Annotated in this window: 33 protein-coding genes, 2 tRNA genes and 1 pseudogene (1 of these 36 running past the window's edge); 23 read left to right on the forward strand and 13 right to left on the reverse strand. The window is 39.7% G+C overall.

All coding sequences use genetic code 11. From position 1 onward, the window contains the following. Positions 1–71: 71 nt before the first annotated feature. The 4 genes and pseudogenes from WKU26_RS09125 to WKU26_RS09140 all read right to left on the reverse strand — a co-directional run. Positions 72–1,078, reverse strand: a pseudogene (locus WKU26_RS09125) (glycoside hydrolase family 2 TIM barrel-domain containing protein); the annotation flags it as partial. Between the two features lie 158 nt (positions 1,079–1,236). Continuing rightward, entirely contained in the window at positions 1,237–2,802 is a 1,566-nt protein-coding gene (locus WKU26_RS09130; protein WP_340321743.1) for a hypothetical protein, read from the reverse strand. Positions 2,803–2,888: 86 nt separating this feature from the next. Then, on the reverse strand, positions 2,889–4,421 hold the full coding sequence (locus WKU26_RS09135) for an arylsulfatase (RefSeq protein ID WP_445323232.1): 1,533 nt from the start codon (positions 4,419–4,421) through the stop codon (positions 2,889–2,891). 84 nt (positions 4,422–4,505) lie between these two features. After that, positions 4,506–7,763 carry a S41 family peptidase gene (locus WKU26_RS09140; RefSeq protein ID WP_340321744.1) on the reverse strand — a complete coding sequence of 1,086 codons (3,258 nt, stop codon included), beginning with the start codon at positions 7,761–7,763 and terminating at the stop codon, positions 4,506–4,508. Between the two features lie 135 nt (positions 7,764–7,898). Here WKU26_RS09140 and WKU26_RS09145 point away from each other — a divergent pair. From WKU26_RS09145 to WKU26_RS09155, 3 genes are all read left to right on the forward strand, one after another. Continuing rightward, positions 7,899–7,969 (forward strand) — tRNA-Gln (locus tag WKU26_RS09145). A gap of 265 nt (positions 7,970–8,234) precedes the next feature. Then, positions 8,235–11,309 (forward strand): SusC/RagA family TonB-linked outer membrane protein, encoded by a 3,075-nt coding sequence (locus WKU26_RS09150; protein ID WP_445323233.1) that lies wholly within the window; start codon positions 8,235–8,237, stop codon positions 11,307–11,309. Positions 11,310–11,332: 23 nt separating this feature from the next. Beyond that, on the forward strand, positions 11,333–12,823 hold the full coding sequence (locus tag WKU26_RS09155; protein WP_340321745.1) for a RagB/SusD family nutrient uptake outer membrane protein: 1,491 nt from the start codon (positions 11,333–11,335) through the stop codon (positions 12,821–12,823). 349 nt (positions 12,824–13,172) lie between these two features. Here the strand turns inward: WKU26_RS09155 and WKU26_RS09160 are convergent, their stop codons facing one another. Then, complete coding sequence (locus tag WKU26_RS09160; protein WP_340321746.1) at positions 13,173–13,691, reverse strand: flavin reductase family protein; 519 nt, start codon at positions 13,689–13,691, stop codon at positions 13,173–13,175. A gap of 137 nt (positions 13,692–13,828) precedes the next feature. Here WKU26_RS09160 and mutS point away from each other — a divergent pair, with 137 nt between their 5' ends. Further along, on the forward strand, positions 13,829–16,423 hold the full coding sequence (mutS, locus tag WKU26_RS09165; protein ID WP_340321772.1) for a DNA mismatch repair protein MutS: 2,595 nt from the start codon (positions 13,829–13,831) through the stop codon (positions 16,421–16,423). A gap of 228 nt (positions 16,424–16,651) precedes the next feature. Here mutS and WKU26_RS09170 read toward each other — a convergent pair. The 3 genes from WKU26_RS09170 to rbr form a co-directional block, all read right to left on the reverse strand. Continuing rightward, positions 16,652–16,725: transfer RNA gene (locus tag WKU26_RS09170), tRNA-Asp, on the reverse strand. 333 nt (positions 16,726–17,058) lie between these two features. Continuing rightward, the gene (gene eno / locus WKU26_RS09175) at positions 17,059–18,336 is read right to left on the reverse strand and encodes a phosphopyruvate hydratase (protein WP_269878576.1); all 1,278 of its coding nucleotides are present in this window, start codon (positions 18,334–18,336) and stop codon (positions 17,059–17,061) included. 217 nt (positions 18,337–18,553) lie between these two features. After that, a complete protein-coding gene (gene rbr / locus WKU26_RS09180) occupies positions 18,554–19,132 on the reverse strand; it encodes a rubrerythrin (protein ID WP_178265530.1) in 579 nt (192 codons plus the stop codon). Positions 19,133–19,358: 226 nt separating this feature from the next. Here rbr and WKU26_RS09185 point away from each other — a divergent pair, with 226 nt between their 5' ends. Then, positions 19,359–21,050, forward strand: coding sequence for a SulP family inorganic anion transporter (locus tag WKU26_RS09185; RefSeq protein WP_340321747.1), 1,692 nt, complete (start codon positions 19,359–19,361; stop codon positions 21,048–21,050). Between the two features lie 338 nt (positions 21,051–21,388). Here the strand turns inward: WKU26_RS09185 and WKU26_RS09190 are convergent, their stop codons facing one another. Next, entirely contained in the window at positions 21,389–22,168 is a 780-nt protein-coding gene (locus WKU26_RS09190) for a radical SAM protein (protein ID WP_340321748.1), read from the reverse strand. A gap of 556 nt (positions 22,169–22,724) precedes the next feature. Then, positions 22,725–24,767, reverse strand: coding sequence for a helix-hairpin-helix domain-containing protein (locus tag WKU26_RS09195; RefSeq protein ID WP_340321749.1), 2,043 nt, complete (start codon positions 24,765–24,767; stop codon positions 22,725–22,727). A gap of 67 nt (positions 24,768–24,834) precedes the next feature. Between WKU26_RS09195 and WKU26_RS09200 the strand changes: the two genes are divergently transcribed. After that, complete coding sequence (locus WKU26_RS09200) at positions 24,835–25,437, forward strand: DUF4294 domain-containing protein (RefSeq protein ID WP_445323234.1); 603 nt, start codon at positions 24,835–24,837, stop codon at positions 25,435–25,437. 38 nt (positions 25,438–25,475) lie between these two features. Here WKU26_RS09200 and WKU26_RS09205 read toward each other — a convergent pair whose 3' ends face one another. Then, positions 25,476–26,033, reverse strand: coding sequence for an RNA methyltransferase (locus WKU26_RS09205; RefSeq protein WP_340321750.1), 558 nt, complete (start codon positions 26,031–26,033; stop codon positions 25,476–25,478). Between the two features lie 452 nt (positions 26,034–26,485). Between WKU26_RS09205 and nadA the strand changes: the two genes are divergently transcribed. The 11 genes from nadA to WKU26_RS09260 all read left to right on the forward strand — a co-directional run bounded on the left by nadA (position 26,486) and on the right by WKU26_RS09260 (position 45,241). Further along, positions 26,486–27,478, forward strand: a complete 993-nt coding sequence (nadA, locus tag WKU26_RS09210; RefSeq protein WP_340321751.1) for a quinolinate synthase NadA — start codon at positions 26,486–26,488, stop codon at positions 27,476–27,478. Between the two features lie 666 nt (positions 27,479–28,144). Further along, positions 28,145–31,111, forward strand: a complete 2,967-nt coding sequence (locus WKU26_RS09215) for a SusC/RagA family TonB-linked outer membrane protein (protein WP_340321776.1) — start codon at positions 28,145–28,147, stop codon at positions 31,109–31,111. A gap of 17 nt (positions 31,112–31,128) precedes the next feature. Continuing rightward, on the forward strand, positions 31,129–32,676 hold the full coding sequence (locus tag WKU26_RS09220; protein ID WP_340321752.1) for a SusD/RagB family nutrient-binding outer membrane lipoprotein: 1,548 nt from the start codon (positions 31,129–31,131) through the stop codon (positions 32,674–32,676). A gap of 19 nt (positions 32,677–32,695) precedes the next feature. After that, complete coding sequence (locus WKU26_RS09225; RefSeq protein WP_340321753.1) at positions 32,696–33,832, forward strand: glycoside hydrolase family 18; 1,137 nt, start codon at positions 32,696–32,698, stop codon at positions 33,830–33,832. Positions 33,833–33,836: 4 nt separating this feature from the next. Then, on the forward strand, positions 33,837–35,060 hold the full coding sequence (locus tag WKU26_RS09230; protein ID WP_340321777.1) for a DUF1735 and LamG domain-containing protein: 1,224 nt from the start codon (positions 33,837–33,839) through the stop codon (positions 35,058–35,060). Between the two features lie 65 nt (positions 35,061–35,125). Further along, on the forward strand, positions 35,126–36,073 hold the full coding sequence (locus WKU26_RS09235) for a DUF4999 domain-containing protein (RefSeq protein WP_340321754.1): 948 nt from the start codon (positions 35,126–35,128) through the stop codon (positions 36,071–36,073). Positions 36,074–36,271: 198 nt separating this feature from the next. Continuing rightward, positions 36,272–38,593 (forward strand): glycoside hydrolase family 20 protein, encoded by a 2,322-nt coding sequence (locus tag WKU26_RS09240; RefSeq protein ID WP_340321755.1) that lies wholly within the window; start codon positions 36,272–36,274, stop codon positions 38,591–38,593. Between the two features lie 168 nt (positions 38,594–38,761). Continuing rightward, positions 38,762–40,954, forward strand: a complete 2,193-nt coding sequence (locus WKU26_RS09245) for a DUF4838 domain-containing protein (protein WP_340321756.1) — start codon at positions 38,762–38,764, stop codon at positions 40,952–40,954. Positions 40,955–41,319: 365 nt separating this feature from the next. Beyond that, positions 41,320–43,512, forward strand: coding sequence for a DUF4838 domain-containing protein (locus WKU26_RS09250; RefSeq protein WP_340321757.1), 2,193 nt, complete (start codon positions 41,320–41,322; stop codon positions 43,510–43,512). A 149-nt stretch (positions 43,513–43,661) separates the two neighbouring features. After that, the gene (locus tag WKU26_RS09255) at positions 43,662–44,201 is read left to right on the forward strand and encodes an RNA polymerase sigma-70 factor (RefSeq protein ID WP_178266329.1); all 540 of its coding nucleotides are present in this window, start codon (positions 43,662–43,664) and stop codon (positions 44,199–44,201) included. 164 nt (positions 44,202–44,365) lie between these two features. Continuing rightward, positions 44,366–45,241 carry a sialate O-acetylesterase gene (locus WKU26_RS09260; protein ID WP_340321758.1) on the forward strand — a complete coding sequence of 292 codons (876 nt, stop codon included), beginning with the start codon at positions 44,366–44,368 and terminating at the stop codon, positions 45,239–45,241. 186 nt (positions 45,242–45,427) lie between these two features. On the opposite strand, the gene WKU26_RS09265 is transcribed toward WKU26_RS09260, so the two are convergent. After that, complete coding sequence (locus WKU26_RS09265; protein ID WP_340321759.1) at positions 45,428–46,879, reverse strand: sulfatase family protein; 1,452 nt, start codon at positions 46,877–46,879, stop codon at positions 45,428–45,430. 14 nt (positions 46,880–46,893) lie between these two features. Then, the gene (locus WKU26_RS09270) at positions 46,894–48,198 is read right to left on the reverse strand and encodes a sulfatase-like hydrolase/transferase (protein WP_340321760.1); all 1,305 of its coding nucleotides are present in this window, start codon (positions 48,196–48,198) and stop codon (positions 46,894–46,896) included. A gap of 146 nt (positions 48,199–48,344) precedes the next feature. Between WKU26_RS09270 and WKU26_RS09275 the strand changes: the two genes are divergently transcribed. From WKU26_RS09275 to WKU26_RS09300, 6 genes are all read left to right on the forward strand, one after another. Then, positions 48,345–49,322, forward strand: a complete 978-nt coding sequence (locus tag WKU26_RS09275; RefSeq protein WP_340321761.1) for a FecR family protein — start codon at positions 48,345–48,347, stop codon at positions 49,320–49,322. A 253-nt stretch (positions 49,323–49,575) separates the two neighbouring features. Next, on the forward strand, positions 49,576–52,872 hold the full coding sequence (locus WKU26_RS09280) for a TonB-dependent receptor (RefSeq protein ID WP_340321762.1): 3,297 nt from the start codon (positions 49,576–49,578) through the stop codon (positions 52,870–52,872). A 22-nt stretch (positions 52,873–52,894) separates the two neighbouring features. Then, a complete protein-coding gene (locus WKU26_RS09285; protein WP_340321763.1) occupies positions 52,895–54,493 on the forward strand; it encodes a RagB/SusD family nutrient uptake outer membrane protein in 1,599 nt (532 codons plus the stop codon). A gap of 14 nt (positions 54,494–54,507) precedes the next feature. Continuing rightward, entirely contained in the window at positions 54,508–55,497 is a 990-nt protein-coding gene (locus WKU26_RS09290; protein ID WP_340321764.1) for a glycoside hydrolase family 18, read from the forward strand. A 13-nt stretch (positions 55,498–55,510) separates the two neighbouring features. Next, entirely contained in the window at positions 55,511–56,656 is a 1,146-nt protein-coding gene (locus tag WKU26_RS09295) for a DUF1735 and LamG domain-containing protein (RefSeq protein ID WP_340321765.1), read from the forward strand. A gap of 292 nt (positions 56,657–56,948) precedes the next feature. Further along, positions 56,949–57,671, forward strand: the 5' portion of a protein-coding gene (locus WKU26_RS09300; RefSeq protein WP_340321766.1) for a glycoside hydrolase family protein. The gene runs 327 nt beyond the window's last position; 723 of the gene's 1,050 nt are visible here — the first part of the coding sequence; its start codon is at positions 56,949–56,951; the stop codon falls past the right edge of the window.

Genomic DNA, 57,671 nt, shown 5'->3' on the forward strand with positions numbered 1-57,671 from the left:
TTTATCGGACAGCAATAAAAGAGAATATAAAAGACTCTCTCTACACAATCTATCCCTTAGAACAACACAGCTTACTTAATTATAATCTGATGAGTAACCGGTGTCATAATGAAAGTAAATTCATAATCACCATAAGGCAATCTATACTCTTCTCTTGGCAATTCTCCCCAACTGTCTACACATCCCAGTCCCATCTGAGCTTTATCAATCAGTAGGTTTACCAAATCAGCCTCTTCCACCTCATTGGAATGTTTCTGTTCTTTTACCCAACCGGAATCCAATGAATCAATAGTATAATGTAGAGCCGATGCTGAGAAAGGAGCTTCGGACACGAAGCATAATCCGTTACCCGCAGCATTCGTCTGTTTCCACCAACGTATATCCGACTTCGTTCCATTTTCCTGTGGACGGATATAAGCATAGAACTGATCTTTTGCCAATTGATTATAGATACCTAAATCGGCACTACTCTTACGGTCTACATAATTCTCTACCGGACCACGTCCATAATAAGCTATTTTATCGAACGCTTTAGGTATCACCAATTGCATACCAAAACGGAATAAATTGGAAACATCAGCATTTTTGTCTGCTGTCATTTTCTGTACCACTTTTACAACAGTTTCATACCTGGATTTTTCCATGCTACATATTTCTGCTGAAGCATGGCTCCAAAATCATTATCAGTCGGAGCACGCCAAAAATTTGGTGTCAATGCCTCTCCATCTTTTATCATATTCACTCCATTCACCTCATACTTATCCATATATCCATTTTGTTTGTTAAACTGGATATTGAAATGAGTACCTTCTACCACCATCCGATTTTGATTCTCATTCTTTATACGAGGAACAACAACAGCTTGATTGCTTTCTTCAACATTCTTCAACTCCATAGAAGGTGCCTGATATTCGGTCAAAGCCAACTGAGCTTTTGCGACCACATGACCGGCAGGTATCAATCCTTCCCGATTCTTTTGAAGATATCTCACATTCAGCAACCATTCCCCTTTTGTATCAGCCTGTACTGAAACTCCTCCGCTACGCATTACCTGCCCGTCTTTCAACATTTGCCATTCCTACTCGTATAAGCCACAAGAAGTATGGAATAAATTACTAGTAGATTATTCCAATTTACCACACTTATCTCTATTGATATCCCAAAGTGTATCTACCTAAAGATAATCTCAAAAACACGAGAAAATACTTCAATACTTAGCTACCCCCGTAATGATGTTTATTCCAGTAAATCTTTCTTGTCAATAAACAGTAAACGATTCTGATTGTCAAGTAGAATAAGCTGTGTATCAGTCATCATACCCTGATTCCATCCTACCGACAGAGAGGAAATCGGCATACCCAGTTTATGAATCAGTCTAAAATCATCCTTATTGTAGATGCATACGTAGTCACCCATATCCGCACAAGGGAAATAAAGCGATTCGGCTCCGTATTCGTGGTATACACACAAGTTTTTGTCTACCACATATAGACGTCCCTGCTCTGTAAAGACAGGTAAGCGAGTTTCATTATACTCTACTGGCAAAAAACCACCCGACAATGAATCACATTCATATACCGTATAATTAATCATTCCTTCCAGCTTTCCACGTTTCTCGGTATCCCACCGTGCCACATTCAGCACAGAATCTCCTACATTCCGATAAGCCAGCCCCTCGGGCATCAGCATATATGTTTTATCTTCTGCATATGCACACTCTATAATCCGGTCTTCCTTTTCAGGGAGATAGTTCCAATACAGTTGCTCTCCGGTCGATACTCGAAATCCCGCCACAAACGCTTTCCCGACCTTAACCTTATTGATTCCACCTTTTACACCATATCCAGTATTAACCAAATGCAAGACATCGTCTTCCACTCTCAAATATGAAGAAGATGCCTTATCCGGCAATTCACATTCCCATTTTGGAGTCAACTGCAAATCCAGACACGCCACTTTATTCCGGTCGGCTAAGTAGAAACATGAATCAGTCTGTATTACATTCGAAGTCATTCCCGAGATAACTTTCGCACTGGGTACAGGAAAACAATAGGGAACCACTACCGAACCTCCAGGAGCTACCATAGCCCCAGCCATAGCTCCCATAGCCCCGGCTACAACTCCCAGCATCACCATGCCTGCAATCATTTTCTTGTCTATAATTCCGGTTTTTGCTTCATAAGTAGAGTGTTGGCCTGTCAGTAGATTCAGTCGCTCCACCCGATCACCTACAATCAAGACCTCTTCCGATGTAAGCGGATAAAACTGAGTCCACCCATATTTATGCCCAATCTTAGCCTCCCAAAGCAATTTCCCATCTTTCATCTGTATAGCCTTGAGCTTTTTCTGGTTATTACCATATCCCAATACAATACCCAGTGAATCATCGAGGTATGCAGGAGACAATGTCAACTTCCACAATGGTTCCATAGTTACAGTATCAATCAGGGAAAGTTTGGCAAATCTATTTTTCAAAATACCCCACCGGGTATAGCTTACCTTGGTATAAGGAAAATCCATTTCCCACTCCCACTCTTTCCGCATGGTATGCAAATTATACAAAGCAAACTGTCCTTTATTTTTGAGCGATTTCGGATACTTGTCCCAATCGGGAGAAGTAATCAGCAACTTCTTCCCATCAGGCGAAAGAGTAAACGATTCGATATAGCGATGGAAAGAAAAAGCTGCTGCCTTCAGTTCCGTTCCATCCGATTTCACACCTACCGATACAGTATCACACTGGGCATACAAGGTCGTAATACTTCCCCAAAGGCACAAAAGAAGCCATATAGAATATTTCATAAGTAATTAGATTAAAATAGATACAGTCGGGAGAAGGTCAAAACAGATATGTACCACCTCCAAACTGTATCAGTTATAACTCAGGTTTATTGAGGTAAAGTGACTGGGAATAAATCATTAGGACGATGTTCCCGACGAATAATATCCTTCATACGTTCTACCAAATCAGGATGTTGTGCTGCCACATCATGGTCTTCATGGACATCCTCAGCCAAATTATACAGATAAGGAGTACCTTGCTTCACCACCAGTTTCCAGTCGCCCATACGTACTCCAATCTGGTCTGTTTCATGAAATTCCCAATACAGAAAATCGTGCTGTTTCTGGTTATTATTGTTTCCCAGCAGAGTAGGAGCGAAAGAAATACCGTCGAAACAATCACCTTCTAACTTCTTATTCAGATATTTTTTAGGGAATTTTTTATCACCTATCAGTTCGCAGAAGGTAGGCATTACATCGTAAAAAGCCAACTGATGATCATTGACTACACCTGCCGGAACATGTCCCGGCCATCGCACAATAAATGGTACGCGAATTCCTCCTTCATGACACTGTCGCTTCAGTCCACGCAACTTTCCGTCTCTTCCAAAGAATTCCGGATCGGCTCCTCCTTCTTCGTGAGGTCCGTTATCGCTACTGAATATAACCAGAGTATTCTCGTCCAAACCCTTTTCTTTCAGCTTTGCCAAAATCTCTCCTACATATGCGTCAAGACGTGTAATCATACCAGCAAACTCGGCATGTGTATGTACTGCCGGATTATAGCGAGAGCCTTCGCTTCCTCCCCAAGTCTTGTCTTCAAAGAATTTTTCCTTATAGTGCTTCAAAATAGAATCATTAGGCTGTGCCAACTCTGCATGAGGAAGTGTATAGGTAAAGAATCCATAAAAAGGCTGTGTACCATCTTGCTTGTCGAGCCATTCCAAGGCTTCCCGGTGAATCATATCTGCCGAATATTGAGGACGTTTCTTATATTCGTCACCATACATCGGATACTGAATATTCTCATCCATCACCACCCGAATTGTAGCTGTATCTCCCTTCGACTTGCTATAACGGTTCAGAAAGTTGGGATAATACAAATGTGCCTGAAACTGACAAATAAAGCCATAATACTCGTCTATTCCACGTTTGTCCGGAGTAGAACTGGAGCCTTCATATCCTCCAGCCCATTTGCCGAACATACCGGTTGTATAACCGTTTTTCTTCATGATTTCGGGCAAAATGATATGTCCTGGATCGTACGGTTCCTGCCCCACTAATGTATACTCATCGTTATTGCCATACTTCATCGTAGGTACATCTTTCCAATATTCTCTGTTTCCACGTACATGTCCGTGGCCGGAATGTTGGCCTGTCATCAGAGAAGCACGCGAAGGAGCACTCACCGGACTTCCGGCATAGGCTTGTGTAAAGCGCATACCTTCCTGAGCCATACGGTCTAAGTGAGGAGTAGAAATATACTTCTGTCCATAGCAACCTAAGTCGCCATAGCCCATGTCGTCACAAAGAATAAAAATAATATTGGGCTTAGAAGGTTTGTCGGCTGCGTGAATACCTGAGGATGCAGCAGCCAAAACACCTGCACTTACAAATAAAGAACGATAATTCCACATCATACGATAGATTTAAGCATATTAACAAACAAATATGCCGGTTCTTCCTGCCACTATCAGCAAAGAAGAACCGGCATCAATCTTTTTTTATTTTCTATTACGATCTATGTCTTTCAACAACTCGTCGACAGCAGCTTTCAATTGTGTATCTTCTCCTTTGACAATGGTTTCAGGAGTATTCAATACATATACATCCGGCTCAAGTTGTGTATTTTCCAAATAACTGCCATCGGGCAAACGATAACCTACTACCGGTATACCAAATACCAGGCTACGGTCTTGCAAAGTTACCCAGTTTACACTGGTCATGGTTCCCGGAACAGGGGCTCCGACAAGCTTACCCAGCTTACGATGACTGTATACCCAAGGAGTACCATGTGCATTGGAATAATTAGCTTCGCACTGTACCATGATAGAAGGCTTGTTCCAGCGGCGGCTCGGCATATCACAAGCTTCACGTCCACGTACTACCTGAGTAAAATATTTCTTACCGCTGAACAGTACTTCAATATCTTCGTGCAAACGGCCACCTCCATTGAAACGAGTATCAATTACAATGCCTTCACAGTCGTTGTATTTACCCAAAATATCCGAATACACAGTACGGAAACTTTCATCGTCCATCGACTCGATGTGTACATAACCCAAACGACCGTTCGACCATTTTTCTACATCCGCCGCACGCTGTTTCACCCAACGCTTGTAAAGCAAAGAAGAAAATGCACCGTTAGAAATAGGTTTCACCACTTCTTCCCAACGCGATTTGGTTTGTGGGTCATACAAAGAAACCAGTACTTTCTTTCCACCCTTACCATTGAGCAACGGTGTATAATCCATACCTTCCTTGATTTCTTCTCCATCAATCTTTTCAATGATAACTCCAGCCTTTACCTTCGATGTACTACGGTCGAAAGGAGATTTCTCTACCACTTCTGCCACACGCAATCCGTTGCCTGTATAGCCCCAGTCGTACAGCAAGCCTAAATTAGCTGTTGCCTCACCAGGAAGAGAAGCCGAATAACGTCCACCGGTATGAGATACGTTCAGCTCACCCAGCCACTCGCTCAAAAGTTCGGCAAAGTCATAGTTATTGTTGATATGAGGCAGGAACTTACGATATGCAGCAGCCATAGCATCCCAATCTACTCCATGCATGTCGGTTCTGTAGAAACGTTCCTTTTCTTCCTTATATACAAAATTGAACATGTACTCACGTTCTGCTGCCAAATCCATCTTCATTTGTGCTCTGAAAGAAATCGGCTTCAGTTTTTCGGATGCACTATCCATTTTTTTCATCGAACTGCTGCTGATGATAAAGATATTCTTTCCGTCCTTATCAGTCTCCATGAAGGCAGCATCCGAATCCATCTTATGCAGCAGACTGGTATTACCTTTTCTTAATTCCAGTTTCCACATATCAAATCCTCCTTCGAAGGCAGACAGATAATACAAGTCTTCTCCATCTTTGGAAAGGATAGCCGATGCAAGACTTGAAGAGTTAGGAGTCAGGCGTACGATACGGTCTTCGATACCATCCAGTTCCACAACCACAGACTTCGATTCCTCTTTCTTGTCATTCTCTTCTTTCTTATCTTTCTTCTTGTCCTTGTCTTCCTTCTTTTCTGCAGCTTTCTTCTGTTCGGCTTCCAGCTCTTTCTGCAATTCGTAATCCTCCTTGCTGAGACGGAACTTATCGTATGCATCCCGATTCATGAATACCATCATTACGTCATCCAGCGAACCCCATGAAGCATGGTTACGCATACCATAACGTTCGGTAGTAAAGAGTAAGGCATTTCCATCCATTGCCCATTTAGGAGAACCGCTGGTATACCCACTATTGGTAAGATTTACAATCTGACCTTTTCCATCGGCACTCACGATACCTACATCCGAATACGGGTCATGCTTGTTGCCGATAAACTCCAAAGCAAACCATTTTCCATCCGGAGACCATGAATAGTCGAATGGATAAGAACGAGTATACCAGGTAGAACCGTCTGTTATCTGACGTACCTTTTTACTCTTCAGGTTTACCACCATCAAACGGGAACGGTCTTCAATGAAAGCCACTTCCTTACCGTCTGGAGAGAACTGAGGAGCGGTACGTTCCACCTTATCAGAAGGGAGCAGTGCTTCTTCTTCAATCAGTGTTGCATTAGGGAAGTTGAGATCTTCTTCACGGGTAATCTTGGCAAGATACAATCCTTTCTTTCCGCCTCGCTCACTACAATACACCAAAGTACGGTTATCTGCTCCGAAAGAAACTCCACTTTCCGCTTCCGGAGTATGTGTAATCTGTTTGGTAGTACCATATTCTACAGAAGTTACAAACACCTCTCCACGTACAATAAAGGCTACCTGCTTTCCATCGGGAGAAGGAGTAGCTGCAGTAATACCCCTTGTCATGTTCAACATCACCGGAATATCCTCATCATCACGGGTAACGTTAATTTTTACCTTTTGAGGTTTCGCTCCTGTTGCCTGCGTATAGATTTCACCATCGTATGTATAGCAAAGCATCCCATTTTCCGCAACCGACAGAAAGCGAACCGGATGTGTCTTGAAAGAAGTTACAGCCTGTACTTTCTCCGGAGTTTCCAAAGCAAACTGATATACATTGAACGAACCATTATTACGTTCGCTCAAAAAGTATACATCTTTTCCGTTCGGTGCCAATACCGGTTCACGGTCTTCGCCTGCACGCTTCGTCAGATTAGTATGAGAACCAGTCTTTATATCATACTTCCAGATATCACGTGTAACAGAAGAAGTATGATGCTTACGCCACTTGTCTTCGTATCCTTTACAATCCTGATACAAGAAGAAATCTCCAGTCGAAGCAAAAGAAACCATTTCGGCAGGTGTACCCAATACTTGCTGTACAGCTCCTCCTGCAACAGGTACCTTATAAAGCTCTGTCATTGCCGCAGTAGGAAATAAAGCACTCGTTGCCGGATCCTGAATAGAAGCCGAAAACAATATATACTTACCGTCAGGAGTAAATGAAGACGGAGTTTCAGCAGCAGAATGAGTCGTCAGACGCTTTGCAGAACCTCCATTGGCCGACATGATAAAGATATCGCTGTTTCCATAGCGGTTGCTTGAGAATGCGATTTGCTTTCCATCCGGCGACCACACCGGATTTTCTTCATAAGAATCCTGAGTAGTCAATTGAACAGCTTCCCCTCCTTTTGTACTAACTTTATAAATATCACCTTTGTAACAAAATACTATTTCCTGACCATTAGGAGAAATACGCACATCACGCATCCATAGCGGAGTAGTAGCAAAACCTGCCACACCGCTTGCTCCCAATGCAAGACAGACTAACAATTTCTTCATATAATTCTTTGATTAATTGACAGACAAAGATAATGATTCTACCTTAGCCACGAAAAAAAGTGAAAAATTATTTGGAGCATATAATACAAAACATTTATCTTTGCAACGCTTTCTAAGGAAAGTGAATTTAATGTTTGGACTATGGTGTAATGGTAGCACAACAGGTTTTGGTTCTGTTTGTCCAGGTTCGAATCCTGGTAGTCCAACGCTGAAACTCTGAAAGAATTCTTTCAGAGTTTTTTTATTTTCCCTTATTTATATACTCTTCGACTATCATCCCCGTTGTGTCTCTGATTTATTTCAAATCTTCACAATTCCAATTTTACACTTTCATTGTGTAGATTCTTTCGCCTGTCTTGTAGAAAAACTCTACAATGATTTTATCATATTACCGCTTTACAACATATTACAAACCATATTTCTGTTTGGTCTGAAGTTTGAACTACTGTTTTATGCTAAAGATAAAACATTATGAAGACAATTTTCAGAATCAAGATTTTGCTTGCTATACTGATTAGTCTCTGCTATCAGCCATTGCTTGCACAGAACAAGGAAATCAAAGGAATTGTAACTTCCGCAGAAGACGGTGAGCCGCTTATCGGTGCTACAATCTCTGTAAAAGGTAACGAAGCACAAGGTGTAGTAACCGACATTGAAGGGAAATATATACTTCAAATCCCGAATTCGGACTGTACACTGGTAGTTGCGTACTTAGGAATGAGAACTCAAGAATTGAAAGCCCCCAGTAGCGGCATACTAAACATTAGCCTGGAAGCTGAATCCATGAGTTTGGACGAAGTGGTAGTAACCGGATACGGGAACTTCTCCAAATCCTCCTTTACCGGTTCGGCAAATACACTCCGCGCAGATATGATGAAGAACGTTCCTGTAATGACCGTGGAACAAAAGCTGCAAGGTATGACTACCGGTGTCAATATTACCAGTAGTTCCGGACAACCGGGTGCCAATCAAAGTATCCGTATCCGTGGTATGGGTTCTTTCAATGCTTCACAAGAACCTTTATTTGTAATCGACGGAGTTCCTGTAACATCAGGCAGCCTTAGTACCGGAGGGGCTGATGCGGCCTATATGAATAACTCCAAAACCAATATTATGAGTACACTGAACCCGTCGGATATTGAGAATATTACCGTCATCAAGGATGCGGCGGCAGCTTCACTCTACGGTTCGCGGGCAGCCAATGGAGTAATTCTTATTACTACCAAACAAGGAAAGGCAGGACGGACTCAGGTATCACTGAACATTGCCGGAGGTTTTTCTGATGCAGCTGTCGACTTCAGACCGACTTTAAGCGGTGACCAGCGATACGAACTGCTGTACGAAGGCTTGTACAACTATGCACTCGACAAACAAATGAAATCGCCTTCGGAATACGCCAGCCAGGAAATAGGCAAATATGCTTATGTTCCCGAACTGGGATATACCGACTGGAGAAAAGAACTGCTCCGCACAGCCATACATCAAAATTACGAAGCTTCCGTATCGGGAGGAAACGAACGCACTACTTTCTATGCTTCATTAGGTTATAACAGTCAGGAAGGGTTGGCAAGAAACTCCAGCCTCGACCGCTATTCGGCACGACTGAATATGTCGCAGAAAGTAGGAAAATACGGAGAAGTAGGAGCCAACGTCATGTTTACTCAGATGAATCAGGAAATGAACGAAGAACGAGGTTCTTCCATCAATCCATTTCTCGATGTAGCCATGCTCATGAACCCCTCCATGACCGTAAGAGATAAAGAGGGAAATTATATAGGAGCTTATCCTGGTACAACATTTAACCCATTGCGAGATATTCTTACTGACTACAACCGAACTCGTATGACCCGTATGTTTTCTACAGGTTATGCCAGCATCGAACCACTCAAAGGACTGAAACTAAAAGAAACTTTAAGTTACGACTATACCATTCAGAAGGATTCACGCTACTTCAATCCGATGAGTGCTGCCGGTCCTAAAAGCGGAAGCGATGCACAGACTTCCAAAGGGTTTATTGAATATGGAAAACTGATTTCTTCTACTTCGCTGAACTATGTACACACGTTCAACTATAAACATCATCTGGATGTACTGGCAGCATACGAAATAGAAAGTTATCAGACAGATAAGGCTTCGGGAGAACGTTCTCGCCTTCCGTCGAACAGCAATCTGGTGGAACCGGACAATGCTTCTGTATTGAACAGCTTTATTTCGTCTACCCAGGCATACAGAATGCTATCGTATCTCTCTCGTCTGAATTACGATTACGACGACCGTTACTACATTGCCGGAAGTTTCCGTCGGGACGGAAGTTCACGCTTGTCACCCAAAAACCGTTGGGGTAATTTCTGGTCTGTATCCGGTATGTGGCATTTAAGCAACGAAGCGTTTATGAAACCAATCAAGCGCATTTTAAGTGATGTGAAAATACGTGCCTCTTATGGTGTAAACGGAAATCAACCCAATTCATTATACGGATACATGGGATTATATACCTACGGACAAAGCTATATGGGCGGATTCGGTTCTTATGAATCGTCGCTGGCCAATCCGAATCTGAAGTGGGAAAAGAACTACAATCTGAATATCGGACTGGACTTAGCATTCTTTAGCCGTATCTTCTTGAGTGTAGAATATTACAACAGAGATACCAAAGACCTGCTTTACAGCCTTCCTATCAGTGCTACAACCGGATTTACCAATTACCTGAGCAACGTAGGACAATTGAACAACAAAGGAGTAGAGTTTGAACTGCGTACCATCAACTTTGCAACTCCACATTTCAACTGGAGTACCGTGCTTAATTTAAGCCATAACTCAAATAAGATTATTTCCTTGAACGGCCAATTGGAGCAATCTATCGAAGGTACCTGGTTCATACACAAGGTAGGATTGCCATATCACACATTTTATGTGAAAGAGTTTGCCGGTGTAGATCCTCAAAACGGAGATGCACTCTATTACACCAATACTCTGAATAAAGACGGTTCTTACAGCAGAGAAATCACCAACGATATCAGCAAGGCACAGGCTATCCCATACAAGTCTGTGAATCCTAAGATATCAGGTGGTCTGACCAACATATTAAATTATAAACAAGTGGATTTAAGTTTTACACTTACTTATTCACTGGGAGGATATTCGTTCGACAAACTGGGAACTTACATTGAAAACGGAACAAGCAATATATATAGTTCAAAGTATAATCTTCCTGCTTATGCTATGGACCGTTGGCAGAAACCAGGCGACCAGACAAATGTTCCCCGCTTTGTTTACAACCAGTCGGCAAGCGACAACAATTCCTCACGCTATATCCACAGCACCGACCATTTGCGTCTCAAGAACCTGACTTTGGGATATACTCTTCCTCGAGAGTGGACCAGAAAAGTAATGGTCAATAAAGCCCGTTTCTATTTCTCGGGAAGCAACCTGCTGACTTGGGCAAAATGGAATCAATACGATCCGGAAACTCCTGTCAACGGAGAGGTATTCTGTGAAGCACCTCCTATGCGTACTTTTAGCTTTGGTGTACAACTGACTTTCTAAACTCTATTTTAATACTGAATGTTATGAAACAATTTTATACTTATATACTCATTCTGATGACTCTCGGAAGCTCTTCTTGCTCCGAGAACTGGCTCGACGTAGACCCGTCGACTTCTATTCAAACTCCAGAAGCTATCAAAACACTGGAAGATGCACAAAGTGCCTTAAACGGAATTTACCGTCTGGCTTCTGCCCACAGCTATTATGGAGATAACTATCTGTATTATGGAGATTGCAGAGCAGAAGATGTACAGGCTCGCGAAAGCAAAGGAGCCGGACGACGTGTTTCTCCTTATTATGAATACAATGTACTGGCAAGTGATAACTTCAACATTACTCTGGTATGGAATCAGGCGTATAAAGTAATACGCCAGACCAATAACCTACTGTTTTATATCGAAGAGGGAAATGTAAAAACCAGCGATACCCAATCGCTAAACCGTATCAAATCGGAAGCATTGGCCATGCGCGGACTGGCTTTATACGACCTGACACGTCTTTTCGGTATGCCTTACAGTTACGATAACGGAGCTTCACTTGGAGTTCCCGTCGAAACAACGATTACAGACCAGACTCACCAGCCAAAACGGAATACAGTAGCAGAATGTTATAAGCAGGTAATTGAAGACCTCAGTAACTCATTGTCCGGATTGAGTAAAGAGAAAACAGACGGATTCTTAAATTACTGGGCCGTACAAGGTCTGCTCTCCAGAGTATATCTGAATAAAGGAGATAACGAAGCGGCTTATACAGCTGCTACCGATGTTATTGAAAACAGCAAACAACTTTATCAACTGTACTCGTACGAAGAGTATCCTAATGTATGGGGCAAAGACTTCCAGTCGGAATCATTATTCGAATTTTATTTTTCACTCACAGAACCTTCCGGAGGATCGGGAGGAGAAGGTGCTCCCATGGTGTATGCCAACGAAGCCAAAGTAGACTGGAACAATCTGATACTGACAAAAGCTTATCTGGATTTACTGAACGAAGATCCGAATGACATCCGGCACTGTCTGACACAAGCTTCCGTCATTTCCAACAATGAAGGTCTTCCTGAAGCTGCCCGTTCGGAAAAAGTCTATCTGACTAAATACCCGGGGAAAAGCGGCGACCCAAGAGACAATAACCTCTGTATTGTACGCTTATCCGAAATCTATCTGAATGCAGCAGAAGCAGGTTTCAAGCTGGGTGGAGATAAATCCTCCAAAGGCAGAGAGTATCTTAACGAAATCGTAAGCCGTCGTACCAATCCGGCAAAGACTGTAGAAGCAGCAGAATTTACATTGGAAAGAATCTTGAAAGAACGACGCAAAGAACTGGTAGGAGAGGGGTTGGCTCTTTACGACTATACCCGAAATAAACTGACCATCAAGCGGGAAGGCGGATGGCATCTGAACACAATCAAGGATGCACAAGCCAACAGTATTGCTCCCAACGATTTGCGTCTGGCATTGCCTATTCCACAAACGGAAATAGATGCAAACCCTAATATGCAGCAGAATCCACGATAAGATATTGTTGAAAGGTGATGACTGTATAATAAAGTTTTCATTCAGGGCCGGCTTCGGATATGAAGTCGGCTTTTTTTATGCCATACAAGAAAAGAAGTAAATTGCAATCTACTTGTATGCAAAATAAAGAAGAGCAGATAGCTGTAGCTTCATCTGCTGCCATAAACAACAAAGTGTAATCCGCGCCGTCGGCTGTACGGCCAGCGACGCGGATTACAAAACCAACGACGACGATTGTACATCCGACGTCGTCGATTATAGAAAAAGACAAGTATAACAAACAATTTTTACTGGAGCAGACAAAGGCTTTTACTCCAAAAACATACCTCTTTTTCTTTCTATAAGCAGATTACTTTACATTCTCATCAATCCATACATGAGTAATTTCCACTACATACATTTTATGGAAATTACCATGTCCTTCGCCATACCAGCGATCTATCAGTTCTTTATCGAAAAACAGTTCAGGCTTAATCATATCGGCATACAGCTTTTTACATTCAAAGACAAGACGGGCCTGTTCGAATGTTACATTGCCTTCTTCTGTAATATAAGGTTTCAATCCGGTTGCTGCTACCTTATCCACATTTCTTCCCGACTGAAATCCACAAACCTTGTGAATATCTTTGTGTGCTTCTCCCAAGAAGGACAAAGTCAGCGTATCCTGCTGTTCTATAAATTCATAAGTATAACGCTCCGGACGGATAAAAACAAAAGCTACCGGCTTGTTCCATAACCATCCTGTACCACCCCAGCTTGCTGTCATGGTGTTAAACTTTTCCGGTGTTCCGGCTGTCACCAGCATCCACTCTTTTCCTATTGTCTGAAACAGATTATCTGTCAGTTCCGTTGCTTTTATTTCTTTCATATCTTCAGTATTTGTGTTAAAAACTAACTTACAAAAGTAAGAAAAATAACGTATCTTTGCCTTGTTAATAGAAAGGTATAATCAAAAAAAGAAAGGACTTGACTGTGGCAAAAGATACTGATGTTGTATTGACTCCTATGATGAAACAATACTTCGACCTGAAAGCCAAGCATCCGGATGCAATCATGTTGTTCCGGTGTGGTGACTTTTACGAAACTTACTCGGAAGATGCAGTAGCAGCTGCCGATATCTTAGGAATCACACTGACTAAACGTGCCAACGGACAAAGCAAAACAGTGGAAATGGCAGGATTTCCACATCATGCACTCGATACATATTTACCCAAACTGATTCGTGCCGGAAGAAGAGTAGCCATCTGCGACCAGCTGGAAGATCCGAAAACCACCAAGAAACTGGTGAAAAGAGGTATTACCGAACTGGTTACACCGGGAGTAGCCATCAGCGACAATGTCTTGTCATACAAGGAGAACAACTTCCTTGCAGCTGTACACTTCGGAAAAACCGCATGTGGAGTAGCATTTCTTGATATTTCCACCGGAGAGTTCATGACAGCCGAAGGTCCTACTGATTATATAGACAAACTTCTGAATAATTTCGGCCCGAAAGAGGTTTTGTTCGAACGGGGTAAAAAACCAATGTTCGAAGGAAATTTCGGCAACAAATTCTTCACATTCGAACTGGATGACTGGATTTTTACAGAAACTTCCGCCCGCGAAAAACTGTTGAAGCACTTCGAAACCAAGAATCTGAAGGGATTTGGAGTAGAACAGTTGAAAAACGGTATCATCGCTTCGGGAGCAATTCTCCAGTATCTGGATATGACACAGCATTACCAGATAGGACATATCACTTCACTTTCCAGAATAGAAGAAGATTCTTATGTACGTCTGGATAAGTTTACAGTACGCAGCCTGGAACTGATTGGAAGTATGAACGAAGGAGGTACGAGCTTGCTCGATGTCATCGACCATACCATCAGCCCTATGGGAGCACGTATGCTGAAACGATGGATTGTATTCCCCCTAAAAGATGTAAAACCTATCAACGAACGGTTGGATGTGGTAGAATATTTCTTCCGAGAACCGGAGTTCAAGGATTTTATTGAAGAAAAAATGCATCTGATAGGCGACTTGGAACGTATCATTTCGAAAGCCGCAGTAGGACGTATTTCTCCACGTGAAGTGGTACAGCTTAAGATTGCACTCCAAGCCATAGAGCCGATAAAAAATGCCTGCCTGAATGCGGAAAATGAAAGCCTTCGCCGCATTGGGGAGCATCTGAATCTGTGTACTTCCATCCGCGACCGGATTGCCAAAGAAATAAAGAACGATCCGCCTTTACTGATTAACAAAGGAGGCGTTATTGCAGACGGAGTAGACGAGGAGTTGGACGAATTGCGCCGCATCTCTTATTCCGGAAAGGACTATTTGCTTCAGATACAGCAACGGGAAATAGAACAGACAGGTATTCCCAGCTTGAAAATAGCATACAACAATGTATTCGGTTATTACATAGAGGTACGTAACACTCATAAAGACAAGGTTCCTGCAGAATGGATTCGTAAGCAGACTTTGGTGAATGCAGAGCGTTACATTACCCAGGAACTGAAGGAGTATGAGGAAAAAATATTAGGGGCAGAAGACAAAATCATGATTCTTGAAAACCGCCTCTATACAGATTTGGTCATGGCATTGGCAGAATTTGTTCCAGCTATCCAGATTAATGCCAATCAGATAGCGCGGTTGGACTGTCTGCTTTCATTTGCCAGTGTGGCAAAAGCTAACAAATATATCCGTCCGGTAGTAGCCGATGACGATATACTGGATATTCATCAGGGAAGACATCCGGTAATCGAGAAGCAATTGCCTTTAGGAGAGAAATACATTGCCAACGATGTATATCTTGACACAGAAGAGCAGCAGATAATCATTATTACGGGTCCGAATATGGCCGGTAAATCGGCTTTACTCCGACAGACGGCTCTGATTACGTTAATGGCACAGATTGGCTGCTTTGTTCCTGCGGAAAGTGCTCACATCGGACTGGTCGACAAAATATTCACCCGTGTAGGGGCCAGCGACAATATCTCGGTGGGAGAGTCTACTTTCATGGTAGAGATGAACGAAGCTGCGGATATTCTCAACAATCTGTCGCCACGTAGTCTGGTGCTTTTCGACGAATTGGGTCGCGGTACCTCTACTTACGACGGTATTTCCATTGCCTGGGCTATTGTGGAGCATATACACGAGCATAAGAAAGCACGTGCCCGTACACTTTTTGCTACTCACTACCACGAGTTGAACGATATGGAGCAAAGTTTCAAGCGTATCAAAAACTACAACGTATCTGTCAAGGAGGTAGACAACAGGGTGATTTTCTTACGTAAACTGGAAAGAGGAGGTAGCGAGCATTCTTTTGGTATCCATGTAGCCAAAATGGCCGGAATGCCGAAATCGATTGTCAAACGTGCCGATGAAATCCTTCATCAGCTTGAAACAGAGAACCGTCAGGAAGGAATACAGTCTGGCAAGCCTAAAATGGAAGGGAAAAAGACACATTCCGACGGGGTACAGCTTAGCTTCTTCCAATTGGACGACCCGGTACTCTGTCAGATACGCGACGAGATACTTCATTTGGATGTAAATAATCTGACACCACTCGAAGCACTGAATAAGCTGAATGATATAAAGAAAATCGTCAAGGGGAAATGATTCTTCCCTTGACGATTTTCTTTTTTCTGACAAGTATTATTTACAATGGTCTTTTTCCACAGAAGGCACTATAAATAAGAAGACCTAATACTTTCACTTATCTGATTAACCCGAAATTAAACACGTAATAAAGAATATTCCTATACAAAAAAGAATCATTGATAAATATTGCTTGAAATACTTATATAAAAAAAGTCCCCTAAGAAATTCTTAGAGGACTTTTTCAAGCGGTGCGTACGGGACTCGAACCCGTGACCCCATGCGTGACAGGCATGTATTCTAACCAACTGAACTAACGCACCATTAAGTTTTTGTTTTTATCGTTGCTTTCTCTCTCGATTGCGGTGCAAAGGTAGTGCTTTTTTTTAATCCTGCAAAACTTTCCCAAACTTTTTTCTAAAAAAATGATGCTTTTTTCTCTCTATCCAATAGAACAAATATGTAAAAAACATGTAATATACTCATTATAAGCAAGAAATATAAATTCATATCAAAAAGTTATTTTTCTGTATTCAATAATAAAAAATGGAAGAAAAGAGAAACTTATAGCATGAAGTTATCTCACTTTTATCAAAAAACGGACTGCTTTCGGTAAAAGCAGTCCGTTTCACTTACCCAATATGTGATATCATCATTTAGATTCGTTTGTATCCGTATACAGCCAAATCTCCTAATTCTTCTTCAATACGGAGTAATTGATTATATTTAGCCATACGGTCTGAACGACTCAACGAACCAGTCTTAATCTGTCCACTATTAGTTGCTACAGCAATATCAGCAATAGTAGCATCTTCAGTTTCTCCAGAACGGTGGGAAGTTACGGTAGTGTATCCATGACGATGTGCCATCTCAATTGCATCAAGTGTTTCGCTTAATGAACCAATCTGATTTACCTTAATCAGAATAGAATTTGCGCATCCGGTAGCAATACCTTTCGACAAGAAATCCACATTGGTTACAAACAAATCATCTCCAACCAACTGACAACGGTTACCGATACGCTCTGTCAACTTCTTCCAACCTTCCCAGTCGTTTTCACTCATACCATCTTCTATAGAATCGATAGGATATTTGTTTATCAACTCTTCCAGATAGTCTATCTGTTCATCGGAAGTACGTTTCTTTCCATGTTCTCCTTCAAAAATAGTATAGTCGTATACTCCATCCTTATAAAATTCAGAAGATGCACAGTCCATACCAATCATCACATCTTTTCCCGGCTCATATCCGGCTGCCTTAATCGCAGAAAGAATGGATTCAAGTGCATCTTCGGTGCCATTCAAAGCAGGAGCAAAACCTCCTTCATCGCCTACAGCTGTACTAAGTCCACGGTCGTGCAATACTTTTTTCAGAGCATGAAAGACCTCAGCTCCCATACGTAAGCCTTCACGGAAAGAAGGAGCACCTACCGGACGAATCATAAATTCCTGAAAGGCAATAGGAGCATCACTATGAGAACCTCCATTGATAATATTCATCATTGGTACCGGCATCACAAATGTATTTACTCCACCTATATAACGATATAAAGGAATATTCAAATAATTGGCAGCAGCTCTTGCAACAGCAAGTGATACACCTAAAATGGCATTGGCACCTAATTTAGACTTTGTTTTGGTACCATCCAGTTCTAACATTTTCTTGTCAATAGCCCGCTGTTCCAATACAGACCATCCTTCCAAAGCAGGAGCAATAATCTTATTCACGTTTTCAACAGCTTTCAACACCCCTTTTCCACCGTAACGATTGGCATCTTTATCGCGAAGTTCCAAGGCTTCATGTTCACCAGTCGATGCACCAGAAGGAACAGAAGCTCTGCCCACAATTCCTGATTCTAACTTCACTTCTACCTCTACAGTGGGATTGCCACGAGAGTCTAAAATCTCACGACCTATAATAGCTTTAATTTTCATATCATTTACATTTAATTTAAACAATCATTTATCGATATTGCAAATATGATAAGTTCTGACACACAGATCAATACCTTAAAATAGGTATTTTATTCCTCCTCTTTTTATAGAAAAGAAAAGAGCCTGGCTTCAAAAGAGAAACCAGACTCTTTTTATCTGCTCTGAACAAAACAAGAACTGCACTTTCTCTTATTCTATCCAGAAAACCTACCACTTATTAATAGTTATTCTTCTTTACTTCGAAAAATGCCTGAGGATGCAAGCAAGCCGGACAGATTTCAGGAGCTTCAGTACCTTCGTACAAGTATCCACAGTTACGGCACTGCCATACTACTTCAGTATCTTTCTTGAATACTTTTCCTTCTTCAATATTCTTCACGAAAGCCAAATATCTTTCTTCATGACCTTTTTCTGCCACAGCGATTTCGCGATACATTTTTGCAATAGCAGGAAAACCTTCTTCATCTGCAATATCTGCAAATTTCGGATAATCCAAAGACCATTCTTCATTTTCACCAGCAGCTGCTGCTTTCAAGTTTTCAAGAGTAGTGCCAATCACGCCAGCAGGATAACTTGCAGTAATTTCTACCATTCCTCCTTCAAGCCATTTAAACATACGCTTTGCATGTTCCTTTTCCTGATCTGCTGTTTCAGCAAAAATAGCTGAAATCTGTTCGTAACCTTCTTTCTTTGCTACGCTTGAAAAATATGTATAACGCATTCTTGCCTGTGATTCACCTGCAAACGAAACCATCAAATTCTTTTCAGTTCTTGTTCCTTTAATACTTTTTCCCATAGTCGTAAAGTTTTAGTTATTAATTTTATTTCTTGACACAAAGGTAATGTTTTTATTCAAATTTGTAATAATTACAATCTTATATTTAATATACATTAACAAAGAATGTTCTTGTAGTAATATTTAATATTACCTATTGAAGAAAAAACATCTGAAAACCAGTAAAAGTTCTATGTTTTATATACTTTTGCACTAATTTTTATATTTAATAACATTTAAGAAAATCATGAAAGGAATTGATTTTAACCCCAAGTTATTCTCCACACTTAAGAATTACACAAAGGCAGATTTCAGCACAGACCTCATGGCAGGTATTATTGTGGGAATTGTAGCATTACCATTAGCCATTGCTTTTGGTATTGCCTCAGGAGTAAGTCCGGAGAAAGGAATCATTACTGCTATTGTAGCAGGTTTCATTATTTCATTTTTAGGAGGAAGCAAAGTACAGATTGGAGGTCCTACAGGTGCTTTCATTGTTATCATTTATGGCATCATCCAGCAATACGGAATCGAAGGATTGATGGTAGCCACTATGATGGCAGGAGTTCTCCTTATATTATTAGGAGTATTCAAGCTCGGTACTGTCATCAAATTTATTCCTTATCCTATTATTGTAGGCTTTACCAGCGGTATCGCAGTAACGATTTTCACCACTCAGATTGCCGATATATTTGGTTTAAAATTTGGCGATGAAAAGATACCAGGAGATTTCATCGGAAAATGGATTCTTTATTTCCACCATTTTGATACAGTCAACTGGTGGAATGTAGCAGTCAGTCTGGTTAGTATTATCATCATAGCCATCACTCCAAAATTTTCCAAAAAGATTCCAGGCTCACTGGTAGCCATCATCTTTGTTACACTTGGAGTATACGCTCTGAAAATGTATGGAGGCATTACCTGTATTGATACAATCGGCGATCGTTTTAGCATTAAAGCACAACTGCCAGCTGCAGCTATTCCAGCTTTAGACTGGGAAGCAATTAAAAATCTGTTTCCTGTAGCAATCACAATTGCTGTATTAGGAGCCATCGAATCCCTGCTGTCTGCTGCTGTGGCTGATGGAGTTATCGGCGACCGTCACGACTCAAATACAGAACTCATTGCACAAGGAGCAGCTAATATCATTTCACCGATATTCGGAGGAATTCCAGCAACCGGAGCTATCGCACGTACGATGACCAATATCAACAACGGAGGCCGTTCTCCTATTGCCGGTATTGTACATGCTGTTGTATTACTACTTATTCTGTTGTTCCTTATGCCACTGGCACAATATATTCCTATGGCATGTCTGGCAGGAGTACTGGTGATTGTTTCTTATAACATGAGTGGCTGGAGAGTGTTTAAAGGACTGTTGAAAAACCCAAAATCGGATGTCACTGTCCTGTTGATTACTTTCTTCCTGACCGTAATCTTCGATTTGACAGTCGCTATTGAAGTAGGATTGGTTATTGCCTGCGTACTGTTTATGAAGCGTGTAATGGAAACCACTCAAATTTCTGTTATCACCGACGAAATAGATCCGAACAAAGAATCTGATTTAAAAGTAAGCGAAGAACATCTGATTATCCCAAAAGGGGTAGAGGTATACGAAATAAACGGTCCTTACTTCTTTGGTATTGCTACCAAGTTTGAAGAAATCATGGCACGCTTGGGAGACCGTCCTACCATCCGTATCATCCGTATGCGAAAAGTTCCTTTTATCGATTCTACCGGAATCCATAACCTGACTACCCTGTGTAAAATGTCACAGAAAGAAAATATTCACATCATTCTGTCGGGAGTAAACGACAATGTACACAAGGTATTGGAAAAATCCGGCTTCTACGAACTGCTGGGTCAAGAAAACATTTGCAGTAACATCAACGAAGCGCTGGAAGTAGCGAATAAAGAAATAGCCGAACTATCACGGTAGTACGGCTACCTCTTATTTATTTAATAACCCTTAATGAATAATATCTATTTATTAAAACATGTTACAAAACATACTTTTCTTGTAGATTTATTTGCAGAATATCAGAAAAGCCGTACCTTTGCATCGTGTTTTTCATAGTATTAGATTTAAGGTTAACAAAGGTTGGAGTACAGCGGTACTCCTTTTTTTATGCCTATACCTTTGATACTATATTTCAAACAGTAACACACTATACTTACCGAATACAAAAAAGCTATCCCAAATTTTACTTTGAGATAGCTCATCTATCAGATTTTCTTGTTGAAATCTTTATCAGAAACCGATTTTATCTTCTTCCTTTAATAAGAAGCAGTAGCATAAAGTCCGGCTTCCTGCAACAAAGACACAATACGGTCTAACTCTTCATGAGTCGCTTTTTGCAGTAGTTGATCGGGAGTTTCCCTGTCTATCGTATAAATCATTACCTGACGAGGAGCAATCTCCTTTACCACCTTTATCCATTCCATTACAAAATCATCCGTTGTATTATCTACGCTCCTTCCGTCCTCTGTTGTCCCTTTCATAAACATAGTCTGTACAATCAGATTTCCCTTGAATGCCTTCATTCCTTCAATAATACGCTGTACATCGTAATGACCAGTAGGACGGTCTACTATACGGATATACTCTTCGTTGACAGTATCAAGTTTTAGAATATTATTGTCTACCTTATTCAGTGCCGCAAACACTTCCGGTTTATGAATAAATGTAGAATTACTCAACACACTTACTTTTGCATCTGGAAAATATTTATTACGCAACTCCAATGTATCTTCTATAATCTCCGGAAAATGAGGATGCGCGGTAGGTTCTCCATTTCCTGCAAATGTCAATACATTAGGAATAACTCCTTCTTCCTGCATCTTTTTCAAACGGCTTTCCAATGCTTCACGCACCTCTTCCCGTGTAGGAAGCTTACGCGTAGGACGATGATCTTTATTATATCCGCATTCACAATAAATGCAGTCGAATGTACAAAACTTCCCATCGGAAGGAAGCAGATTTATACCCAATGATATACCTAATCTGCGACTATGTATCGGCCCGAAAATGGGAGAGGGATAAATTACTGTTGCCATAATTTACTAAGTTGATTTATTCACAAAATACAATGGAAAAGTCGGACAAACCATGAATTACAGTCTACGCCTCGACTATCCTTGCCTTTTCCGAACAAAGATAGTGAATAAATCTCCACAGTATTCAGAATACCCACAAAAAGAGCCCACCTCAGAATAAACCTGAAAAGACCTTTGTTTTTTATTTTATCTTAAGCTATTACAAAATTACAAGGACGACATTCATCATCATATGTATCCATAATTCTATTCACTGCCTCCAATCAACGACGTCGGCTGCATAATCGCCCACGTAGAATATACAGCCAACAACGACAACTCTATATTCAACACCGTCGATTACAGTATCCGACATTTATCATCATCTGTTTATTCTTGCTACATTATCTTTCTGTTGAAAAAAGACAATTTCCAATTTAGTTTCTATCCGGATTTAGATAAAAGTATAATTTATACTGCATCTTTAGAGTATTTCGAACGTTTCTGATACAGGAAATTATCCGACTTCTCTACAAATTTCTTTTCTAATATATCAGAAGGTACATCCCTATATTTATCAGAATTTTACCCGAAGCTGAAACTGCAAATCCGCTTTATTATTCCCCATAATTTCTTCCGGTCCTGAACTAATCCGATTACGGTCTGCATAATGCGTCCATCCCCATTTGCCCTGTATCATTAACCAATTATTACAGGCATATCGTAAATTCACAGCCAGACGAGTACCTTTTCCATAAAACGAATTCATCGAAAAAGCATACAACAGTCCGGGTTCATACATATAAATACGAGAATTATAGTCATCTGTACGAAACCATGCCCCACTGACCGATACCCGAAACGGAAAACCGGTAAATCCTGCTTTCGCACTTCCCCCTATCATCAGTCCGTTGGAATACTCTCTTTTATAATAAGAAGTACGGATATATTCGGCCATGGTTTTAAACATGGTCTGTTCATTGAGTGAATAAGACAGTTGATAATGCAGACGATGACGCATATAAGGCAATACAAACTTTGTTTTTTGAGAAGAAGTATAGTTTTGAGCCTTATTTTTATAGCTATACTTTATTAACATTGACAGTGAATTAATCGGTGAATAGCTTATTTGTATCCTTTCTTCTATTCCCATTGTTTTTTCCTTATCTACCCGATAACGATAATAGGGAAAATAAAAGAAATCAGTATAATACAAGAGCCTTATCTTATTTAATAACTTAGTTTCCAAACCAATATAAATACCAGTCTCATTCTGTATACGAGAATTCTCTCCAAAAGCATTGGCATATAAAGCCTGATAACGTTTGTCATAATACCTGTTCATAAGTAGAAGAGTAGTATTGACAGTCGGTGAATAACTCAACATATTAATTGTAGCAATCTTTCCCTGCCTGTCTACTGCCGTTTCTCCCGAAAAGACCATCCGACGGAAAAAGAATTTATAGTTGACTCCTGCATTAAAGAAATCTTTTCCACGAGGATAGTACCGGTTGTATTTACGATAATCGGGATTCAACACTTTATCAAATACATTATAAACAGCTGTTAATCCCAATTCAACATGCTTTCCATTATAAGATAAATTACTGCCAGCCAAATGATTACTTACAGTATTCATCTTTTCTACATCCTTCCTCAACCGATGATATCCATCAGTTTTCAACGAGGTTATAAACATGTTTTCCACATTTGCATCCTGCTTTCTAAAGGAATAAAAAGCCGAAATATTCCATCTTTCAGACAAACGATAAGTAGCTCCAGCCCCTTGAAGATAATTATATTCACCTACAGAAGTATATTTGGATAATCCCCTTCCCATCCGGTTCATTGTATAAAGAGAAGCAGACTTTCCCATACTAAATGCCTGGTTAATTACCAGTCCATATCCAAAGCTGACACGATAGTGTCCCAATGCTATCGCTTTCCACCTTTTCACATCTTGTAAAAACAGATAACCTGAATAAAAATCATAGCCTTTCTTATTAAACAAGCGAAAGAAAGGTTCTCCGGCATCTTTCTCAGCCGTCAGTCCGGCAAACAATTGCTGACGATACCGGAAGCGGTAACGAATATTGTTGTATATTGGATCTCCATAATACCTTTTATTAGGTGACTTTTCCAAAATCTCCGGATCATAATCAGCATATCCTGCTTTTTTATTCAACGGAATATCCACACGTGTGAATAACTCCTGTTTATTATATTTCCAGATATTCCTCCAACGTAATTTACTCTTTTCATCTTCTGCTTCGCCTACATATACACACTTTTCCAACAAGCGCCTTGTTTGCCAGTCCATGCCTTCTATACCCAACAATTCTTTTTTACTCACCATCGGGCCATATTTATAAAGATAATACAAGATGTTTTCAATTAACTTATCAGACAAGAAAGGCAATTGCTCCAATTGCTCTTTGGTAATTGTATTGATATTGAACGGATGTTCTATTAATTCAGACATTTCTTCATAGCGTTCCTGCCAGTAAACTATATCTTGTTCATCGGCAACCTGCTCCTCCCATTCTACCCACGTTTGTGCAGAGATATTCACTCCTGTATAACTAATTAATACACAAACAATAAAATACTTTATCCACATTGTTATTTACAAGTTTTTCACAGCTATATTCACCCTATATATCGAATAAATCTGTATTTTTGCGTATATGAAACATCGTATTTACATACTTCTGTTTCTGCTTCTTGCTTGTATCTTAAAAGCCAGTGCACAGCAGAATATACGGCAGTCCGAAAAAGGATATATGCTTCCAGTCTGTGTATATCAAGGAGATACAATACCTTATATAACGCTAAGAAGTGTGTATATATACCCCAAGATGAAATTTAAAAGCAAAAAGCAGGAAAGATATTACTGGAGACTGGTACGCGATGTAAAGAAAACACTTCCTCTTGCTAAAGAAATAAGACGGGCAGTTGTGGAAACTTATGAGTATATGGAAACTCTTCCAGATACAAAATCACGTGAACGCCATATGAAAGCTGTAGAAAAAGGATTAAAAGAGCAATATACGGCACGTATGAAAAAACTGACCTTTTCACAAGGTAAATTACTCATCAAACTGGTCAACCGAGAATGCAATCAATCCTCTTATCAATTGGTTAAAGCTTTTATGGGACCATTTAAAGCTGGATTCTACCAGACTTTCGCAGCACTCTTCGGAGCAAGCCTGAAAAAAGAATATCATCCGGAAGACGATGATAAGTTAATAGAAAGAATAGCTGTCCTTGTAGAAAACGGACAGCTATAATATATTGCAAAACAATAAATTAACAAGTTATTAATAGGTTATAAACAAGTTTGTTTAAGCTGTATCAACTTGTTGGCAAACTCCCACAGCACAATTCCCGTAGTAACTGATACATTCAATGAATGTTTGGTTCCATATTGAGGTATCTCGATACAACCGTCACACATATCTACTACCTCTTGCTGTACACCTTTTACTTCATTCCCCATTACGATAGCATATTTTTTTCCAGGTTCTAATATCAGTTTATCCAACATTGTACTACCGGCACACTGTTCAATAGCCAATACAGTATACCCTTCTTCATGAAGTTCATTCACAGCATCTTGTGTACGTTTGCAATACTTCCAGTCTACCGTATATTCAGCTCCAAGTGCTGTTTTATGCATTTCCGGATGAGGAGGAACAGCAGTAATACCACATAAATATATCTTATTGACCAAGAAAGCATCAGCAGTACGGAATACAGCTCCAATATTGTGTAAACTACGTATTTCATCCAATACTACTACCAATGGAAGTTTTTCCGCTTCCTTAAATTCTTCTACCGTCAGACGGTTCATTTCTGTTACTTTCAGCTTTCTTAATTCAGACATACATGTATTATGGTTATTTATTTTCCACAAAGATAGAAACTATCTTCATAACCTTGTTAAAAACGGTTGAAAAGGTGTATAAAACCAATTCAAATAAAATCATAAAAACTTCTTGCATACTTAAAAGAAGCAATTATAGAATACAAGAAACGAACAAACCAAAAAACTTAATAAAAAGTTTCATTATCAGTTTAAACATATTTTTTATACAAAAATAAGCAGTTAACAAAGGGAAAGTTTTTAACTTTGCATTCTATCAACAAATTGTTAATAGAATAAGTAAGTCAGCTATTATCAATAAATAAGCCTGTTGATTTGCTGATAATAGGATAAACCCAAATATTCATAATTCAAAAAACAAAGAAAATAGCCTTATTTTTAATAACACTATTAACGGGCTATTATTAGCATCATAAATTCCTTTTTAAAAGAAGAAAAAATATAATCTTATTATGAATAAAGAAGAATGGTTGAAAAGAGGGTATGTCACTGAACCGATACCTCAGTCGGTAGACCTTAAAGCGGAAATAAAGAAACTGTGTAAAGAAAAGAATGCCGTTATCTTGGGACACTTCTACCAATCTGACGAAATTCAGGAGATAGCCGATTTTATAGGAGATAGTCTGGCATTGGCACAATGGGCTGCCAAAACAGACGCAGACATTATAGTAATGTGTGGTGTTTATTTTATGGGTGAAACGGCCAAAATATTGTGCCCGGATAAAAAAGTACTGATACCTGATTTAAACACTGGATGTTCGTTGGCCGACAGTTGTCCTGCTGAAGAGTTTACAAAGTTTGTAAATGCTCATCCGGGACATACGGTAGTTTCTTATGTAAATACCAGTGCAGCAGTAAAAGCACTAACCGATGTGGTGGTAACTTCTACAAATGCTAAACAGATTGTAGAAAGTCTTCCAAAAGATGAAAAGATTATCTTTGGTCCAGACCGTAATCTGGGAAATTACATCAACTCTATTACAGGTCGAAATATGCTGCTTTGGAACGGAGCCTGTCATGTACATGAAAAGTTCTCTATAGAAAAGATTATAGAATTGAAAAAGCAATATCCGGAAGCACAAATACTGGTTCATCCTGAATGTAAAGGAGCATTGGCTAAAATGGCTGATAAGGTAGGATCTACAGCCGGTCTGTTGAAGTTTGCAATGGCAAGCGATAAAAAAGATTTTATTGTAGCTACGGAAAGTGGTATTTTATATGAAATGAAAAAACAATGTCCGGAAAAGAATTTTATCCCTGCTCCTCCCGAAGACAGTACCTGTGCTTGCAATGAGTGTAATTTTATGCGCTTGAATACACTGGAAAAACTGTACAATACTTTAAAATATGAATGGCCGGAAGTACAAGTCGAAAAAGCAGTTGCAGAAAAGGCTATTCTTCCTATCCAAAAAATGTTGGATATTTCTAAAACCTTAGGTCTGTAAAGTTTTTATAGTGTAACGTAATACTACAATATGGTTTTATGATGTGTATACATTATAAAACCATATTTTTTATAAGTATATATAGAGTTTCTATAATAGGCTTTATACTTTATATATTGTACATAAATATAAGTAATCTGATTACAGAAAGATGTTAGATGCTTTATGCTAATTTAAAACATAATTATTGTGTAAATAGTAAATACAATGTTATTTATTGCTGTAGTTTTATATTTTGTAAGAAAAATATAGCTAAATGGTTATTGTTTTATAAAATAAGGGATATTCATCCTACTGTTAAAAAGAAAATTAAACAGAGATAAAAGGCTTTTTATGTTTGTTTAGTATTTTATTTTTAATTTACTTTGCGATATAAAATACAATATAAAAGGTAAAATAACCTTAGAATATAACCTTAGAATATAACCTTAGAATATAACCTTAGAATAAAACTTATGAAAACTTAAATTTACTTTATACCTTATATCTATTTCTTCATTTAAAGAAATTATATTTTTAGAAATATAATCATTAATATCAACTTCAAATTAACCTTATCTTATGAAACGAAGTAAGTATTCGCAATTACTATTGTTTTTGCTAATGGTTCCGGGAGGCATGTCATTTGCTTCTTCTCATGGAGTATCGGAATCAAACGGTTTTTCTATGCTTCAACAGTCTGTAACAACAAAAGGAACTGTTGTAGATGCTAAAGGGGAACCTTTAATCGGTGTAAGTATTTTGGAAAAAGGTACTACCAACGGTACGATTACAGATTTTGATGGAAACTTTACTTTGCAGACTGCAAAGGGAGCTACATTGGAAATCTCTTATATCGGTTATAAAACTTTAAGTCTACCGGTCAAAGCTGATTTTGGTAAAATTGTAATGACAGAAGATACCGAGGTTTTGGACGAAGTAGTAGTTACAGCTTTGGGTATCAAGCGTTCACAAAAAGCATTGAGTTATAATGTGCAGGAAGTGAAAGGTGATGCTGTAACAGCTGTAAAAGATGCTAACTTTATGAACTCCTTGGCTGGTAAGGTAGCCGGTGTGCAGATTAGTAGTGGTGCCACTGGTGCCGGTGGTGCAACTCGTGTCGTAATGCGTGGTATGAAATCTTTGACTAAAGACAACAATGCCTTGTATGTAATCGATGGTGTACCTATGTTTAATACTGGTAGTAGTGGTGGTGAAGGACAGTTTGGTGAAATGGGTGGTTCTGATGCAGTAGCCGACTTGAACCCGGATGATATCGCAAGTATCAGTATGATGACCGGTCCTTCTGCAGCTGCATTGTATGGATCTGCTGCTGCCAATGGTGTTGTTTTGGTAACAACAAAGAAAGGACAGACAGAACGTACTTCAGTTACAGTTTCAAACAGTACAACTTTCTCTAAGGCATATATCATGCCAGAAATGCAGAACCGTTATGGTACAAGTACCGGTTTGTTCAGCTGGGGAGGTTTGACTGATAGAAGATACGATCCATCTGACTTCTTCAATACAGGAACAAATATTATTAACTCGATAGCTTTGTCTACTGGTAATGCAAAGAATCAGACTTACTTGTCAGCTTCTACTACCAATTCAGACGGTATTTTGCCAAATAACAGCTATAACCGTTATAACTTTACAGCTCGTAATACAACAAATTTCTTAAATGATAAATTGACTTTGGATTTGGGAGCACAGTATATTGTGCAGAATAATACCAACATGGTGTCTCAAGGTCAATATTACAACCCACTTCCTGCATTGTATTTGTTCCCTCGTGGTGATAATTTTGATGAAATTCGCTTGTACGAACGTTACAATACCAACTATGGCTATATGGAACAGTATTGGCCATATGGAGATGGAGGTATGTCTTTGCAGAACCCTTATTGGATTCAGAATCGTATCCGCCGTACTTCAGAAAAGAAACGTTATATGTTGAACGCTTCTTTGAAATGGAAAGTAACAGACTGGTTCAATATTACAGGACGTGTAAACTTGGATAACTCTGACTATCGTAACAGAGAAGAAAAATATGCATCTACATTGACTACATTCTGTGGAGTAAGTGGAGGTTTGAAAGATGTAATGCGTCAGGAACGTTCTTTGTATGCGGATGTATTGGGTACAATTGACAAAACATTTGGAGATTTCCGTTTGAATGCAAACTTTGGTGGATCTATCTATCATACTTCAATGAATGAACTTTCTATTGCTGGTGATTTGATCATCCCTAACTTCTTCCAGATGAATAACATCAATTTCTCTTCTAACTATAAGCCAGAACCTGATGGTTATACAGATGAAATTCAGAGTGTTTTTGCAAGTGCTGAATTAAGTTGGAAGAATCAGTTGTATTTGACATTGACAGGACGTAATGACTGGGATTCTAAATTGGCTTTCTCTAATCAGTCTTCATTCTTCTATCCTTCAGTTGGTTTGTCTGCTGTATTGTCTGAAATGATGAGCCTTCCAGAATGGTTGACTTATGCAAAAGTTCGTGGATCATATACAGTTGTAGCTTCTTCATTCGACCGTTTCTTGACAAATCCGGGTTATGAATACAATGGTCAGACTCATAACTGGGAAAATCCGACAGTATTCCCTATGGATAATATGAAACCGGAAAAAACTAAATCATGGGAAATTGGTTTGAATTTGAAATTCTGGGAAAACCGTTTCAGCTTAGATGCAACTTATTATCGCTCTAATACTTTGAACCAGACATTTAAGGTAGATATTCCTTCTTCATCTGGTTATAATAAAGCAATTGTACAAGCTGGTAACGTACAGAACCAAGGTTTGGAATTGGCTTTAGGATTCCGTGACGAATGGGCTGGATTTGGATGGTCTTCTAATGCAACATTTACTTTGAACCGTAATAAAGTAAAACGTTTGGCAAGTGGTAGTATCAATCCTGTTACTGGTGAAGAAATCCAGATGGATAATATGCCTGTTGGATGGTTAGGTAAAGAAAACGTAGCTCCTCGTGTTATTTTGACAGAAGGAGGTTCTATGACTGATATCTACGTATATAACCAGTTGACTAGAGACAATAATGGTAATATCGAAGTTGATCAAAACGGTAATATCAGTATGAGTACTTCTTCTACTCCGACAAAAGTAGGTGATTTGGATGCTGATTTCAACTTAGGATGGACTAACCACTTTACTTATAAAGGAATTGACTTGGGCGTTGTATTGACAGCTCGTGTAGGAGGTCTTGCTTATTCTGCTACTCAAGGTATTTTGGATTATTACGGTGTTTCTGAATCTTCAGCTATTGCTCGTGATAATGGTGGTATACCTGTTAATAACGGTACGGTAGAAGCTCAGAAATATTATCAGACTATCGGTACAGGTGAAGGTGGTTATGGACGCTATTATTTGTACAGCGCTACCAATGTTCGTTTGCAAGAGTTAAGCTTGAATTATACTCTTCCTAAAAAATGGTTCAAGAATGTGGCAAACGTAACTTTAGGTGTGGTAGGACGTAACTTGTGGATGATTTATTGCAAAGCTCCATTCGATCCGGAACTGTCAGCGTCTACTTCAAGTAACTTCTATATGAACGTAGACTATTTTATGCAGCCAAGTTTGCGTAATGTTGGTTTTAACGTAAAAGTTCAATTCTAATAAGGGAGACTAATGTCATGAAACAATATATAAGAAATATTACAGCTGGTGCTGCTTTATTACTGATGGTAGGAAGCTGTACTGATAAATTTGAAGAATATAATACGAATCAGTATCAGATCCACGAAGCTGATCCTGCAACTTTGATGAAGTCAATGATTGAAACTATTGTAAACATTCAGCAGAATGACTCTCAGATGCAAGATCAGATGGTAGGACAATTTGGTGGATATCTGTGTCCTTCTAATACTTGGAGTGGTACTAACTTTGGTACATTCAATATGAGTGATGCATGGAATGCCAATCCTTGGAATACTAATTTTGAAAAAATATATGGTAACTTTTTCCAGATTCAGGAAGCAACCAATTCTGTAGGTCACTACTATGCATTTGCTCGTATGATCCGCGCTATAACCATGTTGCGTGTAGCAGACTGTTATGGTCCGATGCCTTATAGTCAGGTAAAGAAAGGAAACTTCTATGTAAGTTATGATACTCAAGAACAAGTATATAAAAATATCTTGGATGACTTGGCTAATGCAGCTGATGTTCTTTATGATTTTAATACAGAAACTAATGGCTATGCTCCGTTAGGTGCAAACGACCCTGTATTCAATGGTAATTATGCAAAATGGGCTAAATTGGCTAACTCTATGCGTTTGCGTGTAGCTATGCGTGTCAGCAATTTCTTGCCTGATGTAGCTAAGGCTGCTGCAGAATCTGCTGCTGCACATAGAGCTGGATTGGTTGAAACCAATGCAGACAATGCAATTATGAGTTGTGGTACACAGAATAATCCTTATCAGATTGCAGCTGTAAGTTGGGGCGATTTGCGTGTAAATGCAAATATTGTAGACTACATGAACGCTTATGAAGATCCTCGTAGAGAAAAGTATTTCAATAAATCTACAATTTCGGGAATGACCGACAAATATGTAGGTATACGTACAGGAGATCAAGATGTAGTAAAGGCAAGTGCTGGAGGTTTCTCAACTCCTAACGTAACTGCTAACGATCCGATGATGGTATTTTGTGCTGCAGAAACTGCTTTCTTGCGTGCTGAAGGTAAACTTCGTGGTTGGAATGTAGGTGATAAAGAAGCTAAGGAATATTACGAAGAAGGCATTAATCTTTCAATGAGTCAATATAATGTATCTGGAGAAGATTATTTGAAAATTGAAGAAGCTCCTTTAGTTTCTCATGTTAGTGATAATGTTCAGAAAGCTCCTGCATCTATATCTAATACTGTATCTGTAAAATGGGATGACTCAGATAACACACTTACTGGAAAGAACTTCCAGCGTATTATTACTCAGAAGTGGATTGCTAACTACCCGTTGGGGCTGGAATCATGGGCAGAATATCGTCGTACCGGATATCCTGAAATGTATCCTTGTATTGATAACCTTTCTAATAACGTAGTAAGCACTGCTCGTGGTATGCGCCGTTTGGCTTTCCCATATACAGAAAAGCAAAATAATAAAGCAAACTGCGATCAAGGTGCTACTGATTTGGGTGGAGCTGATACACCAGCTACTGATTTGAAGTGGGCTAAAAAGAACTAATAACGTTAAATGAATATTTATGAAAAAGATATCTTTATTATATACTTTGTGTTTGTCATTATTGACTTCAGCTTTTGTAAGTTGTAGTGATTGGACAGAGATGGAAGCTGAATCGTTTCCAGAAGAAATAACTTCTGACGAATATTATGCAGCATTGCGTGCATATAAACAAAGTAATCATCAAGTTTCTTTTGGATGGTATGGAGGATGGACTGGTGATGGAGCTTATATGAAAAACTCTTTAGCCGGACTTCCTGATAGTTTGGATATTGTTTCTTTATGGAATAATAGTAAAAACTTGACTGAAAAACAGAAGAAAGACTTAGCTTTTGTTCAGCAGGTAAAAGGAACTAAAGTTGTTGTTTGCCAAATTATTGGTAATGTAGGTGATGGATTTACTCCTTCTTATGTTACAAATAATTGGGAAGAAAATGGATATGAAAGTGATCGTGAAGCCATTAACGCTTTTTGGGGATTCGATGAAACAAATCAGGAAGCAATGGAAGCTGCTATCCGTAAATATGCAAGAGCAGTAGCCGATACAATTAACTATTATGGTTATGATGGATTCGATATTGACTATGAGCCCAATGCAGGTCCTTATGTAGGTAATCTTGTTATGTCTGGTGATAACTCACGATTTGCTATTTTCCTTGAAGAGCTGAGTAAATATTTGGGACCACAATCAGGAACAGGTAAGTTACTGATGATTGACGGTGAACCTCAAAGTATTACAGACCAGCCGCATGTTGGACATTATCTTGATTATTTTGTAATTCAGGCTTACAATCCAAGAAGCGACTCTAATTTGGATGCTAGACTTCTTGGAGGACCTGGAGCATATCGTTGTGGTTTGATGGAAACCTTCGGAGAAGAACTCGGTGAAGAAAAAGTCACTAATATGACTATTATGACTGAAAATTTCGAAGCTGTGGATGTGGCAATGAATGGAGGTTATTCATATAGAGACCGTTATGGTAATTCTATGTTGTCATTGGAAGGTATGGCACGTTGGAGACCCACAAACGGTTTTAATAAAGGTGGTGTAGGAGTTTATCACTTAGAAGCAGAATTTGGTACTACTCCTGAATGTAAAAATATGCGCAACGCTATTCAGATTATGAATCCTTCTTCACATTCATTAATTAAAAAATAATTAGATTATGAAATACAATTATATAAAAACATTGTTCTTTTCGGCTACAGTAGCAGGTATGGGAATATTTTCTGCATGTAATGATGCAGAATATTCAGTTCTTGATACTCATGCTTATATAGATGAAGCACTTAATGGAGCAAGTGCTAAAGTAACGGTACAGGCTACGGGAGAAACTACTACTACTATCAATATTCATATGAGTAATGCTGCTTCTGCAGACAGTCATTATAAACTTGTAGTAGACCCTTCTATATTGGATGAATACAATACAATGAATGGTACCAGTTATATCACAATACCTGAAGGTCAATATAAGTTACCTGAAGATATTCTTATTAAATCCGGAGAATATAATGCAGAAGAAACTACAATTACTTTAGAAGCTTTCAGCGATGAAATGGTAGATTCTGGTGAAGCTTATGCATTACCTGTCAGATTGGTTTCAAAAGATGGTAACTACCCTGTTATGGCCAATACTGGAACCTATATTATCTTAGCTGAAAATATTATTGAGTTCTCAGCTCCTCAATTCGATGGAGGTGCAAAATTATCTTCACCGAAATACGCTACCGATCCTGATACTTATTCACAGTACACTATTGAAACACGTTTCCAGATAAGTAATACAGGTAATCGTAACCGTGCGATATTTACTACAAGTGATGGAAATAATCGTTTCATATTATTGCGTTTTGAAGATCCACAGTCTTCTAATAACGACCATCCTGCTCACTCATTAGTTCAAATTCAGCTTCATGATGGTATGTATGTAAATCCAGCTCACCATTTTGAACCAAATAAATGGCAGCATATGGCTGTTACATTCGATGGTACTACTTATCGTATGTATGTAAATGGTGTAGAAAGTGCTAAATTGGAATGTGCTACTCCTTGTATGACGTTCAAGGGTATTGGTTGGTTTACCGATGGTGATGGCCCATCATCAGGTTGGTGGAATGGATGTAAGATTCTGGTAAGCCAGGTACGTATCTGGTCTGTTGCCCGTAATGCTGCCCAGATTCAGAACAGCATGACACAGGTAAGTCCGAAGTCTACTGGATTGGAAGCATACTGGCGTATGGATGAAGGTAAAACAGAAGAAAGAAGTGATGGAACTTACACTGTATTCGAAGATGCGACAGGTAAAGGACATACTTTGGAAACTAAACAAAAGGTTACTTGGGTAGATGGTATATTGTCTACTGATACAGCAACTCCTTGGTAATAAATGTTTTAATAATATTTCACCTCTCTCTTTAGTAGAGAGGTGAATGAAAAAAGAATTATTTTATGAAAAAGTTTTTTCATTATATATTAATGGCTGCCTTTATAGGTGGAACCATTCCTTTCTCATCATGTAATGATGATGATGAAAATCAGCTGAATGAATGGAATATGAGCTATGTTTCATTATTGCCAGCAGATTATTTACGTCCAATTCCATCTTTTACATTGAAGCATATCATAGATAAAGGTATTGAAGGAAGTGTAGAATTTCAAGTGATGGCTACTTTGCAGAAGCCAGCAAGTCAGGATGTTTCGGTAAATATTGATGCAACTTGCGATGGCATAGCAGCAGATAAGATTGTTAAATCAAGCGATGCTGCCATTATTAAAGCAGGAAATTTAAAATCAGAACCTGTTACAATTAGTATTACCGATTGGTCTGATATAGAAAGTGTAGAAGAGGCTGCAGAATATACTTTAAATATTAAAGTAAAAGATATTGTAACTGGAGCCGTAGAAGTTGCCAATGCAGAATTTAATCAATCTGTTGCTGTTAAGATAAAGAAAGAACAGGCAAAGATGGAAGAATTTTTATTCTTTAATAAAGAACCGGAAAAGAGTACTTTATACACGAATGTTACAGATTGGGACTTTTCTTTTATGGATGGAGTTGAAAATGCTGGATCAAATAGTGTGGCTGGTACAGGTGGAAATGATGTTGCAACTAACGGAGTTCCATTTTGGGTAAGTGTTGATTTTAAAGAAGTGAAAAAATTGACAGGTATAAAAACTTCTCACTGGGGACCAGGATTTGCACCTTCTAAAGTAGAAATCCTTACATCTGATAACGGTAGTACTTGGAAATCTTGGGGAGAAGTAGGTACTTCAGGATCTTATCAGATTATAGCATTTAAAAATGTAATAGAAGCTCGTTACTTAAAGTATCAGATGGTAACTGTACCTGGTCGTGTAAATATAACAAAACTTCATGTTTATATGTCTAATGAATAATTAGTTTTTTTGTAATATTATATAAGTAGAGAGCAGCCTATAATAATGTAGGTTGCTCTTTTTTTATTGAAATTACAACTAAAGTGCAGTAAGCATTTGTTTGAATACATACTGATATTCCGAAAAAAGTAGTACATTTGTTTCCTTAAAAGCAATGGGGTTAAAAAATAATTTGTTAACTAATCAATCATTTTTCAAATGAAAAAGCAGTACATTTTAGGACTGTTCCTTCTTTGTGGAGGACTCTTTTCCTGTTCGTCAGGAGTAAAAAATCAGGCTAATTTTGATGTGATTCCTTTACCACAAGAAGTACAAGCAACTTCTGAGGGTGACTTTGTGTTGAATAATCATACAGTCATTGCTTATCCGAAAGGAAATGAAGTAATGAAGCGTAATGCAGAATTTCTGGCTGAGTATATAAAAGAACAGACAGGTAAGACTATCCAGCTTACAGAAGAAACTCCTTCATCAGATGCTATTGTTTTGGCTCTTGGATTAGACAATGCGAATGAAGAAGCATATCGTTTGGAGGTTTCCAAACAGCAGATTACCATTACCGGAGCAACAGAAGCAGGTGTGTTTTATGGTATTCAGACATTGCGCAAAGCCATGCCTGTAGCAGAAGGTGATGTAAATTTCCCTTCTACTGTAGTAAACGATTATCCACGTTTTGCTTATCGTGGAGCACATCTTGATGTTTCACGACACTTCTTTTCTACCGATTCTATCAAACGCTTTATCGATATGCTGGCATTGCATAACATCAACCGTTTCCATTGGCATCTTACAGACGATCAGGGATGGCGTATCGAAATAAAGAAGCATCCAAAACTGACAGAAATAGGTTCAGTACGTGAAGGTACCATTCAAGGACGTAATTCCGGAGAATGCGACAGTAAACCATATGGAGGTTTCTATACACAGGAAGAAGCAAAAGACATTGTAAAATATGCACAGGAACGTCATATTACTGTTATTCCTGAAATTGATCTTCCCGGACATATGTTGGCAGCTATAACCGTTTATCCGGAATTAGGCTGTACAGGAGGTCCATATAAAGTTTGGACAAGATGGGGAATTTCCGATGATGTGCTTTGTGCCGGAAATGATAAAACATTAGATTTTATTGATGACGTGTTGGAAGAAGTAGTAGAAATATTCCCTTCTGAATACATTCATGTAGGAGGAGATGAATGTCCGAAAGTACGTTGGAAATCTTGTCCGAAATGTCAGGCACGTATCAAGCAATTAGGACTGAAAGCCGATAATAAACATACAGCAGAAGAGAAACTGCAAAGTTTCATTATTCATCATGCCGAAAAATTCCTGAACGGTAAAGGCCGTCAGATGATTGGATGGGACGAAACTCTGGAAGGAGGACTGGCTCCCAATGCTACAGTGATGTCATGGCGTGGAATAGAAGGAGGTATAGAAGCAGCCAAGCAGAAGCATGATGCGATTATGACTCCTACTGCTTTTATGTATTTCGATTATTATCAGACAATTGATACGACAAACGAACCGCTTGCTATCGGTGGATATGTTCCGGTAGAAAAGGTGTACAGTTTTGAGCCGGTTCACGAAAGTCTGACACCGGAAGAAGCTAAACACATTATCGGAGTACAGGCTAATTTATGGACAGAATATATTCCTACTTTCCGTCAGGTAGAATATATGGAACTTCCTCGTATGGCAGCACTTGCTGAAGTACAGTGGACAATGCCCGAAAAGAAAAATTACGATGCATTCCTGCAGCGTTTAGTCAGACTGATTCCTATCTATGATAAGGAAGCATACAATTATGCAAAACATGTTTTCAATGTAAAGGCAGAATATTTACCTGATACAAAGAATAATGTATTGAATGTGGTATTGTCTACTATTGATGATGCACCGGTTTATTATACACTCGATGGAACAGAACCGACTGCTTCATCTGCACAGTATACAGATACATTGAAAATCAGTCAAAGCTGTGTATTGAAGGCAGTTGTGGTTCGTTCTGCCGGAGTTAGTCCTGTATTGAAAGAAAATATTACACTTAATAAGGCCAGTATGAAGCCTGTTACCATGCTGCAGCCTATTAATGAAAAATATAAATTTGGAGGTGAAAATACGCTGATTGATGGTCTTGAAGGTACAAGAAACTATCGTACAGGCCGTTGGATTGCATTCTACAAAAATGATATGGAAGCAGTAGTCGATCTGCAGAAAGAGACTTCAATCAGCAAAGCATGGATACGTGCCTATGTGGAAATGGGTGAAGAAATATTGGATTTACGTAAGTTTGCAGTAGCAGTTTCTACAGACGGTAAGACTTATAAGGAAATAAAGTCTGAAGCTTATCCTGCTGCCAAGAAAGAAGACAAGAATGGTATTTTTACCCATGAACTGACTTTCGATCCTGTAAATGTGCGTTATGTTAAGTTTATGGCACAACCTGAATACAGTATTCCGGCATGGCACGGTGGAAAAGGTCGTCCGGCATTTATTTTTGTCGATGAAATAGGTCTTGAATAAGTTTTGTGAGTTTGTGAGTTTTTTCAGTTTGTAAGTTTGCCGATGCAGTAAATCCACAAACTAAAAAACTCACAAACTTAAAAACTAAAATGAATATTTAAGTTTGCTGATACATACACCTATAAACTAAAAAACTCACAAACTTAAAAACTTAATAACCAAATACTCATGAAAACAGACATCTTTAAACTTTTATTGCTTTCGGGGGCCATTTCTATGGGAGCCTCTGCTTCCGCTCAGGTAGATTTGGTAAAGGAAGGGAAAAGCAAATCAAAAATTGTATTGGCCGAACGTACTGAAGTGAACCGTACGGCAGCCACTATCTTGCAGGATTTCGTTCAGAAAATCAGCGGTTGCAAACTGGATATCAAAGAGAAGGGCAAAGCCGGACAAGGTGATATTCTGATAGGCAGCTCCACTTCTTCTTCTTTGCAGGAAGACGGTTATCAGCTTTCTACTACCGGTGGTAAACTGGTGATTACAGGAAAAGACAACGGACCTGTATATGGTGTGGTATCTCTTCTGGAAGATTATCTGGGTGTAGATTACTGGGGTAATGGGGAATACAATCTGGAAAAGCGTACAACTATTTCCCTTCCTTCCATCGAGAAGACCGATAACCCTGCTTTCCGTTACCGTCAGACACAGAATTATGTAATGGCTACCGATTCTTTATACAAATGGTGGTATCGTCTGGAGCAGCCTGATGAAGTCTTTGCAGCCAATTATTGGGTACATACCTTCAACCGTCTTCTCCCTGTAGAAGAATACGGAGAGAAACATCCTGAATATTATGCCTATTTCGATGGGAAGCGTCATCCGGGAGCACAATGGTGTCTTACCAATCCTGAAGTATTCGAAATCGTATCCCAGCGAATCGATTCTATCTTCAAGGCCAATCCTGATCAGAAAATCATCAGTGTGAGCCAGAACGACGGTAACAATACCAACTGTACCTGTCCGGAATGCAAGAAGCTTGACGATGCAGCCGGTTCTCCTTCGGGAAGTTTGATTTATTTTATGAATAAGCTTGCCAAACGTTTCCCAGATAAGGAAATTTCTACATTGGCTTATCTTTATACGATGAATCCTCCCAAGAATGTCAAGCCTGAGCCAAATGTGGTTGTGATGCTTTGCGATATTGACTGCGACCGTGAAGTCTCTCTGACAGAAAATGCCAGCGGTCAGTATTTCATGAAGGCTTTGAAGGGATGGTCGGATATTACAGACAATATTTTCCTTTGGGATTACGGAATCAACTTCGATTGTCAGATGTCTCCTTTCCCTAATTTCTATATTATGCAGGATAATATGCGTCTTTTCCGCGACCATCATGTAAAAATGCATTTTTCACAGATTAACAGCAGTTACGGAACTGATTTTGCAGAACTTCGTTCCTACATTGCTTCCAAACTGATGTGGAATCCGGATAGAGAGGTAGACCAGCTTATCAGACATTTCCTGAAATCTTATTATGGAGCGGCTTCCGATTATCTGTATCAGTATATCCAGCTGGTTCAGGGTGCTTTGTGGGGAAGTGGTCATCGTTTGTGGATTTACGACTCTCCGGTATCTCATAAAGAAGGTATGCTGAATCCTGTTCTGATGAAACGTTATCGGGCTATTTTCGATAAGGCTGAAGCAGCGGTAGCCGATGATCCTGTAGCTTTGGACCGTGTTCGCCGTACCCGTCTTCCCTTGCTTTATTCAGAACTGGAACTTCTTCGTGCACAGCAGGAAAAAGATTTTGATGAAGTGACTCAGAAGCTGAATTATTTTGAATCGGAAGCCAAATACTTTAACGACCCGGTTATCAATGAACGTAATAACCGTGCATTGGATTACTGCAAACTTTACCGTGAACGCTATATGCCAAGTACAGAAAAGAATTTGGCTTTGGGTGCTACTGTCACTTATCTGGTAAATCCGGAAAGCAAGTATGTAGAACTTGGTAAAACAGCCTTGACAGACGGTCTGTTTGGCGGTGCTTCCTTTATGGAAAGCTGGGTAGGCTGGGAAGGCAAGGATGCAGCTTTTGTGGTAGATTTGGGCGAAACCAAGGAAGTAAGAAGCATCGAAACCGACTTCCTGCATCAGATCGGTCAATGGATTCTATTCCCTCTGAAGGTGGTCTACAGCTATTCGGAAGACGGAAAGACCTATCATCCTTGGGAAACCATTGAAATGCCCGAGGAACGTGCCGGTATGGTAATGTACAGAGGTGTGAAAGCCGAATCTCAGACACCTTTGAAAGCACGTTATCTGAAAGTTGAAGTAACAGGTACCAAAGTCTGTCCTACCTGGCATTATGGAGTAGGCAATCCTTCCTGGTTCTTTATCGATGAAGTAACCGTAAGATAATTTTCTCTATAAATACAAAAGACATTGTTATTTGCTTGAACTAAAAAAGAGTAAGTAACAATGTCTTTTATTTTATATGGCCTTTCTGTAAATTTGTTTTGATTCTTTCTTATTTAATGCAAATTCGATATAAAATCTTTATAAAAATCATTTGCCATATAATAAATCTCTGTAATTTTACCGGCCGAGGATATATTGATGAAATAAGTTTGTGAGTTTTTTAGTTTGTGAGTTTGCTAATGTAGTACCTCATAAACTTATAAACTAAAAAACTTAAGAGCTAAAACGTGTTTTTCAGTTTGCTGATGCAGTAAATCTACAAACTTATAAACTCACAAACTTAAAAACTTAATAACTAAATACTTATGAAAACAGACATCTTTAAACTTTTATTGCTTTCGGGGGCCATTTCTATGGGAGCCTCTGCTTCCGCTCAGGTAGATTTGGTAAAGGAGGGGAAAAGTAAATCAAAAATTGTATTGGCCGAACGTACTGAAGTGAACCGTACGGCAGCCACTATCTTGCAGGATTTCGTTCAGAAAATCAGCGGTTGCAAACTGGATATCAAAGAGAAGGGCAAAGCCGGACAAGGCGATATTCTGATAGGCAGTTCCACTTCTTCTTCTTTGCAGGAAGACGGCTATCAGCTTTCTACTACCGGTGGTAAACTGGTGATTACAGGAAAAGACAACGGCCCTGTCTATGGTGTAGTATCTCTTTTGGAAGATTATCTGGGTGTAGATTACTGGGGCAATGGGGAATACAATCTGGAAAAGCGTACAACTATTTCCCTTCCTTCCATCGAGAAGACCGACAATCCTGCTTTCCGTTACCGTCAGACACAGAATTATGCATTGGCTACCGATTCTTTATACAAATGGTGGTATCGTCTGGAGCAGCCTGATGAAGTCTTTGCAGCCAATTATTGGGTACATACCTTCCACCGTCTTCTCCCTGTAGAAGAATACGGCAAGAAACATCCTGAATATTATGCCTATTTCGATGGGAAGCGTCATCCGGGAGCACAATGGTGTCTTACCAATCCGGAGGTATTCGAAATCGTATCCCAGCGCATCGATTCTATCTTCAAGGCCAATCCTGATCAGAAAATCATCAGTGTGAGCCAGAACGACGGTAACAATACCAACTGTACCTGTCCGGAATGCAAGAAGCTTGACGATGCAGCCGGTTCTCCTTCGGGCAGTTTGATTTATTTTATGAATAAGCTTGCCAAACGTTTCCCAGATAAGGAAATTTCTACATTGGCTTATCTTTATACGATGAATCCTCCCAAGAATGTCAAGCCTGAGCCAAATGTGGTTGTGATGCTTTGCGACATCGACTGCGACCGTGAAGTCTCTCTGACAGAAAATGCCAGCGGTCAGTATTTCATGAAGGCTTTGAAGGGATGGTCGGATATTACAGACAATATTTTCCTTTGGGATTACGGAATCAACTTCGACTGTTATTTGTCTCCTTTCCCTAATCTCTATATTATGCAGGATAACATCCGTACATTCCGCGACCATCATGTAAAAATGCATTTCTCACAAGTAGCCAGCAGTTATGGAGGTGATTTTGCAGAACTTCGTTCCTACATTGCTTCCAAACTGATGTGGAATCCGGATGTAGATGTAGACCGTGTGATTAAGCATTTCCTGAAGTCTTATTATGGAGCTGCTTCCGATTATCTGTATCAGTATATCCAGCTGGTTCAGGGTGCTTTGTGGGGAAGTGGTCATCGTCTGTGGATTTACGACTCTCCGGTATCTCATAAAGAAGGTATGCTGAATCCTGTTCTGATGAAACGTTATCGGGCTATTTTCGATAAGGCCGAAGCAGCGGTAGCCGATGATCCTGTAGCTTTGGACCGTGTTCGCCGCACCCGTCTTTCCTTGCTTTATTCAGAACTGGAACTTCTTCGTGCACAGCAGGAAAAAGATTTTGATGAAGTGGCTCAGAAACTGAATTATTTTGAGGAACAAGCTAAGCATTTTAATAATCCGGCTATTAATGAACGTAATAACCGTGCATTGGATTACTGCAAACTTTACCGTGAACGCTATATGCCAAGTACAGAAAAGAATTTGGCTTTGGGTGCCACTGTCACTTATCTGGTAAATCCGGAAAGCAAGTATGTAGAACTTGGTAAAACAGCCTTGACCGACGGTCTGTTTGGTGGTGCTTCCTTTATGGAAAGCTGGGTAGGCTGGGAAGGCAAGGATGCTGCTTTTGTGGTAGATTTGGGTGAAACCAAGGAGGTAAGAAGCATCGAAACCGACTTCCTGCATCAGATCGGTCAATGGATTCTATTCCCTCTGAAGGTGGTTTACAGCTATTCGGAAGACGGAAAGACCTATCATCCTTGGGAAACCATTGAAATGCCCGAAGAGCGTGCCGGAATGGTAATGTACAGAGGTGTGAAAGCCGAATCTCAGACACCTTTGAAAGCACGTTATCTGAAAGTCGAAGTAACAGGTACCAAAGTCTGTCCTACCTGGCATTATGGAGTAGGCAATCCTTCCTGGTTCTTTATCGATGAAGTAACCGTAAGATAACTCCCTATAAAATACAATAAGGTAGACATTGCCGCTTACTCTTAATAAAGGAAGAGCAAGTGGCAATGTTTTTTTGTTTTTTGTAATGTTTTCTGTAAATTTGTTCCCATTCATTTTATAATTGAATACAGTGTTGAACCTTAAGCACAATGAACGAACTGTCAAAAGAAGAAAAAGAAAAGTTTGAAGCACTTTTTCGCACAATGTATCCTAAAGTAAAAGCTTTTGCTGCAAAGATTTTACAGTCGGAAGACGATGCAGAGGACATCGCCGAGGATATTTTTGTGAAACTTTTGAATGATTTTCAGGCTTGGGAAAATCCGGAAACCCGGAACAGTTTTATTTATACTTTAACCCGCAATCATATATTCAATTTTTTAAAGCATAAGGCCATTGAACAGAAATTTCAGGCAGAGAAAGAGATCAACTTGTCCGATTATTATGAAGAGAGCGAAATACATAATAGTCTTTATGCAAAAGAACTGAAACTTCTGGTCGAGCTGACTATTAAAAACATGCCCGAACAGCGTAGAAAGATATTTGTGATGAGCCGTTTCCAGAAAAAAACGCATGCAGAAATAGCAGAAGAACTCGATTTGTCTGTCCGTACCGTGGAGCGCCATGTGTATCTGGCCTTGAAGGAATTGAAAAAAGTAATATCAATGTTTATGTTACTTTGTTCGTTATGATAAAGTAAAAGTCTGAATTTAAAAACAAATGATAGCAAAAAGAATCGTTTATAAAAATTCTTTTTGCTATCATTTGTTTTTTAACGGTTTGAAAATTGAGTAATATCTCTGTATGAATTGTTTTTATATAAAGTATAAATTATTTTATATCATATATAGAAACTATGAAAAAAAGATTTTTGACACTATTGGCAGTTGTAGCTTTGCCATGGGTGATGTTTGCCCAAAACATCGTAGACGTATTTCTGATAGGAGGACAATCTAATGCCACAGGACAAGGTATAGTAAAAAATATTCCTTCTTCCTTTCATACAGACGAAAGGGTACATTTCTATTATTCAAAATTTCTGAATCAAGGAGAAGGAGGCGGACAATGGAGGGCTTTATGTTCGGCTTCTGAAACAAAAGAAAAGTTTGGAGTAGAACTCAGTATGGGTACTGCATTGAAAAAATATTTTCCCAATAGAGAAATAGCATTGATTAAACATGCATTATCCGGTTCTAACCTGTACAGTCAATGGAATCCGGGAAATAGAAGTGGAGAAAAAAGAGGTCCGGAATACGAAAAGTTTATAAATACCGTGCAGGAAGCTTTGAATGATTTGAAAGCACAAGGTTATCGTCCTGTTATCAGAGCCATGGTATGGCAACAAGGTGAGGCAGATGCAAGAGAACTTGCAGGATTAGATAATTCCAGAATGTATGGAAATAATCTTCGGAACTTCATTTTACAGATACGTAAAGAATTGGAAGCTCCCGATATGTTATTTATATATGGAGAAGTTATTCCTATGCCGGCCATTCGCTTTCCGGGAAGAGAATTGGTAAGACAGGCACAGATAGAGGTTTCTGAAGGAGCCTGCTCTCCTCTTTCTGTAAAAAATGCAATCCTTGTAGAAGGAGATGACTTGCAGATGAAACGCACCGATTATCAGACTCCCGTACCGCAGGACGATGTGCATTTAGGAACATTTGGACTTCTTACTCTTGGAGAACGTTTTGCAAAAGCTATTTACGATAATTCGAAGTGTTGGAAATAAATGATTTATATTTCATTCTACAAAGAAATGATGTGATTTGTTCATCGTCCCACTATAATGGTACGATCGTCTCATTGGAGTGGGACGGTCGTACCATTGTAAAGAGACGGGTGTCTCACTGCAAGGAGACACCTTATGTTTCTGTTGTTTTTTCTTTCTTTTATACTGAATATCCGTAGGCCTGTTCTATTTCTTTTTACTGATATCTTCCCATTGCTGATTCATTCTTTCTACAGACTGGGTTCCATATTCATTTCCTTCGAACGATTGTCGGAAGGATTTCATCTGTTTCCAGAGGCAATCGGAAAGTTTTTTCCTGATTTCCGGATAAGTGCGACTGACATCTGTTCTTTCGAAAGGATCTGATTTCAGGTCATACAGTTCGGTGGTACCCTGGTTGTAATAAAGTTTATATCCGCCGTCTACTACAGCCCCTTGTGTACCGGAACAGAATACCAATGGTTTTTGGCGTTGAATATCAGAATTATTCAAGAATGGTACAAACGATTCTCCATCCAGCTGGTAAGGTACCGAGGTGGAGATATTAGCCAGTTCCAGTATACTTGGAAGATAATCGGATGTACTGCAAGGTTGCGTTATCTTTCCGGTTTTTTGTGTTCTTCCGTCTATCATGAAAGCCGGCACCCGTATGCCTCCTTCATAAAGCGAACGTTTCTTACCCTTAAAGTTCCCTGCTGTACCGGGAGTATTCAGTTCCGGACCATTGTCGCTACAAAAGAAGATAATGGTATTGTCGTATACTCCTTTTATTTTCAGATATTGTACCAGCCGTTCTATCTGGTCGTCCATGGCTGTGATACAACCGTAATAGTTTCTTTCCTTTAAAGGCAGATTCTGGTAGCGTGCAGCATATTCCGGACCGGCTACACAAGGCAGGTGAGGAGTATGAAACCAGATGGTAGCCAGAAAAGGTTTCTGTGCTCCGATGGCTTTGTCGATAAACGGTAATGTACGGTCTATAATAATCCGGCTGTCGTCTCCCCGGAGTCCTTCTGTTACTTTATTCCCTTCAATATCCCAATAATAAGTACCGTATGCTTTGGTTTCTTCGTATTCGGGCAGATAATCCCAAAAACGTCCGTCGCTTGACAGGGGAGCTCTCATAGGGTCGAAGGTCGGCACTTTCGATTCTGTTACAAAGGCATCGTCATATCCATGCTCTGCAGGCGGATTGAGCAAGTGCTTGTTTTCCGGTCTTCCCCGATTCGCATCTATTTCCTTACAGGTCAGTGTTCCCAGATGCCATTTCCCAAAGTGTCCGGTCGCATATCCTTTTTCTTTCAATATTTCCGGCAATGTCGTTTCTTCCGGTCGGAGAATACCTACATTAGGGGCAAATACTCCCATACGGTATGCATTTCTTCCGGTCAGTACACTGGCACGTGTGGGTGAAGACAAAGGAGCACCGGCATAAAAATGTTCGAAAACAACTCCTTCGGATGCAAGTCTGTCCATACACGGAGTTTGGATATTAGTATTTCCATTGAATCCTACATCTCCCCATCCCAGGTCGTCTGCCATAATTAAAACAATATTGGGAGAATTGTTTGTCTGTGCGTAGCCCCAGGAAGCAGCAAATAGAGGCAGCAGGCTACATAGCTTCAAAGTCTTTTCCATAATTAAAGTATAATTTATTTTTTAAGTTTTGCGAGTGGTTCATAATTGTCAATCACAGCTTTCAGTGCCTTGGCCACTTTCTTTTGCTCTTCCGACATTTGTGACTGAGGGATAGGATGTTTTTCGTCGAAGTCTGTCTGTATATCATAAAACTCTCCTGTGCGATAAAGTTTGTATTGCTTGTTTCTTGCAAATACGGCAGCTTGAGTGTCGTATACTTTTCTGGGGGCATACCAGCAGTAAATCCATTCTCTGGCATGGGTTGTGTCTCCTTTTAGTTGAGGATAAAAGCTTTTTCCATCCAGTTCTTTGTCTGTGGGAAGAGGGATGTGAGCAGCTTCACAAAGAGTTGGCAGGAAATCTGTAAAATCAATCAACTGGGTATTGACTGTATTTTTTAATCCTTCCGGTGCAGATACAATTAATGGGACATGGGTTCCGGAGTCCAATGTCTTTCCTTTTCCACCGGGGTAAGGTTTTCCGTTCAGCATTGTTACAATGGGTTTGTCTGTACCATTGTCTCCGGTAAATATAATAAGCGTGTTTTCTCTCAGGCTTAGTCGGTTTATTTCGTCTACAATGCGTCCTACCAGTTTATCTGTATATTTTACCATGTCCGGAAAATGGACGGCATTTCCTTTGTATGTAGCAGAACGTTGTCGAGATTCGTTTTCGGAGTCTGGAGTGGGCACAAAGGGACAGTGTGTCAGCATCATCGGATAATAAACAAAAAAAGGTTTTTCTTTATTTTGCCGGATAAAATCGATGATATAGTTACACGCGATATCGGGTCCGAAATCTTTTTCTGAAAACTCGAAACTTTCTCCATTGATATCCATTACCGGATATGTATAGCGTGTGTCATTTCCTTGTGCGTCTACAGCCTTTTGGGTATGTTGCCACAAGCAAGCTTGATCAAAACCAAAATGATGTGGAGAATCTTTTTCTTTTCCCAACTGCCATTTTCCTGCGATACAGGTTGTATATCCTGCCTTTTTCAATAAGTTGGCAAATGTAGTTTCTTTGCGGTCTAATTCTCCAAAGGAGATATAATTGCGCACATTGTATTTCCCTGTCATCAGTTGTACTCTGCTTGGCGTGCTAAGCGGGTTGGAGTGGCAGTTCTCAAACCTGATTCCTTCTTCTGCAAGTCTGTTGATGTTGGGTGTCTGATACTCTCCTCCATTGGCTCCGATACATTCATATCCGAAATCATCTGCCATAATCAATACGATATTAGGACAGTGCTCTGTCTGTGCATAAATATTGGAACTTGAAAGAGCCGGCAATAAAAAACTTAAATATGCTGTCTTTTTCATGGTAAATTGGATTTTATAAATAAAACAACTGAGACTTTGTTACTACTCATCTTAGGAAAGAATAATACCATTGTAGAAATTTTTTTCAAAGTTGGTTGCGTAGTCTGTTTATATGGATTGTTTTTAGAATATAATCGCGATAAAGAATGAGAAATTATTTTAAAGATATTATAAACCTTTTTACTTCTTCTTCTCAAGATGAAGAAATGAAAAGTAAGTTCTACGGATGGCTGACCAACGAACAGCATGCCGAAGAAAAGGATTCTGCCTTATATGAGTATTGGACAAACGTAAAAGGCAGTACAGAATTGAATTTAGAGGATAAATTGCAACGGGTATATGGAAAAGCCGGTGTTCGGGTATCGATGCAGAAAAAGAATTACTGGCTGAGACCATTACGCTATGCAGCAGCTGTAGCGGTGTTGATGGTTTCTGTATATACGGCTCATGTATGGACTAAAAAACAGTATGCCGATGTAGCAACGATAGAGAAGTATGTAGCTCCGGGAGAAATGCAACTTATCAAATTGCCGGATGAAACCATGGTACATATCAATGCAGGCAGTTTGTTGCTTTATCCTGAGAAGTTTGTAGGAAGCACACGTACCGTGTTCTTAATAGGTGAAGCTAATTTTAAGGTAAAGAAGAATGCCGAACAACCGTTCATTGTACGTTCCAGTACAATGTCGGTTACGGCATTAGGAACAGAATTTAATGTAAGAGCTTATGCCGACGACCGCAATATGGAAGCTACTTTGCTTGAAGGAAAGGTAAAGGTAGCTTGCGGAAACGAAGGAAAAGATTATATTTTATCACCGGGAGAACAGGTTTCTTATAATAGAACCACAGGAGAGAGCTCGTTGGCAAAAGTAGATGTAGTAGATGCTACAGCCTGGCAGCGTGGAGAACTGGTCTTCCGTAGTGTGACGGTAAGGGAGATGTCGATAATGTTGCAACGTAAGTTCAATGTTCAATTCCATTCTGCACCGAACCGTTTCAATGAGGATAAATATAACTTCCGTTTCTCCGGAAACGCATCCTTCAATGAGATCATGAAAATTATACAGTCTGTAGTAGGAGATTTCAGTTATCGGATAGAAGGACAAGATTGCTATATAGAGTGAGTTGCTTTAAGTTTTTGAGTTCTTTAGTTCTTGAGTTTTTTTATCAGACAATCAAACTAAAAAACTTAAAAACTCAAAAACTTAAAAAACTAAAATATGAATGATATAAAGATGTGCGTATGAAAAAAAGTATCCGGAAAAAGGAGGCCGCCTTGTTTCCGGATATGAAATGGAAAGTCTTTAGCATTTTACCTTAATGCGTTGGTATGAATAGTAATATTATGAAGTTAAACACTAAAAACTTTAGCAAGATATGAATAAATATCGAATTAGAGCAAAAGCAGTAACATTATTTAGCTGTTTGATGCTTTCTCAAACAGTTCTTTGGGCACAGGATGCTCATAAAATATCTATTAAAAAAGAAAAACTCACATTAAAGGAAGCCTTAAAAGAAGTAGAAAAACAGTCTAAAACTTCTATTGCTTACAATGAATCTCAGTTGGGAGCCAATAAGGTAATTTCGCTCAATTTGTCTGATGCCACATTGGATACAGCCTTGAGCCAGATTCTGAAAGGCACCGGATTCTCTTATCGTCTGGAGGGGAACTATGTCATCTTGCAACCTGTAGAAAAACAGCAGAAGGGGAAAATCAAGCAGGTAAGCGGACAGATTATCGACGAAAGTCAGATGCCGATGATTGGTGTCAATGTCATGATTAAAGGAAAGCCGGGAGTAGGTACTATTACCGATTTCGACGGTAATTTCTCTTTGGAAGTGGCAGAAGGCGATGTATTGGAAGTGTCGTATGTAGGTTATGCTACTCAGGATGTAAAAGTACAGGCAAGCAATGTGTATAATCTGACTATGAAAGCCGATACCGAAGTGTTGGAAGAAGTCGTAGTCACTGCCTTGGGTATCAAACGTAAATCGAAAGCCTTGGGATATAACCTGACTGAGTTGAAATCGGATGAAGTAACTGCTGTAAAGGATGCGAACTTTGTCAACTCACTGACAGGTAAGGTAGCCGGTTTGCAAATTAACAGTAGCGGTGGTATCGGTGGTTCTACCAAGGTGGTAATGCGTGGTGCCAAATCCATCAGTAAGAGCAACAACGTACTGTATGTCATCGATGGTGTGCCTTTGAACAATACCAATGGTGGTGATGCAGAGGCTGGTCAGGGATTTTTTACAACTGCACCGAAAGGAGAAGGTATTGCGGATATCAACCCGGAAGATATCGAGAGCATGTCGGTACTGACCGGTCCTTCGGCTGCCGCTCTTTACGGTAGCAATGCAGCCAATGGTGCCATCTTGATTACTACGAAAAAAGGAGCAGCAGGTAAACCGAAAATTACCTTGGCACACAATACCGATTTCTCCAAACCGTTTGTATTGCCCCGTTTCCAAAATACGTATGGAAACAAGCCGGGAGAATTTACCAGCTGGGGAGAAAAGTTGGATACTCCGTCCGATTATGATCCATCTGATTTCTTCCGTACCGGTTACAATACCACTACTTCGCTGTCTATCTCGTTGGGTACGGAAAAGAACCAGACTTTTGCTTCGGCTTCTACCACCGCTTCAGAAGGTATTATTCCGAACAACAAATACCAGCGTCATAACTTTACGGTACGCAACTCTACCAATTTCTTCGACGACCGTATGACCATGGATTTGGGTTTCAGCTATGTGCTGCAGAAAGACCAGAATATGATGTCGCAAGGTCAGTATTTCAATCCGTTGGTACCGGTTTACCTCTTCCCACGCGGCGAGGATTTTACTCCTTACCGTATGTTCGAGCGCTATGACGAAGGTCGTCAGTTGATGACACAGTACTGGCCGTATGGAGAAATGGGTATGACCATGCAGAATCCATACTGGATTACTGAACGGAATATGTTCAACAACGATCGTGACCGCTACATGGCCAATGCCGGATTGAAATATAAAGTATTCGACTGGCTGGATATCAGTGGCCGTGTGCGTATTGACAATGCCATCACCCGACATACCAAAAAACTGTATGCAGGTACAGATGCGAAATTATCCCAAAGTAAAGGATATTATGGAGATTATACGGATATTGACAGACAGACTTATGCGGATGTATTGATGAATATCAACAAACGTTTCAATGAGTTTGATTTGACAGCCAATATCGGTGCCAGCATTCAGGACATCCGTTATGAAAGAAACGGGGCAGAAGGACAACTTAGTATGATTCCTAACTTTTTTACCTTGCACAATGTGGATTTAAATGCCAATAATTCCCGTATTAAACAGGATGGTTGGAAAGAACAGACCCAGTCTGTATTTGCCAGTGCTGAATTGGGATGGAGAAGTATGGTATACCTGAGTGCTACAGCTCGTAACGACTGGGCTTCGGCTTTGCAGAATACTCCGAATACTTCGTTCTTCTATCCTTCTATAGGTCTTTCGGGAGTGATTACTGAAATGGTAAAACTGCCGGAATGGCTGACTTTCTGGAAAGTGAGAGGTTCTTACAGTTCGGTAGGTAATGCTCCTTCCCGTTATCTGACAATTCCTACTTATGGTTACAACTCAAACGGAGAGTTCCAGACTAATACACACATGCCGATTCCTGAGTTGGAAGCAGAACGTACCAAGTCGTTCGAAATAGGTACCAATATGAAGTTCTTCAATGGAAAACTGGGCTTCGATTTTACTTATTACAAATCGAATACCTACAACCAGACTTTTGAAGCGAAGGCTTCTCCATCTTCCGGATATTCTACTTTCTTTATTCAGGCAGGAGATATCGAGAACTGGGGTATTGAATCAATGTTGTCGTACGAAGACAACTTTGGTGGCGTAAACTGGAGTTCACAACTGACATTCAGTATGAACCGCAACCGTATCAACGAGCTGGTTCGCAATTATCCCGATCCTACTACCGGAGAATTGATCAGCATTCCAAGTCTGGAAGTGGCTAAATTTGGTACTTACCGTATGATTCTGGAAGAAGGCGGCTCGATGGGTGATCTTTATGTAACCAACCGTCTGCGTGAAGACGGCAACGGATTCATCTATGTAGATCCGGACAGCAATCAGTTGCAGACAGTAGAAGAACTTCAGAAAGTAGGTAATGCCAATCCTGATTTCAATCTTGGCTTCCGCAACAGTTTCTCCTGGAAGGGAGTCAGCTTGGGATTCCTGATTTCAGCCCGTATCGGTGGTGAAGTGATGTCGGCTACTCAGGCTATTTTGGACCGTTTTGGGGTATCGGAAGCTTCTGCCATTGCCCGCGACAATGGAGGTGTACCGGTGAACTTCGGAAAAATGGATGCCCAGTATTTTTATGAATACATTGGTAACGGCGATACCGGTATGTTGTCTAACTATGTATACAGTGCAACTAATGTACGTTTGCAGGAGTTGACCATAGGTTATAATTTGCCTAAGAAATGGTTCAATGAAAAGGTAGATATGACCGTTTCTTTCGTAGGACGTAACTTGTGGATGATTTACAACAAGGCACCGTTCGATCCGGAAGCCATTGCCTTTACCGGAACCTATTACCAAGGATTGGATTACTTTATGCAGCCCAGTATGCGTAACGTAGGCTTTAGTGTACGTATGAATTTTTAACGGATAAATTGAAAATACAGATATGAAAAACTCTAAGATAAAACTTTTTAGCCAAAGTCTTTTGTTCGCCGGCGCTTTGTCGATGACAGCTTGTACCGGATGGTTCGACAATATACCACCATACGAGGCTACTGATGATATGCTGGATGGGGACAATGTAAAGATTGGAGCTTTCTTCCCTCAGTTGCAGCGAAATGTAATTTCTACCCATAACAATCAGTTTCAGTTGTCTGAGAATCTGATAGGAGATATCTATTCGGGCTATTTGGCTATACCGACCAATTTTAACAGTAATAAGAACAATGCGACTTATTTTTTCCAGGATAACTGGTTAAACTCTCCTTATGAAAAGGTATATACCCAGGCAATTGGTGCCTATATGGAAATAAAGAAAAATACAGAGGGAGATGAAAATTCTCATATTTACCAATGGGCACAGATTCTGAAGATTGCTTCTATGCATCGCTTTACGGATATGTGGGGACCGATTCCTTATCTGGCAGTGGGTAGTGGAGCAATGACTACTCCTTACGACAGCCAGGAAGCGGTATATATGAAGTTTTTCGAAGAATTGGACAAGGCGGTGGAAGTCCTTTCCAAGTTTGTAGCCAATAATCCGGGTTCCAAACCTATGGCAGAATACGACCTGGTATATGGAGGAGATTATGCCAAATGGATAAAATTTGCCAATTCCCTGCATCTTCGCCTGGCCATGCGTTTGGCTTATATCAAGCCGGATGTGGCACAGCAGGAAGCGGAGAAAGCGGTAACTGCACAAGGAGGGTTGATTACTTCGAACGACGACAATGCCGGAGTGAAGAGTGTAGGTGCTAATGAAGTGATTAACCAGCTTTGGACCATGTGGGCAAGTTATCAGGATATCCGTATGGGAGCTTCTTTCCTCTCTGTATTGGATGGATACGACGACCCGCGTTTGGGCAAGATGTTTTCTCCGGGTAAGGTAAAAGAGCAGGAAGGATATTTTGCTTTGCGTACAGGTATTAATTTGGACTCGAATAAGGATTCACGCTTGGGATATTCTTGTCCGAACATTCAAAGCAATACACCGATTGTCTGGATGAATGCGGCAGAAGTGGCTTTCCTGAAAGCGGAAGGTGCTTTACGTGGATGGAACATGGGAATGGATGCCGAGGAAGCTTATAAACAGGGAATTACGCTGTCGTTTGCCGAATGGGGTGCCGGAAGTCCGGATACTTATATGACAGATTCGGAAAAGACTGCTGCCAACTATGTAGACCCATTGACCAGTTCGAACAACATCAATGCGGTAAGTCATATTACCATTGCATGGAATGAGGGTGATTCAAAAGACAAGAATCTGGAACGTATCATTACACAGAAATGGATTGCCATGTTCCCCAATGGACAGGAAGCATGGACAGAGTATCGCCGTACAGGCTATCCGCAGTTGTTCCCTGTGAAAATAAACAACAGTGCCGGTACCATTGATACGGATATTCAGATCCGTCGTATGCCTTTTGCCAAGTCGGAATATACTTTGAATCCGGATGGAATTCAGAAAGCAGTAGAATTGTTGGGTGGTCCGGATCATGGAGGTACTCGTCTTTGGTGGGATGTGGAAAATAAATCGGTTAATTGATAAACAGAACAGGTATGAAAAATATAATAAAATCAATTGGTTTGTGTTTCGGATTGGGATTGGCTCTGCAGGCTTGCGATGATTGGACCATTCCCGAAAATGAAGTGATTCAGAACTTGCAGGGAACTCCTAAATCGGAAGAATATTATGAAAAGCTGAGAGCTTATAAGAAAAGTGATCATCAAATTGCTTTTGGATGGTTTGGATTTTGGAATGGAGGAACTTCAACTTCTGCGCGCGGTTCTTTGAGAAGTGTGCCTGATAGTGTAGATCTTGTTGCCATTTGGGGTAATGAACATGCTTTTAATCTAACGCAAACTAAGATAAATGATATGCGTTATGTACAGGAAAAATTTGGAACAAAAGTGTTGTTTACAATTTTTGCACACGGAATACCAGAGCCTTTTGATGCAACTCCTGAAGGTATAAAAGCGTATGCTTCAGCAATGTGTGACACTGTATATAAATATGGATATGATGGCTTGGATTTGGATTATGAACCAGGATTTGGAGGATCTGGTCCATTGGTTTCTGGACCTGGTCATATGGATAATATGGAAATATTTGTTCGTAAGTTGAGTGAAAGATTAGGTCCAGCTTCTGGAACTGGTAAGTTGTTGGTTATTGATGGTGTACCTTATCACTTGAATGAAGGTTTGTCTGCTTTATTTGATTATGGTATTGTTCAAGCTTATTCTTCTCGTGGGGATAGTGATTTGCAGAGTAGATTTAATAATGCGTTTGCAAATGGATGGAAGCCTGAACAATATATTTTTACGGAAAATTTTGAATCTCTTTGGAAGACTGGAGGAACTACTAATTATCGGGATAAGGATGGAAATATTATGAATTCCTTACAGGGGATGGCTCGCTTTAATCCAGAACAGGGTAAAAAGGCTGGTTGCGGAACTTATCATATGGAATATGAATATGCCCATAACCCGGAATATAAATTTTTGCGTCAGGCTATTCAGATTATGAATCCGGCTAATCCAAATAATTAAAATCTAATGTATTATGAGAAATAAATTAAAATTAGCAATATTGGCTTTGGCTGTAGGTAGTTTGACTACAGCCTGCCAATCTGAATACGATATCATTGAAAATGGTGTGTATCTGACCGATGCACAAAGTGCGCAGGCAAAACGCGTAACCATAGACGATAAAGGGGCCAGTACTCGTCTGTCTTCCCGATTGGGAGCTCCGGCAGAAGGAGATGTCACTGTAAACTATGGTTTTGATGCGGCTGCTTTGCAGGCTTATAATGCAAAAAATGGAGTGGACTATCAGTTGCTTCCCGAAAAATATTATTCTTTCTCGGAAGCACAAGCTACCATAAAGGCTGGGGAAGTGTCTTCTGCTCCCGTAGATTTGATAATCAAGCCTTTTGATGAAGGAGTAGATGCAACGAAAAAGTATGCCATTCCGGTATCGATTGTAAGTGCTTCGGGAGCAGATGTGCTACAGGCTTCTTCTTCACTGATGATCCTGATTGATCAGGTGGTTGTAACTACTGTACCTTATTTGGGAACTGGGAATTATATTGCTGTAACTCCTCCCGAACCTTTGACCGGATTGAGTGCCTGGACGTTGGAATGGAACCTTTGTATGGATGCTTTTAACCGTAATAATGTGACTCAGTGGAAAATTACTGGTTTAGATGGTAAAGTTGCTGTATATACCCGATTTGGGGATGTGACTTGTGATCAGAATCAGTTCCAGGCAAAAGTAGGTGCCGGTAAGCCGCAGAGTATTACTCGTTTTACTGCAAAAAAATGGTATCATCTGGCATTTACTTACGATGGTGCTAACTTACGTCTGTATGTAGATGGTAAATTAGACTTTACTTATCCGCATGCAGCTCCGGGAGAAGTTTTCGATTTTAAGAAAATTGTTTTTTCGAATGATGAAAAATCCACTTATTCTTTGAAAGGTAAAGTAAGTGAGTTACGTGTATGGTCGGTAGCCCGTAGTCAGGCAGAAATCGAAAACAATATGTATGTGGTATCTCCTGATTCTCCGGGATTGGAGGTATATTGGAAATGTAACGAAGGAAGCGGCACTTTGATTAAAGACCATAGTGGTCATGATGGTAGAGACGGACAGTTGAAAATGGAAGCTACTTGGGAGTCTGGTGTTCGTTTTCCCGATACAGAAGAATAAAAGCTTTGCTTTTTTTTCATAGATAGGTTAATTTAAAACGTAAAGGCATACCGAAATAGGATGGTTTAATATCAACTATGAGGTATGCCTTTCTTAATATAATTGTCATAAGGTTACTTTGGTTTTTGAAGGGACATAATATATGTTATCTTGAAAGATGATCTGCATAGGGTAAGCATAAGATTGAAGTGGAGATAATCTGGTAAACTGAAAGATATAGAATATCGTAAATAAGATATATAAGTTGATTTTGGATTAAAATATTCTATGAGTAACGATAAATATTGAAATTATGAGAAAACTATTGATATCGGCTCTGATTGTTTGGTTGGAAAGTACGGTTTTATTTGCTCAAAAAACAGATGATTTGGATTTATCGGTTTTAATAAAACCTGTGAGTGAATCATCTTTTATGAGAGATCAGAGATATTTTCATTGGTGTAATTCGATTATAAAAGACGAAGAAGGTACGTATCATTTATTTTATTCCCGTTGGCCTAAGTCTATTGGGTTTTGTGGCTGGCTTACTCATTCAGAGATTGCTCATGCAGTATCAAAGTCTATGTCCGGACCATATTTATATAAAGAAACAGCATTGAAAGCAAGAGAAGGAGCTTGGGATGCAGTGACGGCTCATAATGTGCAAGTAAGGAAGTTTGGCAATCAATATTATATGTATTATACCTCTACAAATACAGGAGGGGTGGAAATAGATAAGTATAAATTGGATGAAATAGGAAAAGTCGGTTATTCGCATAAGGATTGGGACTTGCTCCGGTCTCATCAGAGAGCAGGAGTAGCAGTATCGAGTTCTCTGAATGGTCCTTGGATAAGGAGTGAAAAACCTTTGCTGGAACCGGAAGGACCGATTAAAAATGTGGCAGTAAATCCGTCTGTTTGTCAAGGAAAAGAAGGACGGTTTTATTTGATTATCAAGGGAGATGACAAATTAGCTGCAAAGAGAAGACTGATTCAGGCGGTAGGATCTTCTTCTGATCCCGATGGAGGATTTGTC

This window comes from Phocaeicola sp. HCN-40430, assembly GCF_037890285.1.
In the GTDB taxonomy this organism is placed as follows: domain Bacteria; phylum Bacteroidota; class Bacteroidia; order Bacteroidales; family Bacteroidaceae; genus Phocaeicola; species Phocaeicola acetigenes.

Excerpts from the sequence above, each read along its gene's own strand:
- WKU26_RS09195 (WP_340321749.1), bottom strand. The coding sequence starts at position 24,767 with ATGTGGATAAAGTATTTTATTGTTTGTGTATTAATTAGTTATACAGGA.
- eno (WP_269878576.1), bottom strand. The coding sequence starts at position 18,336 with ATGAAAATTAAAGCTATTATAGGTCGTGAGATTTTAGACTCTCGTGGC.
- WKU26_RS09280 (WP_340321762.1), top strand. The coding sequence starts at position 49,576 with ATGAATAAATATCGAATTAGAGCAAAAGCAGTAACATTATTTAGCTGT.
- WKU26_RS09265 (WP_340321759.1), bottom strand. The coding sequence starts at position 46,879 with ATGGAAAAGACTTTGAAGCTATGTAGCCTGCTGCCTCTATTTGCTGCT.
- WKU26_RS09285 (WP_340321763.1), top strand. The coding sequence starts at position 52,895 with ATGAAAAACTCTAAGATAAAACTTTTTAGCCAAAGTCTTTTGTTCGCC.
- nadA (WP_340321751.1), top strand. The coding sequence starts at position 26,486 with ATGAATAAAGAAGAATGGTTGAAAAGAGGGTATGTCACTGAACCGATA.
- WKU26_RS09270 (WP_340321760.1), bottom strand. The coding sequence starts at position 48,198 with ATGAAAAAGACAGCATATTTAAGTTTTTTATTGCCGGCTCTTTCAAGT.
- WKU26_RS09205 (WP_340321750.1), bottom strand. The coding sequence starts at position 26,033 with ATGTCTGAATTAAGAAAGCTGAAAGTAACAGAAATGAACCGTCTGACG.
- WKU26_RS09185 (WP_340321747.1), top strand. The coding sequence starts at position 19,359 with ATGAAAGGAATTGATTTTAACCCCAAGTTATTCTCCACACTTAAGAAT.
- WKU26_RS09215 (WP_340321776.1), top strand. The coding sequence starts at position 28,145 with ATGCTTCAACAGTCTGTAACAACAAAAGGAACTGTTGTAGATGCTAAA.
- WKU26_RS09130 (WP_340321743.1), bottom strand. The coding sequence starts at position 2,802 with ATGAAATATTCTATATGGCTTCTTTTGTGCCTTTGGGGAAGTATTACG.
- WKU26_RS09240 (WP_340321755.1), top strand. The coding sequence starts at position 36,272 with ATGAAAAAGCAGTACATTTTAGGACTGTTCCTTCTTTGTGGAGGACTC.
- WKU26_RS09140 (WP_340321744.1), bottom strand. The coding sequence starts at position 7,763 with ATGAAGAAATTGTTAGTCTGTCTTGCATTGGGAGCAAGCGGTGTGGCA.
- WKU26_RS09160 (WP_340321746.1), bottom strand. The coding sequence starts at position 13,691 with ATGAAAGAAATAAAAGCAACGGAACTGACAGATAATCTGTTTCAGACA.
- WKU26_RS09235 (WP_340321754.1), top strand. The coding sequence starts at position 35,126 with ATGAAAAAGTTTTTTCATTATATATTAATGGCTGCCTTTATAGGTGGA.
- WKU26_RS09225 (WP_340321753.1), top strand. The coding sequence starts at position 32,696 with ATGAAAAAGATATCTTTATTATATACTTTGTGTTTGTCATTATTGACT.
- mutS (WP_340321772.1), top strand. The coding sequence starts at position 13,829 with ATGATGAAACAATACTTCGACCTGAAAGCCAAGCATCCGGATGCAATC.
- WKU26_RS09220 (WP_340321752.1), top strand. The coding sequence starts at position 31,129 with ATGAAACAATATATAAGAAATATTACAGCTGGTGCTGCTTTATTACTG.
- WKU26_RS09150 (WP_445323233.1), top strand. The coding sequence starts at position 8,235 with ATGAAGACAATTTTCAGAATCAAGATTTTGCTTGCTATACTGATTAGT.
- WKU26_RS09190 (WP_340321748.1), bottom strand. The coding sequence starts at position 22,168 with ATGGCAACAGTAATTTATCCCTCTCCCATTTTCGGGCCGATACATAGT.
- WKU26_RS09200 (WP_445323234.1), top strand. The coding sequence starts at position 24,835 with ATGAAACATCGTATTTACATACTTCTGTTTCTGCTTCTTGCTTGTATC.
- WKU26_RS09155 (WP_340321745.1), top strand. The coding sequence starts at position 11,333 with ATGAAACAATTTTATACTTATATACTCATTCTGATGACTCTCGGAAGC.
- WKU26_RS09250 (WP_340321757.1), top strand. The coding sequence starts at position 41,320 with ATGAAAACAGACATCTTTAAACTTTTATTGCTTTCGGGGGCCATTTCT.
- WKU26_RS09295 (WP_340321765.1), top strand. The coding sequence starts at position 55,511 with ATGAGAAATAAATTAAAATTAGCAATATTGGCTTTGGCTGTAGGTAGT.
- WKU26_RS09255 (WP_178266329.1), top strand. The coding sequence starts at position 43,662 with ATGAACGAACTGTCAAAAGAAGAAAAAGAAAAGTTTGAAGCACTTTTT.
- WKU26_RS09245 (WP_340321756.1), top strand. The coding sequence starts at position 38,762 with ATGAAAACAGACATCTTTAAACTTTTATTGCTTTCGGGGGCCATTTCT.
- rbr (WP_178265530.1), bottom strand. The coding sequence starts at position 19,132 with ATGGGAAAAAGTATTAAAGGAACAAGAACTGAAAAGAATTTGATGGTT.
- WKU26_RS09275 (WP_340321761.1), top strand. The coding sequence starts at position 48,345 with ATGAGAAATTATTTTAAAGATATTATAAACCTTTTTACTTCTTCTTCT.
- WKU26_RS09135 (WP_445323232.1), bottom strand. The coding sequence starts at position 4,421 with ATGATGTGGAATTATCGTTCTTTATTTGTAAGTGCAGGTGTTTTGGCT.
- WKU26_RS09290 (WP_340321764.1), top strand. The coding sequence starts at position 54,508 with ATGAAAAATATAATAAAATCAATTGGTTTGTGTTTCGGATTGGGATTG.
- WKU26_RS09260 (WP_340321758.1), top strand. The coding sequence starts at position 44,366 with ATGAAAAAAAGATTTTTGACACTATTGGCAGTTGTAGCTTTGCCATGG.